Origin of the sequence: Ancylobacter amanitiformis (assembly GCF_030814815.1) — a bacterium.
Taxonomy (GTDB): domain Bacteria; phylum Pseudomonadota; class Alphaproteobacteria; order Rhizobiales; family Xanthobacteraceae; genus Ancylobacter; species Ancylobacter amanitiformis.
The window spans coordinates 1-55,234 of sequence record NZ_JAUSVR010000005.1; the positions used below are offsets into that span (position 1 = coordinate 1).

55 protein-coding genes (1 of these 55 cut by a window edge) are annotated in these 55,234 nt (G+C 68.8%); 33 read left to right on the plus strand and 22 right to left on the minus strand.

Features of this window, described 5'->3' with window-relative positions:
* The first annotated feature begins 501 nt into the window (after positions 1–501).
* Positions 502–1,254, plus strand: a complete 753-nt coding sequence (locus QOZ99_RS09235; RefSeq protein ID WP_306889687.1) for a hypothetical protein — start codon at positions 502–504, stop codon at positions 1,252–1,254.
* A 123-nt stretch (positions 1,255–1,377) separates the two neighbouring features.
* Here QOZ99_RS09235 and QOZ99_RS09240 read toward each other — a convergent pair whose 3' ends face one another.
* The 4 genes from QOZ99_RS09240 to QOZ99_RS09255 all read right to left on the minus strand — a co-directional run bounded on the left by QOZ99_RS09240 (position 1,378) and on the right by QOZ99_RS09255 (position 6,017).
* Positions 1,378–2,256, minus strand: a complete 879-nt coding sequence (locus QOZ99_RS09240) for an IS1595 family transposase (protein ID WP_306889688.1) — start codon at positions 2,254–2,256, stop codon at positions 1,378–1,380.
* The gene (locus QOZ99_RS09245) at positions 2,204–2,590 is read right to left on the minus strand and encodes a hypothetical protein (protein WP_306889689.1); all 387 of its coding nucleotides are present in this window, start codon (positions 2,588–2,590) and stop codon (positions 2,204–2,206) included. Before QOZ99_RS09245 ends, QOZ99_RS09240 begins: the two co-directional genes overlap by 53 nt.
* Positions 2,590–5,436, minus strand: a complete 2,847-nt coding sequence (mutS, locus tag QOZ99_RS09250) for a DNA mismatch repair protein MutS (RefSeq protein WP_370876825.1) — start codon at positions 5,434–5,436, stop codon at positions 2,590–2,592. The genes QOZ99_RS09245 and mutS overlap by 1 nt, the downstream gene beginning before the upstream one ends.
* Before the next feature lie 122 nt (positions 5,437–5,558).
* The gene (locus tag QOZ99_RS09255) at positions 5,559–6,017 is read right to left on the minus strand and encodes an MmcB family DNA repair protein (RefSeq protein WP_370876828.1); all 459 of its coding nucleotides are present in this window, start codon (positions 6,015–6,017) and stop codon (positions 5,559–5,561) included.
* 198 nt (positions 6,018–6,215) lie between these two features.
* Between QOZ99_RS09255 and QOZ99_RS09260 the strand changes: the two genes are divergently transcribed.
* Both QOZ99_RS09260 and QOZ99_RS09265 read left to right on the plus strand, forming a co-directional pair.
* Positions 6,216–6,815: a chromate transporter gene (locus QOZ99_RS09260; protein ID WP_306889691.1), complete on the plus strand. Its 600-nt coding sequence runs from the start codon at positions 6,216–6,218 to the stop codon at positions 6,813–6,815.
* On the plus strand, positions 6,812–7,342 hold the full coding sequence (locus QOZ99_RS09265) for a chromate transporter (RefSeq protein ID WP_306889692.1): 531 nt from the start codon (positions 6,812–6,814) through the stop codon (positions 7,340–7,342). Before QOZ99_RS09260 ends, QOZ99_RS09265 begins: the two co-directional genes overlap by 4 nt.
* A 6-nt stretch (positions 7,343–7,348) precedes the next feature.
* Here the strand turns inward: QOZ99_RS09265 and QOZ99_RS09270 are convergent, their stop codons facing one another.
* Positions 7,349–8,845: an MATE family efflux transporter gene (locus QOZ99_RS09270; protein ID WP_306889693.1), complete on the minus strand. Its 1,497-nt coding sequence runs from the start codon at positions 8,843–8,845 to the stop codon at positions 7,349–7,351.
* 315 nt (positions 8,846–9,160) lie between these two features.
* Here QOZ99_RS09270 and argB point away from each other — a divergent pair, with 315 nt between their 5' ends.
* From argB to dapE, 4 genes are all read left to right on the plus strand, one after another.
* Positions 9,161–10,078: an acetylglutamate kinase gene (gene argB / locus QOZ99_RS09275; RefSeq protein WP_306889694.1), complete on the plus strand. Its 918-nt coding sequence runs from the start codon at positions 9,161–9,163 to the stop codon at positions 10,076–10,078.
* A gap of 224 nt (positions 10,079–10,302) precedes the next feature.
* Positions 10,303–11,025: a pyrimidine 5'-nucleotidase gene (locus QOZ99_RS09280; protein ID WP_306889695.1), complete on the plus strand. Its 723-nt coding sequence runs from the start codon at positions 10,303–10,305 to the stop codon at positions 11,023–11,025.
* 110 nt (positions 11,026–11,135) lie between these two features.
* Positions 11,136–11,978, plus strand: coding sequence for a 2,3,4,5-tetrahydropyridine-2,6-dicarboxylate N-succinyltransferase (dapD, locus tag QOZ99_RS09285; protein ID WP_306889696.1), 843 nt, complete (start codon positions 11,136–11,138; stop codon positions 11,976–11,978).
* Positions 11,979–12,068: 90 nt separating this feature from the next.
* Positions 12,069–13,265: a succinyl-diaminopimelate desuccinylase gene (gene dapE, locus QOZ99_RS09290; protein ID WP_306889697.1), complete on the plus strand. Its 1,197-nt coding sequence runs from the start codon at positions 12,069–12,071 to the stop codon at positions 13,263–13,265.
* A gap of 66 nt (positions 13,266–13,331) precedes the next feature.
* On the opposite strand, the gene QOZ99_RS09295 is transcribed toward dapE, so the two are convergent.
* Positions 13,332–13,586 (minus strand): porin, encoded by a 255-nt coding sequence (locus QOZ99_RS09295; protein ID WP_306889698.1) that lies wholly within the window; start codon positions 13,584–13,586, stop codon positions 13,332–13,334.
* 292 nt (positions 13,587–13,878) lie between these two features.
* Between QOZ99_RS09295 and QOZ99_RS09300 the strand changes: the two genes are divergently transcribed.
* The 3 genes from QOZ99_RS09300 (at position 13,879) to QOZ99_RS09310 (ending at position 15,293) form a co-directional block, all read left to right on the plus strand.
* A complete protein-coding gene (locus QOZ99_RS09300; RefSeq protein WP_306889699.1) occupies positions 13,879–14,388 on the plus strand; it encodes an NUDIX hydrolase in 510 nt (169 codons plus the stop codon).
* A 42-nt stretch (positions 14,389–14,430) separates the two neighbouring features.
* Positions 14,431–14,829 (plus strand): TIGR02301 family protein, encoded by a 399-nt coding sequence (locus tag QOZ99_RS09305; protein ID WP_306889700.1) that lies wholly within the window; start codon positions 14,431–14,433, stop codon positions 14,827–14,829.
* A gap of 191 nt (positions 14,830–15,020) precedes the next feature.
* On the plus strand, positions 15,021–15,293 hold the full coding sequence (locus tag QOZ99_RS09310; RefSeq protein ID WP_183188931.1) for a hypothetical protein: 273 nt from the start codon (positions 15,021–15,023) through the stop codon (positions 15,291–15,293).
* Positions 15,294–15,299: 6 nt separating this feature from the next.
* Here the strand turns inward: QOZ99_RS09310 and QOZ99_RS09315 are convergent, their stop codons facing one another.
* The 9 genes from QOZ99_RS09315 to QOZ99_RS09355 form a co-directional block, all read right to left on the minus strand.
* Positions 15,300–15,791 carry a GNAT family N-acetyltransferase gene (locus QOZ99_RS09315; RefSeq protein ID WP_306889701.1) on the minus strand — a complete coding sequence of 164 codons (492 nt, stop codon included), beginning with the start codon at positions 15,789–15,791 and terminating at the stop codon, positions 15,300–15,302.
* Positions 15,792–16,009: 218 nt separating this feature from the next.
* Entirely contained in the window at positions 16,010–16,264 is a 255-nt protein-coding gene (gene rpsU, locus QOZ99_RS09320; protein WP_183188929.1) for a 30S ribosomal protein S21, read from the minus strand.
* A 271-nt stretch (positions 16,265–16,535) separates the two neighbouring features.
* On the minus strand, positions 16,536–17,156 hold the full coding sequence (locus tag QOZ99_RS09325) for a DUF1330 domain-containing protein (protein WP_306889702.1): 621 nt from the start codon (positions 17,154–17,156) through the stop codon (positions 16,536–16,538).
* Between the two features lie 89 nt (positions 17,157–17,245).
* The gene (gene pyrF, locus QOZ99_RS09330) at positions 17,246–17,962 is read right to left on the minus strand and encodes an orotidine-5'-phosphate decarboxylase (protein WP_306889703.1); all 717 of its coding nucleotides are present in this window, start codon (positions 17,960–17,962) and stop codon (positions 17,246–17,248) included.
* Between the two features lie 21 nt (positions 17,963–17,983).
* Complete coding sequence (locus QOZ99_RS09335; RefSeq protein ID WP_306889704.1) at positions 17,984–18,565, minus strand: NADPH-dependent FMN reductase; 582 nt, start codon at positions 18,563–18,565, stop codon at positions 17,984–17,986.
* 124 nt (positions 18,566–18,689) lie between these two features.
* Positions 18,690–19,319 carry a class I SAM-dependent methyltransferase gene (locus QOZ99_RS09340; RefSeq protein ID WP_306889705.1) on the minus strand — a complete coding sequence of 210 codons (630 nt, stop codon included), beginning with the start codon at positions 19,317–19,319 and terminating at the stop codon, positions 18,690–18,692.
* A 138-nt stretch (positions 19,320–19,457) separates the two neighbouring features.
* Positions 19,458–20,609 (minus strand): molecular chaperone DnaJ, encoded by a 1,152-nt coding sequence (dnaJ, locus tag QOZ99_RS09345; protein ID WP_306889706.1) that lies wholly within the window; start codon positions 20,607–20,609, stop codon positions 19,458–19,460.
* 241 nt (positions 20,610–20,850) lie between these two features.
* On the minus strand, positions 20,851–22,746 hold the full coding sequence (gene dnaK / locus QOZ99_RS09350) for a molecular chaperone DnaK (protein ID WP_306889707.1): 1,896 nt from the start codon (positions 22,744–22,746) through the stop codon (positions 20,851–20,853).
* A 255-nt stretch (positions 22,747–23,001) separates the two neighbouring features.
* Positions 23,002–23,928 carry a sugar phosphate isomerase/epimerase family protein gene (locus QOZ99_RS09355; protein ID WP_306889708.1) on the minus strand — a complete coding sequence of 309 codons (927 nt, stop codon included), beginning with the start codon at positions 23,926–23,928 and terminating at the stop codon, positions 23,002–23,004.
* A gap of 680 nt (positions 23,929–24,608) precedes the next feature.
* Here QOZ99_RS09355 and QOZ99_RS09360 point away from each other — a divergent pair.
* Genes QOZ99_RS09360 through QOZ99_RS09370 form a run of 3 tightly spaced genes read left to right on the plus strand, consistent with a single transcriptional unit; the run spans position 24,609 to position 27,374 of the window.
* The gene (locus tag QOZ99_RS09360) at positions 24,609–25,298 is read left to right on the plus strand and encodes a glutathione S-transferase family protein (RefSeq protein ID WP_306889709.1); all 690 of its coding nucleotides are present in this window, start codon (positions 24,609–24,611) and stop codon (positions 25,296–25,298) included.
* Positions 25,295–26,455 (plus strand): tRNA epoxyqueuosine(34) reductase QueG, encoded by a 1,161-nt coding sequence (gene queG, locus QOZ99_RS09365; protein WP_306889710.1) that lies wholly within the window; start codon positions 25,295–25,297, stop codon positions 26,453–26,455. Before QOZ99_RS09360 ends, queG begins: the two co-directional genes overlap by 4 nt.
* Positions 26,456–26,480: 25 nt before the next feature.
* On the plus strand, positions 26,481–27,374 hold the full coding sequence (locus QOZ99_RS09370; protein WP_306889711.1) for an NAD-dependent epimerase/dehydratase family protein: 894 nt from the start codon (positions 26,481–26,483) through the stop codon (positions 27,372–27,374).
* Here the strand turns inward: QOZ99_RS09370 and QOZ99_RS09375 are convergent.
* Positions 27,338–28,042, minus strand: a complete 705-nt coding sequence (locus QOZ99_RS09375; RefSeq protein WP_306889712.1) for a TetR/AcrR family transcriptional regulator — start codon at positions 28,040–28,042, stop codon at positions 27,338–27,340. The genes QOZ99_RS09370 and QOZ99_RS09375 overlap by 37 nt on opposite strands.
* Before the next feature lie 530 nt (positions 28,043–28,572).
* On the opposite strand from QOZ99_RS09375, the gene QOZ99_RS09380 reads away from it, so the two are divergent.
* Both QOZ99_RS09380 and QOZ99_RS09385 read left to right on the plus strand, forming a co-directional pair.
* On the plus strand, positions 28,573–30,456 hold the full coding sequence (locus QOZ99_RS09380; RefSeq protein ID WP_306889713.1) for a potassium transporter Kup: 1,884 nt from the start codon (positions 28,573–28,575) through the stop codon (positions 30,454–30,456).
* Between the two features lie 229 nt (positions 30,457–30,685).
* A complete protein-coding gene (locus QOZ99_RS09385; protein ID WP_306889714.1) occupies positions 30,686–31,768 on the plus strand; it encodes a putative bifunctional lysylphosphatidylglycerol flippase/synthetase in 1,083 nt (360 codons plus the stop codon).
* 34 nt (positions 31,769–31,802) lie between these two features.
* Here the strand turns inward: QOZ99_RS09385 and QOZ99_RS09390 are convergent, their stop codons facing one another.
* Positions 31,803–32,411: a hypothetical protein gene (locus QOZ99_RS09390; protein WP_306889715.1), complete on the minus strand. Its 609-nt coding sequence runs from the start codon at positions 32,409–32,411 to the stop codon at positions 31,803–31,805.
* A gap of 407 nt (positions 32,412–32,818) precedes the next feature.
* On the opposite strand from QOZ99_RS09390, the gene QOZ99_RS09395 reads away from it, so the two are divergent.
* The 7 genes from QOZ99_RS09395 to phoB all read left to right on the plus strand — a co-directional run bounded on the left by QOZ99_RS09395 (position 32,819) and on the right by phoB (position 39,700).
* A complete protein-coding gene (locus QOZ99_RS09395; protein ID WP_306889716.1) occupies positions 32,819–34,135 on the plus strand; it encodes an ATP-binding protein in 1,317 nt (438 codons plus the stop codon).
* A 157-nt stretch (positions 34,136–34,292) separates the two neighbouring features.
* Complete coding sequence (pstS, locus tag QOZ99_RS09400; protein WP_306889717.1) at positions 34,293–35,330, plus strand: phosphate ABC transporter substrate-binding protein PstS; 1,038 nt, start codon at positions 34,293–34,295, stop codon at positions 35,328–35,330.
* Positions 35,331–35,569: 239 nt separating this feature from the next.
* Positions 35,570–36,547 carry a phosphate ABC transporter permease subunit PstC gene (gene pstC / locus QOZ99_RS09405; protein ID WP_306889718.1) on the plus strand — a complete coding sequence of 326 codons (978 nt, stop codon included), beginning with the start codon at positions 35,570–35,572 and terminating at the stop codon, positions 36,545–36,547.
* Positions 36,548–36,558: 11 nt separating this feature from the next.
* Entirely contained in the window at positions 36,559–37,392 is an 834-nt protein-coding gene (gene pstA, locus QOZ99_RS09410; protein WP_306889719.1) for a phosphate ABC transporter permease PstA, read from the plus strand.
* A gap of 8 nt (positions 37,393–37,400) precedes the next feature.
* Positions 37,401–38,222 carry a phosphate ABC transporter ATP-binding protein PstB gene (gene pstB, locus QOZ99_RS09415; protein WP_183188911.1) on the plus strand — a complete coding sequence of 274 codons (822 nt, stop codon included), beginning with the start codon at positions 37,401–37,403 and terminating at the stop codon, positions 38,220–38,222.
* 22 nt (positions 38,223–38,244) lie between these two features.
* Positions 38,245–38,958: a phosphate signaling complex protein PhoU gene (gene phoU / locus QOZ99_RS09420; RefSeq protein WP_306889720.1), complete on the plus strand. Its 714-nt coding sequence runs from the start codon at positions 38,245–38,247 to the stop codon at positions 38,956–38,958.
* A gap of 40 nt (positions 38,959–38,998) precedes the next feature.
* Positions 38,999–39,700 (plus strand): phosphate regulon transcriptional regulator PhoB, encoded by a 702-nt coding sequence (phoB, locus tag QOZ99_RS09425; protein ID WP_183188909.1) that lies wholly within the window; start codon positions 38,999–39,001, stop codon positions 39,698–39,700.
* A gap of 119 nt (positions 39,701–39,819) precedes the next feature.
* Here the strand turns inward: phoB and QOZ99_RS09430 are convergent, their stop codons facing one another.
* Together QOZ99_RS09430 and QOZ99_RS09435 are read right to left on the minus strand one after the other, a co-directional pair.
* Positions 39,820–40,920 (minus strand): bifunctional transcriptional activator/DNA repair enzyme AdaA, encoded by a 1,101-nt coding sequence (locus QOZ99_RS09430; protein ID WP_306889721.1) that lies wholly within the window; start codon positions 40,918–40,920, stop codon positions 39,820–39,822.
* A 196-nt stretch (positions 40,921–41,116) separates the two neighbouring features.
* Positions 41,117–41,881: an SDR family oxidoreductase gene (locus QOZ99_RS09435; protein WP_306889722.1), complete on the minus strand. Its 765-nt coding sequence runs from the start codon at positions 41,879–41,881 to the stop codon at positions 41,117–41,119.
* 135 nt (positions 41,882–42,016) lie between these two features.
* On the opposite strand from QOZ99_RS09435, the gene QOZ99_RS09440 reads away from it, so the two are divergent.
* On the plus strand, positions 42,017–42,913 hold the full coding sequence (locus QOZ99_RS09440; protein WP_306889723.1) for a LysR family transcriptional regulator: 897 nt from the start codon (positions 42,017–42,019) through the stop codon (positions 42,911–42,913).
* On the opposite strand, the gene QOZ99_RS09445 is transcribed toward QOZ99_RS09440, so the two are convergent.
* The gene (locus QOZ99_RS09445; protein WP_306889724.1) at positions 42,898–44,268 is read right to left on the minus strand and encodes a polyhydroxyalkanoate depolymerase; all 1,371 of its coding nucleotides are present in this window, start codon (positions 44,266–44,268) and stop codon (positions 42,898–42,900) included. The two genes, QOZ99_RS09440 and QOZ99_RS09445, sit on opposite strands and share 16 nt — an antisense overlap.
* A 237-nt stretch (positions 44,269–44,505) precedes the next feature.
* Here QOZ99_RS09445 and QOZ99_RS09450 point away from each other — a divergent pair, with 237 nt between their 5' ends.
* Positions 44,506–45,885, plus strand: a complete 1,380-nt coding sequence (locus QOZ99_RS09450; RefSeq protein WP_306889725.1) for an ActS/PrrB/RegB family redox-sensitive histidine kinase — start codon at positions 44,506–44,508, stop codon at positions 45,883–45,885.
* 96 nt (positions 45,886–45,981) lie between these two features.
* Positions 45,982–46,530 (plus strand): ActR/PrrA/RegA family redox response regulator transcription factor, encoded by a 549-nt coding sequence (locus QOZ99_RS09455; RefSeq protein ID WP_306889726.1) that lies wholly within the window; start codon positions 45,982–45,984, stop codon positions 46,528–46,530.
* 110 nt (positions 46,531–46,640) lie between these two features.
* On the opposite strand, the gene QOZ99_RS09460 is transcribed toward QOZ99_RS09455, so the two are convergent.
* Positions 46,641–47,498 (minus strand): class I SAM-dependent methyltransferase, encoded by an 858-nt coding sequence (locus QOZ99_RS09460; protein WP_306889727.1) that lies wholly within the window; start codon positions 47,496–47,498, stop codon positions 46,641–46,643.
* Between the two features lie 140 nt (positions 47,499–47,638).
* Positions 47,639–48,637 (minus strand): adenosine kinase, encoded by a 999-nt coding sequence (locus QOZ99_RS09465; RefSeq protein WP_306889728.1) that lies wholly within the window; start codon positions 48,635–48,637, stop codon positions 47,639–47,641.
* 188 nt (positions 48,638–48,825) lie between these two features.
* Here QOZ99_RS09465 and QOZ99_RS09470 point away from each other — a divergent pair, with 188 nt between their 5' ends.
* The 8 genes from QOZ99_RS09470 to olsA form a co-directional block, all read left to right on the plus strand.
* A complete protein-coding gene (locus QOZ99_RS09470; protein WP_306889729.1) occupies positions 48,826–50,388 on the plus strand; it encodes a lipid II flippase MurJ in 1,563 nt (520 codons plus the stop codon).
* Positions 50,389–50,495: 107 nt separating this feature from the next.
* A complete protein-coding gene (gene trpS, locus QOZ99_RS09475) occupies positions 50,496–51,542 on the plus strand; it encodes a tryptophan--tRNA ligase (RefSeq protein ID WP_306889730.1) in 1,047 nt (348 codons plus the stop codon).
* 160 nt (positions 51,543–51,702) lie between these two features.
* Complete coding sequence (locus tag QOZ99_RS09480; RefSeq protein ID WP_306889731.1) at positions 51,703–52,200, plus strand: universal stress protein; 498 nt, start codon at positions 51,703–51,705, stop codon at positions 52,198–52,200.
* A 144-nt stretch (positions 52,201–52,344) separates the two neighbouring features.
* Positions 52,345–52,899, plus strand: coding sequence for a NifU family protein (locus QOZ99_RS09485; protein ID WP_306889732.1), 555 nt, complete (start codon positions 52,345–52,347; stop codon positions 52,897–52,899).
* Between the two features lie 138 nt (positions 52,900–53,037).
* Positions 53,038–53,721 carry a tRNA (adenosine(37)-N6)-threonylcarbamoyltransferase complex dimerization subunit type 1 TsaB gene (gene tsaB, locus QOZ99_RS09490; RefSeq protein WP_306889733.1) on the plus strand — a complete coding sequence of 228 codons (684 nt, stop codon included), beginning with the start codon at positions 53,038–53,040 and terminating at the stop codon, positions 53,719–53,721.
* On the plus strand, positions 53,718–54,215 hold the full coding sequence (gene rimI, locus QOZ99_RS09495) for a ribosomal protein S18-alanine N-acetyltransferase (protein WP_306889734.1): 498 nt from the start codon (positions 53,718–53,720) through the stop codon (positions 54,213–54,215). Before tsaB ends, rimI begins: the two co-directional genes overlap by 4 nt.
* Positions 54,216–54,292: 77 nt before the next feature.
* A complete protein-coding gene (locus tag QOZ99_RS09500; RefSeq protein ID WP_306889735.1) occupies positions 54,293–54,721 on the plus strand; it encodes a Fur family transcriptional regulator in 429 nt (142 codons plus the stop codon).
* Between the two features lie 9 nt (positions 54,722–54,730).
* Positions 54,731–55,234: the 5' portion of a lyso-ornithine lipid O-acyltransferase gene (olsA, locus tag QOZ99_RS09505; protein ID WP_306889736.1), read on the plus strand. It continues 294 nt past the right edge of the window; 504 of the gene's 798 nt are visible here — the first part of the coding sequence; its start codon is at positions 54,731–54,733; its stop codon lies off the right edge, out of view.

The window sequence follows — 55,234 nt, forward strand, 5'->3', positions numbered from 1 at the left end:
GCTCCCGCAGGTCAGTCGATAGAGGTCGGACCATGCGATGCTGGCCTCCGCCCAGCCAGCATCTTGAATCACAACTTCCCCAAAACTGGAATCCCCTCGATTCAATCAAACGCAGAAAAGCTCTAGAGGGGGGCGCTTTCGCCAGCTACCGCGATAGAGACGTTTGTTTTGAATTGAGCGCCCTTGGCCATAATGGCCGCCGCCGCATTCCGCTAATGCGGGTGGAATGGCGCTCGCGCCGAGGTGGGCATTCCAATCAGCGCAAGACGGGATGCCAAGGCCCGTGGGCCGGTAAAAGGGTTCCTGCAACCCATATCCATACGTTTGAGGCTAATTGGCTAACTGAGAAAGATCGCATGCGTAAGGGAGACCTTCCGTGCGCCGAGCCCATAGGAGAAGAAATCCAATCATTTGAAGAGCTTCGCGCTTATGTCGGAAGACGCTTTAGAATCAATAACATAGTCATTGTGCCGCCCCCGGATTGGAGGTACGATCTGTTCGATGAAGGCGATGGGCATCATGGCGGCAGAGACCGATAGGGCTGTTGAAGCAGTGGCCCGTGATTTGGTGCGCGCCGAGCGCATCAACGGTTCATGGTACCTCAATCTTCCCATGCTTTATCCTGACGGATCGTTCGTAACCGTTAGAATCGATCAGGCGCCGGGTGGAAGCGTCCGGGTGAGCGACGCTGGGTTCGCTTATCGTGAAGCTGACAGAGTTGAAGCCTCTCGCTCATTCCGGCGGGCCGCAAACGCCATCGCTGAGAGCGCGGATGTCTCGGTCGGTGATAAGTCCATTTTCGTCGTTGCTCACATAGACGAGCTTGAGCGAGCTATCGCCGACGTTGCTCAGGCGTCTTGGAAAATCGCGGATCGAATTTGCCAGCGCGTTTGGGATGGGGAGGGAGACGAGCTCCCGGCGTCCCTGAAAGATCGGCTAGAAAAGCTTTTCGGGGCAAGCAGCCTCCAAGAAGGCGCAAAGATATTGGGAAAATCAACAAACGAGTGGGAAGTGTCAGCCGCTGTTAAGCTCCCTGATCACCTAGCGATTTTCCAAACTGTGCGCGACCACGCTAACTCGATATACCGGGCGGCGACCGCGTTTAGCGACATTTCGCAGCTTCCATCGCCGCCTAGGCTTATTGCGGTCGTGCAAAGCAAAGAGGCGCTTGGGAGCCGGATATCTCTTCTCGCCCCCGCGAAGGTTATTGAGGAAGAGCAGCCCGATTCCCTATTCCTAAGGGCAGCGGCATAATGGCGATTTCGCTAGTGGAGGCTTTAAAGACCAATCGTTTGAGCGATTTTATCGCCCAAGAAGAAGCGCGCGGCGTCGGATCGGCCGATAAGGCCGACCTAGACCGCACTCTTTCCGCCCTTATCAAATCGCCCCAATCAGAAGATCGAACATCGCGTTCTTCATCTCGCGATGGTTCGACCGGAACGAAAACTCGCTGAGATAGCGGCCCATGTACTTTCCGCTGACGTGAATATGCGTCGAGCGGACGGACGCCTTGAACAGGCGCCAGAAGGCCTCGACGCTGTTCGTGCTGTGCGTCGCGCCATGGCGGTAATCGTAATAGGCCCACTCCTTGGCGCCATGCTTGACCGAGCCGTGCACGTAGCCGTCTCCGGTGAGTAAGCCGTAGGACATCAGTTCGTCGGTGGACACGACGGAGCCCGGCTCAACGTTCCGGTTCACCACATCGCGAAGGGTGGCCTTCTTCACGTCCGGGATAACCTCAGTCGTCAGGCGCCCGCCGCGCTCTTTCATCCCCATGACGATGGTCTTGCCCGCAGCGCCACGGCCACGCTTGCCGGGACGATGACCGCCGACGTAAGCCTCGTCCGCTTCAACGTGCCCCTGGAGCATCGCGAAGCCGTCCGCCTTCTCCATAAGCTGGCGGATTTGCTGGCCCATGCGCCATGCGGTCTTGTAGGTGACGCCAAGGGCGCGCTCCAGCTCCTTGCCGGAAACGCCGTGGCGGGTCACAACGAACAGATAGATCGCATAGAACCACGTCTGGAGCGACGTGCGGCTGTCCTGAAAGATCGTGCCCGCGCAGGGATACACATGAACGCCACAAGCGGCACACGCGAAGGCGCGACGGTCGGTGATCTTGTGGAAGGTCGCTTCCTTGCCGCAGCGCTCGCACACATGGCGCATGCCATAACGCACTTCCATGATGTGGTTCAGGCAAACCTCATCATTCGGGAAGCGGGCGAAGAACTGGCTGACGGTGAGCTTTTCGGACGACATGGCGACAACCTCTATTGTCACCAATATGCCCCAAGCTCATACTTGCGTCAAGGGGATAATCGCCAATGTTTTTGCCACGATTATCACGCCACATACCTATTATATTGTGTCTAAATTTTTCAACACCTTCAATTGATACGCAAGAACCTATCAAGCTTGCTTTCAATAGCAATTCTATGCCGTGCCCAGTGAGGTGCAGGGCGGGTGGAAACATCTCCTGATCATATTCCCGCGACTCGCGAATGGCATTCGCAGCATAGAGATAGCCTCTTGCCGCTTGAAGCCAGGCACGATGGTCGCTGACCGGGGAAAGTTCCTGCTGCTCATCTTCCATCACCCACCCCGCGCCACCCCCTTCAGCCGATACAGCGCCTCCAGCGCCTCGCGCGGGGTCATCTCGTCGGGGTTCAGCCCGGACAGCGCAGCCTTTACCGCTTCCGCCACCGGGTCGGCCTTCACGATCGGGCCGGGCGCGGCGGGCGGGGGGGCGCGGTTGATGGCGGCGAAGAGCGGCAGGTCGTCGAGGATGCGCTGCGCGGGCGCGGCGCGGTCGGCGTTTTCCAGTTCCGTCAGCACCGCCCGCGCGCGCGCCACCACCATGGGCGGCAGGCCGGCGAGCTTGGCCACCTGGATGCCATAGGAGCGGTCCGCCGCGCCCGGCACCACCTCGTGCAGGAAGATCACCTCGCCCTCCCACTCCTTCACCTTCACCGTCGCGTTGACGAGGCGCGGCAGGCGCTGCGACAGCGCGGTCAATTCGTGGAAATGGGTGGCGAACAGGCCACGGCAGCGGTTCACCTCGTGCAGGTGTTCGAGACTCGCCCAGGCGATGGACAGGCCGTCAAAGGTCGCGGTGCCGCGGCCGATCTCGTCGAGAATGACCAGCGAGCGTTCCGTCGCCTGATTGAGGATGGCGGCGGTCTCGACCATTTCCACCATAAAGGTGGAGCGCCCGCGCGCCAGATCGTCCGCCGCGCCGACGCGCGAGAACAGCCGGTCGACCACGCCGAGACGGGCCGACGTCGCCGGCACGAAAGAACCGGCCTGGGCGAGGATGGCGATCAGCGCGTTCTGCCGCAGAAAGGTCGACTTGCCCGCCATGTTGGGACCCGTGACCAGCCAGATGCGGCCGGAGGGCGGCTTGCCCTTGCCCCCCACGGGTGCCGAGAGGTCGCAATCATTGGCGACGAACGGCCCGCCCGAGGCCCCGTGATCGCGGCGCAGCGCCTGCTCGACCACCGGATGGCGCCCCCCCTCAATGGCAAAATCCAGCCCGTCATTCACCTCGGGCCGCACATGGCCCTCATCCACCGCGAGCTTGGCCAGCCCGGCGGTGACATCGATCACCGCCAGCGCCTCGGCGCAGGCGCGGATGGCGTCGGCCTGTTCCATCACCGCGACCACCAGCTGGTCGAAGATGCGCTGCTCGAAGGCGAGCGCGCGCTCGCCGGCGCTGGCGATCCTGGCTTCCAGCTCGGCGAGTTCGATGGAGGTGAAGCGCATCGCCCCCGCCATGGTCTGGCGGTGCACGAAAACGACATCGAAGGGCGGCTCGCGCAGGCGGTCGGCATTCTGCTGGCTGACTTCGACATAATAGCCGAGCACCGCATTGTGCCGGATCTTCAGCGCGCGCACGCCGGTTTCCTCGACATAGCGGCGCTCCAGCGCCGCCACCACGCGCCGGCTCTCGTCGCGCAGCGCGCGGGTGGCGTCGAGTTCGTCGCTATGGCCGGGCCGGGTAAAGCCGCCATCGCGCCGGTTGAGCGGCAATTCGTCGTCGAGCGCCGCGTGCAGCGTCACGGCCAGCGCGGGATCGACCGCGCCGAGCCGGCGGGCGGCCTCGGTCAGTTCGGCCGGGGCCGGTGAGGCGGCGATCCGGCGGGCGATTTCCAGCCCTTCACGCAGCCCCCGCCCGATGGCGGCGAGATCGCGCGGACCGGCCCGCCCGAGCGCGATGCGCGACAGCGCGCGGGCAAGGTCCGGCGCGCCGGCCAGCCGCTCGCGCAAGGCGCCGCGCAGGCCGGTCTCCTCGACCAGATGTTCCACCGCGTCCAGCCGCCCGGCAATGGCGACGGGATCGGTCAGCGGCTCGGCGAGGCGGCGGGCGAGCAGGCGCGCGCCGGCCGAGGTAACGGTGCGGTCCACCGCCGCGCACAGGCTGCCCGCGCGATCGCCCGTGGTGGTGCGCAGGATCTCGAGATTGGCGCGCGTGGCGGGGTCGATCACCATCGCCGCGCTGGACGCCTCGCGCTGCGGCCGGCTGAGCGGGGGACGGGCGCCGAGCTGGGTGCGCTCGATATAGGCCACCACGGCGGCGGCGGCGATCAGCTCGGCGCGCGAGAAGCTGCCGAAGGCCTCCAGCGTCGCCACCTGGAAGAAGCCGGCGAGCCGGCGCTCGGCGCCCGCCCCGTCGAAGCTCTCCTTCGGCAGCGGCGTCACCGCCGGCAGCGTGCGCCACAGCGCCTTGAATGCCGGCTCGTCATAGATGGCATCGGCAACCAGCAGTTCGGCCGGCTCGATGCGGGCGAGGTCGGCGGCGAGGCGCGCGGCGTCGGTCTCGGTGACGCGGAAGCTGCCGGTCGAGATATCGGCCAGGGCGAGCGCATAGACATAACCATCGCCCCGACCATCGCCCCGGCCGGCATCCTCGCCCTCCCCGCCCTTCACCCGCGCGAGGCTGGCCAGCACGTTGTCGCGGCGGGCGTCGAGCAGCGCGTCCTCGGTGAGCGTGCCGGGGGTGACGAGGCGGATCACGTCGCGCTTCACGACACTCTTGGGGCCGCGCTTCTTGGCCTCGGCGGGATCCTCGATCTGCTCGCACACCGCGACGCGGTAGCCGGCGACGATCAGCCTGTTGAGATATTCCTCGGCGCGCTCCACCGGCACGCCGCACATCGGGATATCCTCGCCCTGGTGCTTGCCGCGCTTGGTGAGCACGATGCCCAGCGCGCGCGCGGCGAGTTCGGCGTCCTCGAAGAACAGTTCGTAGAAATCGCCCATCCGGTAGAACAGAAGGCTGCCGGGATTGGCGGTCTTGATCTCGATATATTGCGCCATCATGGGGGTGACGCGCTCGGCGTCGCCTCCCGCCTTGGGCGCGGCGGGGCCGGGCGCGGCGGCGGGGGCGGCGGCGGCGGCGGGGGCGGCGGCGGGGGCCGGCTTGTTCACGGGTACATTCATGGCGATGACGCTGGCAGAGGCGGGCGCGGCGTTTCAAGCATCACGGCCGGTTATCCCCTCACTCATTTAGGAGACGGGCGCCTTCCGGCGCCGGGAAGCGGCCCTACCGGCCGGAAGGCGCGTCAAAGCTCGATGCCGCGCATCGCCTCGGGGTCCATCAGCCCCATCAGCCGGCCCGCCGCCGTGCGCGCCAGGCGCAGCGTCAGCGCCTTGCGCGTCGCGCCCGGCAGGGGGTGGCGCGGCGCCTCGCGGATGAGCCCGGCGCCGAACTGGTCGGCCACCAGCACGCCGGTCTCCTCGGGCAGGATGTCGAGCGGAAAATCGGGCGATACCGCGAAGAACAGCCGGTCGCAATGCAGGCGATACTCGACCCATTTGCGGTCGGTGCGGAAGTCGATGACCGAGGACTTGATCTCGATCACCCACACCTCGCCGCGTGCGTCGATCGCGGCGATATCGGCGCGCCGGCCCGAGGCGAGCCCGAATTCCGGCACGCCCATCAGCCCGCGCGCCGCGAGATAGCGCAGCGTCCCGCGCTGGAGGGCACGGGCCGTCTCGGACTGGCGCCCGTCGACGGGCATCGTGAGCGGGCTGAGGGCGAAAGCGGGTTCGGACACGGCGGGCGCGATCGGGGCTTCACACGGGAGCCGTACTCTATCCGTTCCCGTGGCGGGATGGGAAGAGCGCGCGGTCGGCCGGATCGCCGGGCCGGGCGGCGACGGCTTACGGCGCACGCGCGATTGGTCTATAGGCGGGTCGACCCCGCCGGTATCCCTGCCATGGCCGCATATTCAACCGACCCCGCACCCGACCCCGCCGACGGCGCGGCGGCCCCTCATGCGCCGCCGGGCCTGGTGCAATTGTTCCTCGGCTTCCTCTCGGTCACGGTGGTCGCCTTCGGCGGCGTGCTGCCCATTGCCCGCCGCGCGCTGGTGGAACGCTATCGCTGGGTGACGCCGGAGGAATTCACCGAGTTGATCGGGCTCGCGCAGTTTCTGCCCGGGCCGAACATCGTCAATCTCGCGGTGGTGGTCGGCGGCCGGTTTCGGGGCCCGCTCGGCGCGCTCGCCGCCTTTCTCGGGCTGACCCTGGTGCCGGCGGTCGGCGTGGTGCTGATAAGCGTGGTGTTCACCCGCTACGGCGATATCGCGGCGGTATCGAACATGCTGGCGGGTCTGGCGGCGGCGGCGGCCGGTCTCGTCATCGCCATGGCCGCGCGCATGGCCGAACCGCTCTGGCGGCACCCGCGGCTGCACAGCAGCGCCATCGCCCTCGCCGCCTTTCTGGCGATGACGGTCGTCAGCCTGCCGATGGCGCAGGTGATGGCCGTGCTGCTGCCGGCGGCACTGGCGCTCTCGTGGTGGGCGAACCGGCGATGAGCGACGACAGCCCGATCACCGCGCTGGTATTGCACTTCCTGCTGATCTCGCTGCTCGCGGTCGGCGGCGCCAACGCGGTGCTGCCGGAAATGCACCGGCAGGTGGTGGAGGTGGCCGGCTGGATGAGCAATGCCGAATTCGCCCGAACCTTCGCCATCGCACAGGCGGCGCCCGGCCCCAACATGCTGGTGGTGACGCTGATCGGCTGGCAGGTCGCCGGCGCGTGGGGGGCGCTGGCGGCGACGCTCGCCATGTGCGGGCCGACCTGCGTGCTGGCCTATATCGTCGGCGGTATCTGGCACCGCTTCCGCGAGGCGCGCTGGCGCCGGGTGGTGCAGGGCGCGCTGGTGCCGCTGGCCATCGGCCTGATCGCCGCCTCGGGCGTCGTGCTCGCGCAGGGCGCGGCCCGCTCGGTGCCGACCGCGCTGTTCACCGCGGCGACGGCGATCGTGCTGTATCGCACCCGCCTCAGCCCGCTCTGGATGATGGCGCTTGGCGCCGGGCTCGGCGCGCTGGGCCTCATCTGACCCGGCTCAATCGGGCAAGGGGGCGGCGGGAATGGCGGTCGCATCCTCGCCGCGGGAAAAGGGGGGCAACTGCGCGCCGGCCAGCGGCGCCGCGGCGGGACGTGGCGGCAGGCCGGCATGAAGCCGGCCGACCACCGCGAAGGCGCAGATCAGCGCCGCGATGCCGAAGGCGACCGAGCCCACCGCCTGCCCGGCGAGAACGCCCGTCGCGCCGAACCAGTGCCCGCCGGCCCAGACGAAGGGCACGGTGCCGAGCGTCGCCCGCCCCCAGTTGAACAGCGTGGACAGCAGCGGCGCGCCGAGATTGTTGAAGGCGGCATTGGCGACGAACAGCGTGCCGATGAACACGAAGCTGCCCGCCGCGTAGAGACAGAAGAACTCGACCAGCCCGACACCCTCCGCCGACAGGCCGAACACCGAGGCCAGCGGCTGGCGCGCCAAAGCGAGCAGCAGCCAGACCAGCGCGACATAGACGAGGATCAGCTTGAGGCTGTCGCGCACCGTCTGGCGCACCCGGTCGTAGCGCTGCGCGCCGACATTCTGGCCGATCACCGGGCCGATGGCGCCGGTCAGCGCGAAGATCGGCCCGAAGGCGACCGGGATCACCCGGCCGATCACCGCCCAGGCCGCCACCGCCGCATCGCCATGCGCCGCGAGCGCATGGGTGATGTAGGCATTGCCGACCGGGGTGGCGATGTTGGTGAGGATGGCCGGCACCGCGATGGCCGACAGCGGCGCCACGTCGCGCAGGAAATGCGCCACGCTCGGCACCGAGGCCAGCTTGTGCACCCGTACCACGGCGTAAAGGCCGTAAGCCGCCATCACCACGCGCGCGATCACCGAGGCGATGGCCGCGCCCTCGACGCCGAAGCCGAGGCCGAGAATCAGGAGGGGATCGAGCACCGCGGTGGCAAGCCCGCCCGACAGTGTCACCCACATGGCGCGCCGGGCATCGCCCACCGCGCGCAGCGTGCCCGAGGCCGCCATGCCGATGCCGAGCAGCGGGGTCGAGGGCAGCACGATGAAGAGAAAATCGCGGGCCAGTTCCTGCGTGCGCCCGCTCGCGCCGAGCAGGGTCAGCAGCGGGCTGACCAGCGGCAGCATCACCGCCGCCAGAAGCGTCGTCACCAGCGCCATGTAGACGAAGGAGGAGGTGGAGAGCCGGCGCCCGTCCTCCGGCGCGCCGCCGCCGACGGCGCGCGAGACCAGCGCCGAGCCGGCGATCATGACCCCGATGGCGACCGAGGTGGTGAAGAACATCACCGTGCCGGCATAGCCGATCGCCGCCGCCAGTTCCTCCTCGCCGAGCAGCGAGATGTAGAACAGGTTCAGCAGGTCGACGAGGAACACCGCGACGAGGCCGATGGAGCCGGTCGCCGTCATGACCGCGACATGGCGCAGCGTCGAGCCTTCGACGAATCGGGCCTTGAACGGGCGTCCCGGCGAGGGGGCGGCAACCGGGGCGGCAACCGGGGCGGCGGCGGAATCGACGGGGTCGGGCATGCTCATGATGCCTGACATATGCCATGGCGCCCGCGGTTCCAGATAGGCGGGCTCGCGCAACAGTGCGTTTGCGCGCGCGCCGCCAATGGCGCGCCGTGAGGGCCGGCAGCGAGGAGCGCCGGGCGGGAGCGCCGGGCAGGAGCGCGGCGAGGCCTGATCCGGATACCCCCGCGATCCCGTGCCGATGCGGCCGGCACCGGAATGATTGAGAAGCGTCATCGAAATCGGCTAGAAGGGCACGCTTTCAACCGGGCCACCGGACGCCGGACCTCCTTCCGGATGCCCGGCGCCGCCGAGCCGCGAGACGGAACCGCCATGAGCGCCGACATCAGCGCCACCATCAGCGCCGAACCCATTGACGACCACGCCAAGGCCCGCGTGCTGGTGCAGGCGCTGCCGCACATGCAGCGCTATGACGACGCCATCATCGTGGTGAAATATGGCGGCCACGCCATGGGCGACGAGCAGGTGGCGCGTGATTTCGCGCAGGACATCGTGCTGCTCGAACAGTCCGGCGTGAACCCGGTCGTGGTGCATGGCGGCGGGCCGCAGATCGGCGCCATGCTGGCCAAGCTCGGCATCAAGTCGGAATTCGCCGCCGGCCTGCGCATCACCGACAAGGCCACCGTCGAGATTGTCGAGATGGTGCTGGCCGGCTCCATCAACAAGTCGCTGGTGGGCTTCATCAACGAGGCCGGCGGCAAGGCGCTGGGGCTGTCCGGCAAGGACGGCAACATGGTGGTTGCCTCCAAGGTCACGCGCTCCGTGCGCGATCCCGGCTCCGATATCGAGCACGAGATCGATCTGGGCTTCGTCGGCGAGCCCTCCAGCGTCGACACCACCGTGCTCGACCAGATCCTCGGCCGCGAGCTGATCCCAGTGCTGGCGCCGGTCGCCACCGGCAAGGATGGCGGCACGTTCAACGTCAATGCCGACACCTTCGCCGGCGCCATCGCCGGCGCGCTGGGGGCCAAGCGGCTGTTGCTGCTGACCGACGTGCCGGGCGTGCTCGACCGCAACAAGGAGCTGATCAAGGAACTCACCATCGGCGAGGCGCGCGCGCTGATCGCCGACGGCACCATTTCGGGCGGCATGATCCCGAAAGTTGAGACCTGCATCTACGCGCTGGAACAGGGCGTGGAAGGGGTCGTCATCCTCGACGGCAAGGTGTCGCATTCGGTGCTGCTGGAACTGTTCACCGATCACGGCGCCGGCACGCTGATCACCCGCTGAGCGGTTCCGAACTCGCCCTCTCCCCGCGGGGAGAGGGCTGGGGTGAGGGGGAAGCGCGGCTCCCAGTCCCGGAGCACGATGCCCCTCACCCGGCGCGGCGCGCCGACCTCTCCCCGACGGGGAGAGGTCAAGGCCACTGCTTTCTCTTGTGCTCTGACGGGCCGGGCGCCATCAGCCGTCCTTTGTCCCTCGCCGCGCCGCCCGCTCTTCGCTATGGATGGGCCATGACCACGTCCTTCCGCACCGCCCCCACCGCGCGCGTTTCCTTCGCCCATGTCGATACCTGGGTGTTCGACCTCGACAACACGCTCTATCCGCCGGGCCTCGATCTCTGGCGGCAGATCGACATGCGCATGCGCAGCTACATCGCCGACTATCTCGGCCTGTCGCTCGACGACGCGTTCGCGCTGCAGAAGAACTATTACCGCACATACGGCACCTCGCTGCGCGGGCTGATGATCGAGCACGGCATGGACCCGGACCCGTTCCTGGCCAATGCCCACGCCATCGACCTCGCCTCGCTCGACCCGGCCCCCGCGCTGGGCGCGGCGATCGGCGCGCTGCCCGGCCGCAAGCTGATCTATACCAACGGCTCGCGCCGCCATGCCGAGCAGGTGCTGGGCAAGCTCGGCATTTCCGAGCATTTCGCCGACGTGCACGACATCGTCGCCGCCGAGTTCCATCCCAAGCCGCAGGAAACCGCCTATCGCGGCTTCCTCGCGCGCTTCGCGATCGACCCCGCCCGCGCGGCGATGTTCGAGGACCTTGCCCGCAACCTGGAAGTTCCTGCGCAACTCGGCATGCGCACCGTGCTGGTGGTGCCCCCGCGCCAGGCCGCCGCCCCCGCCGACCGCGAGGCGTGGGAGAATGAAGGCTTCGACAGCGCGCATATCGACGTGGTGACGGACGACCTCGCGGCCTTCCTCACCGGCCTGCGGGCCGGCTGACCGGCGGGCGACGCCCCGACCGGGCGCCGCCCGCCACTTGGGGGGCCACTCAGGCGTTGACAGAACCGCCCGGCGACCGGACAAGACGCGCCGTACAGCGGGAGAGTGTCATGTCGAGCCAGCTTCAGAGCACCATCGAGAACGCCTTCGAGAACCGGGCCGAGGTCAATTTCGAGACCGGCGGCGCGATCCGTCACGCGGTGAACGAGGCGCTCGGCCTGCTCGATGCCGGCACGCTGCGCGTCGCCGAGCCCGGCGCCGATGGCGACTGGACCGTCAACCAGTGGCTCAAGAAGGCGGTGCTGCTCTCCTTCCGCCTCAACGACATGACCGCCATTCCCGGCGCGCCGGGCGGCGCCCACTGGTGGGACAAGGTGCCCTCCAAGTTCGAGGGCTGGGGCGAGAGCGAGTTCCGCGCTGCCGGCTTCCGCGCCGTGCCGGGCGCCATCGTGCGCCGCTCGGCCTTCATCGCGCCGAATGTCGTGCTGATGCCCTCCTTCGTCAATCTCGGCGCCCGCGTCGATGCCGGCAGCATGGTCGATACCTGGGCCACGGTCGGCTCCTGCGCGCAGATCGGCAAGAACGTGCATCTGTCGGGCGGCGTCGGCATTGGCGGCGTGCTGGAGCCGCTGCAGGCCGGCCCGGTCATCATCGAGGATGACTGCTTCATTGGCGCCCGCTCGGAAGTGGTGGAAGGCGTCATCGTCCGCCGCGGCTCGGTGCTCTCGATGGGCGTGTTCATCTCCGCCACCACCAAGATCGTCGACCGCGCCACCGGCGAGATCTTCGTCGGCGAAGTCCCGGCCTATTCCGTCGTGGTGCCCGGCGCGCTGCCCGGCCGGGCGCTGCCGAACGGGGAGCCTGGCCCCTCGCTCTATTGCGCGGTCATCGTCAAGCGCGTGGACGAGCAGACCCGCTCCAAGACCTCGATCAACGACCTGCTGCGGGACTGATCGGGACGCGGCCCGCCCGCCGCGATGGCGACCCAAAGGCCGCGCAAGTTGGAAGAAGCGCTGCGGGCAATACCGCTGAAGGAGGGGCCGATGGCCGAGGCGAAGGTGACTGATCCGGTCGAGATCCTGCGCAATCTCATCCGCTGCCCCTCGGTGACGCCCGAGGAGGGCGGCGCTCTCGCCTATCTCGACGCGCTGCTGTCCAATGCCGGCTTCACCACTCATCGGGTACGGCTCACCGGCCCGGACACGCCGGATGTGGAGAACCTCTACGCCCGCTTCGGCAGCAAGGGCCCCAATCTCTGCTTCGCCGGCCATACCGACGTGGTGCCGCCCGGCGATGCCGCGCAATGGCGCTTTCCGCCTTTTGAGGGGGCGATCCAGGACGGTCTCATCTACGGGCGCGGCGCGGTCGACATGAAGGGCGGCGTGAGCGCCTTCATCGCCGCCGGCCTCGATGTCGCGGCCGCCCATGGCCATGATGGCGACAGCGAGAGCCTGCCGGGCTCTATCTCCTTCCTCATCACCGGCGACGAGGAAGGCCCGGCTATCAATGGCACCGAGAAGATGCTGCGCTGGCTGGCCGACCGCGACGAGCGCATCGACCATTGCGTGCTGGGCGAGCCGACCAGCCGCGCCGCGCTTGGCGACATGGTGAAGATCGGCCGGCGCGGCTCGCTCTCGGCCACGCTCACCGTGCATGGCAAACAGGGTCATGTCGGCTATCCCCACCTCGCCGAAAACCCCATTCCCGGCATGGTGCGCCTGCTGGCGGGACTCGACGGCGCCCCACTGGATAGTGGCAGCGCGCATTTCCAGGCCTCCAACCTCGAAGTGGTGTCGGTCGACGTGGGCAACACGGCCTTCAACATCATTCCGGCGGAGGCGGTCGCCCGCTTCAACATCCGCTTCAACGAATTGTGGAATCCGGTGACGTTGAAGGCGGAGATCGAGCGCCGGCTGGCCAGCGCCGCCGGCAACAGGGTGCATTTCAGCCTCGCGTTCGAGCCGCGCTCGTCCGACAGTTTCCTCACCGCGCCGGGCGGCTTCGTCGACCTTGTGGTCGAATCGATCGCGGCGACGCTCGGCCGGCGGCCGGAACTGTCGACCACGGGCGGCACGTCGGATGCCCGCTTCATCAAGGATTACTGCCCCGTGGTCGAGTTCGGCCTGGTCGGCACCACGATGCATGCGGTCGACGAATCGACACCGATCGACGAGGTCGGAGCGCTCAAGCGCGTCTATGCCGACATCGTCGCGCGCTATTTCGCCGCCTTCGGGCGCTAGGCGTTTTCGAGCGAAGCGGATTCCGGTTCGCGTGAAGAAAACGCATTAAAACAACGACTTGCAGCGCTACTGGCTGCGCAGGGCCGGCTGCAAGGCCCCGACACCGGCGCCGCCCGAAGAGGACTGGTTGTGACCGTCGGCCTGCAGGTTGCCGCTGATCTTCACGCAGGTCGACGTGCCCGACAGCCGCGCGAAACCGGCGCCATAGCTGGCGCAGAACGGGTCCACCTTGGCCGGGCCGTTGGCCGGGTCCCCCGCCACGGCGGCGGCCGGGCTCTTTACCGTGCCGGCCTGGGCCGGCGCCAGGAACAAAGGCGCCAAGAACAAAGGCGCCGCGAGCAAAAGCGCCGCGAGCAAAGGCGCCACGAGCCCAGGGGCCGCCGCGCAGACCGCTCCGACGAGAACCCGCCCACGTCCCGCGCCCATCCTGGCCCCGCCCCTGTTCCTGTCGCTGTTCCCGCGCGGCCGCGCCCTGGGGCGCGACACGCGGGAATCTCGCGCGCGATTGCGGCCCGATCGCGGCGAGGGAACCCGCGCCGATCCGATTGCGCTGCAATCCGATCGGCGGGTGCTCTAGCATGGGGCCGATTCGTCGAAACCCCCGGATGCCATCATGCTTCCCACGCCTGAACGGCCGGTTCTCGCCACCAGCGCGGCCGTGTTCCATGAGGGCCGCGTGCTGCTGGCCCGCCGCGGCGCGCGCCCGGCGCAGGGCCTGTGGACGCTGCCCGGCGGGCGGGTGGAGCCGGGCGAGACGCTGGCCGATGCCGCCGCGCGCGAACTCATGGAGGAGGTCGGCGTCGAAGCGGAGATTCTCGGCGTGGCCGGGGCGGTCGACGTCATCCTGCGCGACGCGCAGGGCGAGGTGAGCGCGCATTTCGTGGTGGTCGCCCATGCGGCGCGCTGGCGCTGCGGCATGCCCACGACCGGGCCGGAAGCCGCCGAAATCGGTTGGTTCGAGCCTGCGGCGCTACCGGACGGGACGACGGAGGGACTGCCCGGCATCGTTGCGAGGGCGGCGCTCATCGTGCAGGCGGCCAGCCATGGGCCGGGCCAAGCTCCCGGCCAAGCTTCCGGCCAAGCTTCCGGCGAGGTGCCCGGCGATGTGGCCAGGCAGGCGTGAGGCGATCTTGACGCCGGCGCGGGCGGGGCTCATCCATCCCTCATGAAGACACCCGCTCCGCTCGTCGCGCTATCATCCGCGCTGCTGCTCGGCCTCAGCCTCGTGCCGGCCCTCGGCCAGGCGAGCGAGGGCGCGCCGCCGCCCTATGAGCCGGACCTGACGCGGCTGTCGGAAATCCTCGGCGCGCTGCACTATATCCGCCCGCTCTGTGGCGCCACCGAAGGCACCCGCTGGCGCGACGAAATGACGGCGCTGATCGAGGCGGAACAGCCCTCGGACACGCGGCGCGGCCAGCTTGTCGCCGCCTTCAACCGCGGTTATGACAGCTATCGGCAGGTTTATCACAGCTGCACGCCCTCCGCCGAACTCGCCAGCCAGCGTTATCTCGAGACCGGCGCCAAGCTCTCCCGCGACATTGCAGCGCGCTATGGCAGCAACTGACCGCGTCGAGCCGGCCGGCCCGGGGGCGATTTCTCGCCCTAGGCAAGGGGCTTGCGCCGGCATCGGTATTCCGGCACGTGTCACATTTTTGTCGCACCGAATTAACCTTCCTTCAATTCTTGCGCGGAAGCTCCGGCGCGGCGTGCTAGTGTGCCCATTGGGGTGCGTTGCTCGCACGCGGAGGAAAGATATTGTCCCAGCTTCCCGAGACGCACGACATCGACGACAGGGCTGACAAGGCCCATGAAGACGAGCGCCACGCGGCGCTGGCCTATCTCGATGAAGCGTGGAACGAGGCGGTCTATGACGGGCTGGACGAGGATTGCCTCGCGCAGGCGGCCCTGTTTACCGCCATACGTTCGATGGTCGCCACCTATGGCGAGGATGCCGCTGCCGATTTCGCCGAACGTCTGGCCGGCCGGATTCGCGCCGGCGAATACACGATCCCGGAAAACCGGCAGTAAGGCGCCTCATCCGTTGGATCGTTCACGGACGAAAATGTCGAGGCCGTCACGATCGGCCTCGATCCGGCTCCAGCCGAGACGTTGATAAGAGGGCGCGTTCTGCGCCGTGGCGCAGAGATGGAGCCGCGCGTGACCGGCCGCGAAGGCGGCCCGGGTGGCATGGCGAACCAGCGCGGCACCGATTCCCTGCCGCCGCGCGGCCGGCTCCACCCAGAGCGCCGCGAGCCAGGGCGTCAGGCCCGGCCGATCCTTGATGTCGCTCTCGATCAGCGCCACCGTGCCGAGGAATTCCGCGCCGCGATGCGCGACGAAACTTGAGGGGATCGCCGCCTTCGCCGGAATGAGGCTCTCATCGAGCCGGGCGCGCAGCGCGGCGAGCGGCGTGCCGGCCTCCCGCCACCATGCCCGCCATACGCGATCGGCGACGATCGGCGCGAAGCCGGGCACGCGCCGCAGATCATCAATGGCGACGGGGTTGGGATCGGTATCCGCGATCATGGCGGCGGCACGCTACGATCCATGGTGTTGTCAAACACCCCGTGCCACGGCCCGCGCCGTGAAACGGCGGCGATGGACGGGGCGGGCATTCAACCTGACGTCCCGGCTGACGTCCCGGACGACAAAAAGCGCGGCGACCTCCGTCACCGCGCCTTCATCATGTCTCGTGCCGTCTCGATCCAGCCGGGACCCGCGCCATAAAGCAGGCCGCGCCTGCCTCAGCGATGGGCGCCAGCGCCGGCGCCGGCAACGACCTTCGGCTTGGACGGCAGCAGGCCTTCACGCTGGGCGCGCTTGCGAGCCAGCTTGCGGGCGCGACGGACGGCCTCGGCCTCCTCGCGGGCGCGCTTCTCGGACGGCTTCTCGTAATGGCCGCGCAGCTTCATCTCGCGGAAAATGCCTTCGCGCTGCATCTTCTTCTTCAGGGCCTTCAGGGCCTGATCGACATTGTTGTCCCGAACGAGAACCTGCACGTGTCTTCCTCTTCGTGCTCTGCTGTCGCGTCTGCGTTGAATTCGCTCAGATCGGGCGAGCGTCTCACGCAGGGCGCAAGGCCACGTTCCACCGATCAAGGTGTGGGCTCATAGCAGACGCCCCAAGGCTTGTCCACAGCCCAAACTGGCATGCCAGACAAACGCCGCCCGAGCTAATCGATTCAACGCGCAGGGCTTTCCGAGACAGGGTTTTCCGAGGCGAAAACTTCCAAGGCGAAAACTTCCAAGGTGAAAATTTCCAAGGCGGCGCTCACGCGCCGTGAATGGCGATCACCTCGGCCTCGGCGGCCTTGAGCCGGAACGCCAGCGCCGCCTGATATTCCGGCGAGCGGTAGGCGGCGAGCGCGGTCTCGTAATCCTTGAAGGCCAGCACCACGTTGCGCGAGCGCGCCGGCCCGTGCACCACTTCATGCCGGCCGCCGCGCACGAGGAACCAGCCCTTGTAGGTCTCCACCGCGATGGCGTCGGCCGCGACATAGGACTTGTAGGTCTCGGGGTCGTGCACGTCGATGCGCATCACCCAATAGGCCGTGCCGGGGCCCTCGGCCGGGCCTGTCATGACATTGGCGGCCGGCTGGTCGCCGGTATAGCCCTCGATGATCAGGTGCTCATCCTCCGCCGAGGCGGTGCGGTGGGCATAAGCGGCCTGATAGACCGGCGAATGGAAGCAGGCGAGCGCGGTCTCGTAATCCTTGAACTCGACCACGACGTTGCGCGCGCGGGCCGTGCCTTCCAGCACCTCGAAAGCGCCGCCACGCACCAGGAAGCGACCGCCAAAGGCGGCGATGGCCTCATCCGCGCCCGGCACGTAGAGCTTGTAGCGCTCAGGGTCGCGCACATCGATCCGGCTGATCCAGTAGCCCTTGGCCATCGTCGTCGATCCTTCTGGCGAAATATCTTACAGGCGAAACGTCTTGCGGGCGAAACGTCTTGCGGGCGAAACGCCGTGTCGCGAATGTCTCAGGAAGCCGCCAGCGCGGCGGCGATCTCCGCCTGCACCGCGCGCGCCGCGGCGGCCGGGTCGGGCGCGGCGACGATGGGCCGGCCGACCACGAGATGGTCGGCGCCGGCACGGATGGCGGCAAAGGGAGTGGCGATGCGCTTCTGGTCGCCCGATGCCGCGCCTTCCGGACGCACGCCGGGGGTGACGATGGCACGGTCGGGTCCCAGCAGCGTGCGCACCCGCGTGGCATCGGTCGGGGCGCAGACGATGCCGTCAATGCCGGTCTCGCGCGCCTGCACCACCCGGCGGGCCACCGTCTCCTCGACGCCGGCGCTGTAGCCGGCGGCGCGCAGGTCGGCCTCGTCATAGGAGGTGAGCACCGTGACGGCGAGGAGGCGCAGCGCGCTCCCCTCCCGGCCCTCTACCGCCGCCCGCATGGTCTGGGGATAGGCGTGAACCGTGGCGAAGCTGGCCCCGAGCGCGGCGAGGCTGGCAATGCCGCGCGCGACCGTGTTGCCGATATCGTGCAGCTTGAAGTCGATGAACACCTTCCGGCCGTCCGCGATCAACTCGCGGGCGAGGCCCAGGCCGCCCGCGAAGCCGAGCTCATAGCCGATCTTGTAGAAGCTGACGGTGTCGCCGAGCTGCGCCACGAGGCTCTCGGCCGCGCCGACCGAGGGAAGATCAAGCGCGACGATCAGCCGGTCTCTCGGGTCGGTCATCGGCGCGCTCATCGGCTGGTCTCCCCGCTTGCCTCAGGCGCGCAGGCCGGACCTGAGCGCCGCCTGCTCGATAAGCGTTGCCAGCAGCGCGCGCAACCTCTGCTGCGCGCGTTCGTCCTTGAGATCGCCATTCTCGGCGAACGCGCTTCCCGCGCCCGCCACCATGGCCTGCTCGGCCAGAACCAGCGCGCCCAGCCCCAGTGCCAGCACCTGGCGCAGCATCATCGAAGCGCGGTAGCCGCCAAGCGCGCCCGGCGAGGTGGAGCCGATGGCGAAGACCGGCTTCCTGAAGGCATCGCCCTCGCCTTTCGCGCGGCTCGCCCAGTCGAGCGCGTTCTTCAGCAGCGGCGGGACGCCGGCATTATATTCCGGGGTGACGATGAACACCCCATCCGCCAGCGCCAGCTGGTCGCGCAGCCGCATGGCGGGAGACGGCACACCGTCGGACGCCTCGGCATCGGCGTCGTAGATCGGCAACGGATAGTCGGCGAGGGAGATCAGCACCGGCTCGCAGTCGAGCCGCGCCAGTTCCTTGGCCGCCAGCGCGGCGAGGGCCGCCGAATAGGCGCCCGTCCGGATGGAACCGGCGAATGTCAGGATTCTCGGCCGACGCATCGTCGCCTCCAATATGAGTCGTCCGGCGGAGGATCCCGCCAGCCCGCCGGATATGTGGGGCGCATGCCGCGCGGCGCCAGCGCCGGAAGCCGCACGGATATCGGCGGCGCACGGTGGCGAGGTATCAGGCGGCGGCCTGCCCGGCCTCACGCGCGCGATAGACCCAGACCCGCGCGGGCGGCAGGTTCGCCCAGACGCGCTGGCTGACATGCGCGTCGAAGCGCTCGGGCCGCAGCGGCATCGGCGAAACCACCGCGTAGGTGAACTGGATGAAGGGGGCCTGCGCGCACGACATCTCGAACGCCTGGTCGAGCAGGGAATAGCGCTCCTCCACCGGGCGGGTGAACAGCGGCAGGCTCGACACCACGGCGGCGGCGGGTGCGCTGACGCTGTCGCCCAGCGTCGCCTTCATGCCGTAGGCATCGCCCTGGATCACCGTGGCGCGCGGGAAGCGGGCCCGCAGCAGCGTGCAGAATTCGGGGTTGAACTCGATCAGCACGAGCCGATCCTCGGCCACGCCGCGCCGCAGCAGCGCATTTGTCACCGGGCCGGTGCCGGGGCCAAGCTCGATCACCGGGCCCGGGCGGGCGGGATCGACATAATTGGCCATGGTCCGCGCCAGCGCCCGGCCCGAAGGCGACACCGCCCCGGTGCGCAGCGGGTTCTGCAGCCAGGAGCGCAGGAAGCGAACCTCGTCAGGGCGCGATTTCGGGTCGGTGGTCTTGCAGGCGCGGGAGGCGGAGCGGTGAATCATGCCACGAAAATTCCGATGTGCCCCTGGAACGGGCGGTTGCGGAAACCCCCCTGAGCCGAACCGGCTCAAGAGACCCTAAAGCGCTTGACCCGACATGTTAAGCCCCTGCCATGACGCGCCGATTACGCCCTTATGAGCCTATTCCGCCTCGCCGGCAAAGAAATCCCTAACCTTGGCGAAGAATCCGCTGGATTCGGGGTGCGTCTCCTTCGAACATTCTGCATCGAACTCCGCCAGAAGTTCACGCTGACGTCGCGTCAGGTTTTGCGGCGTTTCGACGACGACCTGAACATACATATCGCCGCGCGTGCGGGTGCGCAGCACGGGCATGCCCTTGGCGGACAGCCGGAAGCGCTTGCCGGACTGGGCGCCCTCGGGGACCTTCACCTTCGTGGTGTCGCCGTCAATGGTCGGCACCTCGAAGGAGCCGCCGAGCGCGGCCGTGACCATGGAGATCGGCGCACGGCAGAACAGGTCCGCGCCATCACGCTGGAAGAACTCGTGCGGCGCGATGGACAGGAAGATGTAGAGGTCGCCCGGCGGGCCGCCGCGCAGCCCCGCCTCGCCCTCATTGCCGAGCCGGATGCGCGTGCCATCCTCGACGCCGGCGGGAATGGCGACTTCCAGCGTGCGCTCGCGCGTGGTGCGGCCCGCGCCGGCGCAGGCCGGGCACGGATCCTCGATCACCTGGCCCCGGCCCTGGCAGGTCGGGCAGGTGCGCTCCAGCGTGAAGAAGCCCTGGGCCTGGCGGATGCGGCCGGAACCGGAGCAGGTGCGGCAGCTGGTGGGCTGGGTGCCGGGCTTGGCGCCGGAGCCCGAGCAGGTCTCGCAGACGATGGAGGTCGGCAGGCGCACCGTGGCGTTCTTGCCGCCAAAGGCCTCCTCCAGCGTGATCTCCATGTTGTAGCGCAGGTCCGCCCCGCGCTCGCGCCCGCCGCGGCCGCCTCCACCGCCGCCGCCACGCCGGTTGCCGGCCATGCCGAACAGGTCGTCGAAAATGTCCGAGAAGGTGGAGGCGAAGTCATTGCCGAAGCCCGCTCCGGCGCCGCCTCCGCCCATGCCGCCATCGAAGGCCGCATGGCCGAAACGGTCATAGGCCGCCCGCTTCTGCGGATCCTTGAGGATGTCATAGGCCTCGCTGATCTCCTTGAAGCGCATCTCCGCCTCGGCATTGCCGGGGTTCTTGTCGGGATGCCACTTCATGGCGAGCTTGCGATAGGAGCTTTTCAGCTCGCCGTCGCTGCAGGTCTTGGTGACTTCGAGGAGTTCGTAATAGTCGGTCTTGGACATGTGCGAATGGACCTAGGCGGACGTGTCCGGCAGACGGAGCGTCGCGCGGTTCGTGCCGGATGGCGCCCCGCCTCAGCGCGGCGGCCACGCGGATCAAGGCAGCCGCGCCATGCAGGATTCTTGCCGGTCGACCCGGCCAGTCCAGACATGAGCGGCCACAGGCCACCCGCGCAGCGCAGGCTGCCGGATAGAAATCCGCCCCCGGAAGGGATTCCGGGGGCGGTGCTCAGCTGTCAGGCCGTCAGGCCGACTTCTTCTTGTCGTCGTCGACCTCGGTGAACTCGGCGTCCACCACGTCGTCCTTCGGCGCGCCGCCGGCATCCGCGCCGCCCGACTGGGAGGCATACATCGCCTCGCCCAGCTTCAGGCTCGCCTGCGCCAGCGTGTTGGTCTTGGTGGCGATCGCCTCGGCGTCGTCACCCTCGATCGCGCTCTTGAGCTCGGTGAGCGCGGTCTCGATGGCGGCCTTCTCGGGCGCGCCGACCTTGTCGCCATGCTCGCCCAGCGCCTTCTCGGTGGAGTGGATCAGCGCCTCGGCGTGGTTCTTGGCTTCCACCACCGCGCGACGCTTCTTGTCCTCCTCGGCATGCGCCTCGGCGTCCTTCACCATCTTGTCGATATCGGTGTCGGACAGGCCGCCGGAGGCCTGGATGCGGATCTGCTGCTCCTTGCCGGTGCCCTTGTCCTTGGCCGAGACGTTGACGAGGCCGTTGGCGTCGATGTCGAAGGCGACCTCGATCTGCGGCACGCCGCGCGGCGCGGGAGGAATGCCGACGAGATCGAACTGGCCCAGGATCTTGTTGTCCTGCGCCATTTCGCGCTCGCCCTGGAACACGCGGATGGTCACCGCGGTCTGGCCGTCCTCGGCGGTGGAGAAGGTCTGGCTCTTCTTGGTCGGGATGGTGGTGTTGCGGTCGATCAGGCGCGTGAACACGCCGCCCAGCGTCTCGATGCCGAGCGAGAGCGGGGTCACGTCGAGCAGCAGCACGTCCTTCACGTCGCCCGCCAGCACGCCGGCCTGGATCGCGGCGCCGATGGCGACCACTTCATCCGGGTTGACGCCCTTGTGCGGCTCCTTGCCGAAGAACTGCTTCACCACTTCCTGCACCTTGGGCATGCGGGTCATGCCGCCGACGAGCACGACCTCGTCGATCTGCCCGGCGGTGAGGCCGGCATCCTTGAGCGCCTTGCGGCAGGGCTCGACGGTGCGCTGGATCAGGTCGTCGACCAGCGCCTCGAACTTGGCGCGGGTCAGCTTCAGCGTCAGGTGCTTGGGGCCGGTCGCGTCGGCGGTGATGAAGGGCAGGTTGATCTCGGTCTGCGTCGCGGAGGACAGCTCGATCTTGGCCTTCTCGGCCGCTTCCTTCAGGCGCTGAAGGGCGAGCTTGTCGTTGCGCAGGTCGATGCCCTGCTCCTTCTTGAACTCGTCGGCGAGATAGCCGACGAGGCGCATGTCGAAATCCTCGCCGCCGAGGAAGGTGTCGCCATTGGTCGACTTCACCTCGAACACGCCGTCGCCGATTTCCAGCACCGACACGTCGAACGTGCCGCCGCCGAGGTCATAGACCGCGATGGTGCCGGCCTGCTTCTTGTCGAGGCCGTAGGCCAGCGCGGCGGCGGTCGGCTCGTTGATGATGCGCAGCACTTCGAGGCCGGCAATGCGGCCGGCATCCTTGGTGGCCTGGCGCTGGGCGTCGTTGAAATAGGCCGGGACGGTGATGACCGCCTGCGTCACCTTCGAGCCCAGATACGATTCCGCGGTCTCCTTCATCTTCTGCAGCGTGAAGGCGGAGATCTGCGAGGGCGAATATTTCTTGCCGTCCGCCTCGACCCAGGCGTCGCCATTGTCGGCCTTGATGATCTTGTAGGGGACGAGGTCCTTGTCCTTGGCGACCATCGGGTCGTCATAGCGGCGGCCGATGAGGCGCTTCACCGCGAAGAAGGTACGCTCGGGATTGGTCACGGCCTGCCGCTTGGCCGGCTGGCCGACGAGGCGCTCGCCATCCTCGGTGAAGGCGACGATGGACGGCGTGGTGCGCGCGCCCTCCGCATTCTCGATCACCTTGGGCGAAGAGCCTTCCATGACGGCGACGCAGGAATTGGTCGTACCGAGGTCGATACCGATGACTTTAGACATACTGTCTCTCCTTCTGGCAGGCCGGCCGGGCCTTCGCGAAGCACCCGGAGAGGAAAAAGGGCGGCACGCTGCCATCCCGTCCCTCCGGACCGGCCCCCAAACTCATGGGGTACGGCGCTGTCCACGCCGTTCGAGGCCGATATAGGGGGCGGCCGTTTCCGCTGCAAGAAGGCGCACGCGGCGAAAATGGGCCGCCCGCCCGCGCCGCCGTGATTCAGCCGGCACGGCGCGCCGCGAGGCGCGCCGCCTTCGGCCTCAGGCGACCGCCAGAGAGGGCGCGCGGAAGCGGCCGGCGAGGGTCCGCAGCACCGGAATCTGCGCGTTCAGCTCGCGCCAGTGGCGCGGCTCCAGTTCCAGGATGGCGATGGCGCCCTCGTTCGGCTGCACGGCCGCGACGACCCCGTCCCAGTCGATGCCACCCCAGCCGATCGGCAGATGCAGGTCACCCTCGCCCAGCGCCACCGCCTCGGCCGGGTGATAGGTCCACAACTCGCTCGGCCGGCCGAACGAATCATGCAGGTGGAAATGCACGACATGGGGCGCCAGCGCGGCGATTTCCTTGAGCGGGTCGATCCGCGCATCGGTGCAGCGTATATAGGCGTGGCTCACATCCAGCGTCGCCTTCACCGCGCGGTGGTCGATGGCGGCGAGTTCGCCGGCCAGCTTGGACGGCGTCGCGGTCTCGCGCGCCTGGCCGTAGCGGAAGATGTTCTCCACGCACAGCGTGACGCCGAGCGCGGCGGCATGGTCGCCGGCACGGGCGAGCGCGTCGCGCTGGCGCGAATAGGCGACCTCGATATCATCGTCATGGTCACGCACCACGCCGGTATGCATCACCAGATGCTGCGCCCCGAGGGCGGCGGTCAGCTCGATATTGGCGGCCAGCACCTTCTCGTGGCGGGGCAGGCGTTCGGCCACGTCCATCAGGTTGATGGCCAGCGTGCCGTGCACGGTGTAGCCGACCCGGCGGCCGGCCAGAGCCGCCTGCAGGTCCTTCACCCGGTCCTGCAGCAGCCGGCCCTCGACCATGAGATGCCATGCATAGACCGGCAGTTCCACCACGTCGACGCCCAGCGCCTCCGCCTCGTCGAGGCTGGCGCCGAGATCGTCGAACTCGGCACTGCCCTCGCGGATGGAATAGCCGACGGCGCGAATGGGGGAAGCCGGAATGTGCATCTGCATCCTGACGTGTTTCCTGATCGTTCGAAGTGGGTGACGGCGCAACGGGCGCTGCGCCGCGAGTTCTCGGGTCCGCATCGCGGCGGCGGAGCGTAGCGCCCGTCGAGCCGTGCCGGGCGGAAACCGGCCGTGCGACGCGCCCATGCGGCCGGCGCGCCACATTGGGGACGCTCCTGCGCCGCCAACATGACACGCGAATGTCCGATCAGCCTAATGCCGCAACGTCAACCCGCTACCCGCGCCGCCCTGCCGCCCCCTGTCATGGACGGCATGATCCAGCCCGACGCCGCGCCGAGCCCGTCGCGCGCGATGGTCGCCGGGCACCCGAGAGGACCGGCAATGTGACAGGCTTCATCCTCGATCGGCATCGGCCTGAAACGCCGGCCCGGGGTTGCGGCACAGAACGCCTTGATCCCCTCCCGCTGGCGGGTGTTCCGCTCGCTCCACACGAAGATACCGCGCTCCGGTTCGCCCGGCGGGGTCCCTGCCATGACCGCCCCCGCATCGCCTTACCGGCCATTAACGATCTGGATACGATACATCGCGAAATGCGTGGGAGGGCGACTGCGCAGGCGCCCGCCGCAATGCCATGTTGACGCCGCGATGGCTTGCGATGACGCCTGAACCCTTCTAATCGATGCATCAGGCGCGGCCCTCTGGCCCACCTCAGCTTTCCCCGGACAATGCAGCTCTATCATCACCCCTTCTGTGCACACTCGCGCCTGATCCGGCTCGCCCTCGGCGAGATGGGGATCGAGCCCGAGCTGATCGAGGAACACGTCTGGGAGCGGCGGGCGGAATTCCTCATGCTCGACCCCGCCGGCATCACGCCGGTTCTGGTCGAGAATGACGGCTTCGTGGTTCCCGGCGGCGACCTCATCGCCGAGTATCTCGACGAGACGCGCGGCGACCATCTCGGCGACCGGCGCCTGCTGCCGGTGGATCTCTACGCCCGCGTCGAGGTGCGGCGGCTCACCGCCTGGTTCAATCACAAGTTCTTCGCGGAAGTCTCCGAGCCGCTGGTGCGCGAGAAGGTGTACAAGCGCCGCATGCCGCGCGAATTCGGCGGCGGCCCGCCGGAAATGTCGATCATCCGCGCCGCCCGGGCCAATATCCGCTACCATCTGCAATATATCGGCTGGCTGCTGAAGTCGCGGAACTGGCTGGCGGGCGAGCGCATGAGCTATGCCGATCTTGCCGCGGCGGCGCATATTTCAGTCGTCGACTATCTCGGCGACGTGCCCTGGGACGAGGACGAGGGAGCGAAGATTTGGTACGCCCGGATCAAGTCGCGCCCGGCCTTCCGTCCGCTGCTGGCACTGACCGTGGCGGGCATGCCGCCGGCGCCGTGCTACGCCGACCTCGACTTTTGAGCCCCGCCGCCGCCAAGGACCTTCTCGTCGCCCTCGCCCGTGAGGAAGGCTTCGACGCCCTCGGCGTCGCCGCTCCCGATTCCATCCCGCGGGCCGGCGCGAGGCTTCGCCAGTGGATCACGGAGGGCGCCCATGGCGACATGGCGTGGATGGCGGAGACCACGGAGCGCCGCGCCGCGCCGGCGCAACTGTGGCCCGAGGTCGGGTCGGTGCTCATGCTCGGCCTGAATTACGGGCCGGACGAGGACCCGCGCGCGGCACTGGCCGACCGGACGCGCGGTGCCATTTCGGTCTATGCGCGCGGCGACGATTATCACGACCTGATCAAGGGCAAGCTCAAGCGCATCGCCTCGCGCTTCGTGCCGCGCGCGGGTGGCCCGGAGAACGTCCAGGTGAAGGTGTTCGTCGACACCGCGCCGCTGATGGAGAAGCCGCTCGCCGAGGCCGCCGGGCTCGGCTGGCAGGGCAAGCACACCAATCTCGTGTCCCGCGCGCGTGGTTCCTGGCTGCTGCTCGGCGCCATCGCCACCACGCTCGCCCTGCCGCCGGATGCGCCTGAGCGCGACCATTGCGGCTCCTGCCGCGCCTGCCTCGACGCCTGCCCGACGCAGGCCTTCCCCGCCCCCTACCGCATCGACGCGCGACGCTGCGTCTCCTATCTCACCATCGAGCACCAGGGCCCCATCCCGCGCGAACTGCGCGCCGGGATCGGCAACCGCATCTATGGTTGCGACGATTGTCTCGCCGCCTGCCCGTGGAACAAGTTCGCCGCGCTCGGCCGTGAGGCCCGGCTGGCGGCGCGGGCGGAAAACCGCGCGCCGGCGCTGGCCGAACTGGCGCGGCTGGACGATCCGAGCTTCCGCACCCGCTTCGCCAAGAGCCCGATCAAGCGCACCGGCCGCGTGCGCTTCCTGCGCAACGTGCTGGTAGCCATCGGCAATTCGGGCGAACCCGAACTTGTTCCGGAGGCGGAACGTCTTCTGGCCGACCCGCATCCGCTGGTGCGCGGCGCGGCCGTGTGGGCGCTGTCACGCCTGCTCGACGGGCCCGCGCTCGCCCGGCTCAAAGCCGCCCATGCCGGTGAGCAGGACGACGAAGTGCGCCGCGAATGGCGGCTCGGTGCTGGCGTGCCGGAGGCGGCGGAGGCGCGATCATGAATTCACGGTCGAGAGTGCTGCCCGGATGACGACGCTGCTCTGCCTCGGCTTCGGCTATTGCGCCCGGCACTTCGCCGCGCGCCGTGCCGGCGCCTTCGCGCGCATCACCGGCACCGGCCGGAACGATGCCCAACAGGATGGCGTGGAGATGATCCGTTTCGACGGCGCCGCCTCCCCCGCCCTCCTCGAGGCAGCCCGCGCGGCCGACATCGTGCTGGCCTCCGCCGCGCCCCTTGAGGCGGGCGATCCGTTCCTGCCGAGCCTGGGCGCGGCGCTGGCCGCCGGCGCGGGGAAAGGGCCGCTGATCTATCTCTCCACCATCGGTGTCTATGGCGACACGGGCGGCGGCTGGATCGACGAGAGCGCGCCGACGGATGCCGCGGCGCCCCGCGCGCGGCGGCGTATCGAGGCCGAGGCGGCCTGGCGCGCGCTCGGGCAGGCGGCCGGCCGGCCGGTCGCCGTACTGCGGCTCGGCGGCATTTACGGGCCCGGCCGCAACGCGCTCGCCGACCTCGCGGCGGGCACCGCCCGCTGCATCGAGCGCGAGGGCCAGGTGTTCAACCGCATCCATGTCGACGACATTGCCGGCGCGATCGGCGCGGTGATCGACGCCGGTTTCGACGGCATCCTCAATGTGGTGGACGGCGAGCCCTCGCCCTCCTGCGCGCCGGTCGCCTTTGCCGCGCGGCTGATGGGCCTGCCGGAGCCGCAGCCGATGCCGTTCGAGCAGGCCGCCGCCAGCCTGTCGCCGATGGCGCTGTCCTTCTGGGCGGACAATCGGCGGGTGCGCAATGACCGCCTGATCGCGCTCACCGGCCCCCTCGCCCATCCCAGTTATCGCGAAGGGCTTGCCGCGCTGTTCGCCGCTGGCGAGGGCGGTGGTCAGGGCTCGCGGCCCTCCGGGGGTCGCGCGCCATAGGCGCGCATGAAATTGTCGACCGCATGCACCACCACCCGATCCACGGTCGCCGCATCGGGCTGCGGCGAGCCGCCGAACAGCATCGGCATGACAATCAGCGCGTGGCAGCCGACGAGGAACTGCCACGCCGCGAGTTCGAGGTCGTCGACCCTCAGTTCGCCCGCGGCGCATTTGCCGCGCAGCCAGCCGCACAGCCGCTCCACCCCGGCATCGGGTCCGGCCGAGAGATAGGTGCGGCCGATTTCCGGCAGCTTCTCGGCAATGCCGACCACCATGCGCACGGTGGCGATGTGCTCCGGGCGGATCATCGCCCGGAGATAAAGATGGCCGGTCCGGGTCAGCGCCTCGCGCACGTCGGCATCGGGATCCAGCGCGAAACTCTGCTCGGCCGTCTCCTGGCAGACCTCGCTCACCACCGCGGCGAACAGCCCCTCCTTGGAGGGAAAATAGACATAGAGAGTGCCCTTCGAGACGCCGGCGGCACGGGCGATCTCGCCCATGCTGGCGCCATCGAACCCGCTCGACAGGAAAACATCGCGCGCGCCGGCGAGGATCCGCCGCTGCTTGTCCGAATTCGGCCGGCTGCCACCGGTGGCCAGCCCCCCCGCCGCGACGGCGCTCGCCTCCCCTTCCGGATCGGCGGACATATCGTTTGACGTACTGGTCATGCTGGACACGTTGAGCCGATGGTCAGGGGGCAGGGCAGGGCAGCGTACGGCGACGGTGGGAAGCGATTCGATCTTTGACGCAACACAGGCGCGATCTCAATGGTTTCCGGAGCGGTCTCCGTACCAGGAATTTATTTTTGACCAAACCGTTCAGTATAGCTTGCCGGGCGCGGCAATTCGTTCTATCAAATGGGTCATCCGACGGTCCGCTCCTCGGGAGGCTCCCGCAAGCCGCTCGAACTTTCGCGACCGATGGTAGAGGGAGGGGGCTCATTCCGCCCCCCGGATCCTCCTCCCTCGTCCTCTTCCCGCGTGTTCAAAAAGCTGCGGGCGGCGCAATGCCGTGCCCCGACGCAAGGACAGCCGGAGGTTCCGCTTGGCGCCGCCGCGCGGTCGGGTTAATGCTGCTGCGCCGGACGCGTCCGGCCTTCCAGCGCGAATCCGGATCGCCATGACCTCATTTGTCGTCCCTCGCTGCGTGCCCGGCCCCGCTCGGGGTTTTGCGCCGGATGCGTCAGCCCGGACAAATCATGGCTAAGGGTGTCTCCGTCGGCGGCCGCTCCGTGCCCTTCGCGGCAGAAGTCGCCGCGCTCGGCGTCGTGTTCGGCGATATCGGCACCAGCCCGCTCTACGCCTTCAAGCAGGGCCTGCTCGCGGTCGGTGGCGGTGCCGTGAGCGATGCCGACGTGCTCGGCCTGCTCTCGCTGATCACCTGGTCGATCATTCTCTCGGTGACGATCAAATACGTCATGCTGGTGCTGCGCGCCGACAATGACGGCGAAGGCGGCATCCTCGCGCTCGTCACGCTGCTCGACCTGCACCGCTCGTCGACCGGCAAGCGCCTGTGGCTGCTGGTCGTCGGCCTGATCGGCGCCGCCATGCTGATCGGCGACGGCGTGCTGACCCCGGCCATGTCCGTGCTCTCGGCGATCGAGGGGCTCGAAGTCATCGCACCGGCGCTCGATCACTGGATCGTCGCCCTCACCGTGATGGTGGTCCTGGCGGTGTTCCTCTCCCAGCGCGCCGGCACCGACCGCATCGGCGCCTTTTATGGGCCGGTGATGCTGCTCTGGTTCAGCGCGCTTGGCGGGCTCGGTGTCTATGGCATCGTGCAGGCTCCGCAGGTTCTGTGGGCGCTCGATCCGCAATACGGGGTGGCGCTGCTGGTCGCCCACCCGTTTCTCTCCGGCGCGGTGCTGGGTGCCACCTTCCTCGCCATCACCGGCGGCGAGGCGCTCTATGCCGATCTCGGCCATTTCGGCCGGCCGGTCATCACGCGGGCCTGGCTGTTCGTGGCGATGCCGGCGCTGCTGCTCAATTATTACGGGCAGGGCGCCAACGTGCTGGTGCACCGCGAAGCGGTGCGCAATCCGTTCTACGACCTCTCGCCCGATCCGCTCGACCTGCCGCTGCTGATCCTGGCCGCCTGCGCCACCGTGATCGCCTCGCAGGCCATCATCACCGGCGTGTTCTCGCTCGCCAAGCAGGCCATCGAGCTTGGCTACCTGCCGCCGATGCGCATCAGCTACACCAGCGAGCACAACGATCAGCACATCTATATCGGCCGGCTGAACTGGATCATGATGCTGGCCTGCGCCGCCATCGTCGTGTCGTTCGGCTCGTCGGACCGGCTGGCCTCGGCCTATGGCATCGCGGTCGCCATGGCGATGGTGGCGACGACGGTGCTGTTCGTCGCCTATGTCAAGCGCAGCTGGAACTGGCCGCTGCCGGCGCTGATCGGGCTGGCCGGCGGGCTGGCCGTCATCGACATATCCTTCGCCGCCGCCAATCTCACCAAGCTGCACGATGGCGGCTGGCTGCCCGTCACCATTGCCGCCATCGTGCTGGTGGTCATGGTGTCGTGGCGGCGCGGGCTGGAAGGGCTGGGCCTGCAGCAGCGGCGCTTCACCGAGCCGCTCGACGATTTCATCGCCCGCGGCAAGCCGCCGGCCTGCGCGGTGAGCCCGCGCACCGCCATCTTCCTGTCGCGTGGCGGCGCGGTGACGCCCGTGGCGCTGGGGCGCCTGTCGGACCTGCTCAACATCCAGTTCAGCAAGGCGGTGATCGTCTCGGTGTGGATCGCTTCGCGCCCGCGCGTGGCGGTGGACGAGCGGGTGCGCGTCACATCGCTCGATCCCGTGCATGTGCGGGTGGACGTGCGCTTCGGCTACATGCAGCAGATCGACGTGCCCTCGGTGCTCGGCCCGGCGCTCTACGCGCAGGGCATCGACCCCGACGATGCGGTCTACGTGATCGGCCATGAGCGGGTGATTCCGCCGGAGGAGATCCGCGGCGTTCGTGACGTGCTGGCCCATGTCTTCGCCTTCCTCGCCCGCAACGCGGAGCGCTCGGTCGACCGCTTCGGGCTGCCGCGCCCGCGCACCATCGAGATCGGCTATCCGGTCCGGCTGTAATCGCGCGCCGGCGGCGGCTCGATCACGGCCGCGCGATCCGCGCGCCGAGGCCATGCCTTCGCCGCTATCCCGGCCAACAAGCCGCCGCACCCGGCGCGGCGACGGGGCCGCACACGCGGCAGGGGCGATGACACCGCCGAGACATGCGGGCGCGGTTTCGAAAGGGCTCAAGGTCTGGTAGGCCTGCCGGGACCGTCCTGGGTGCGGAGACGATGATGGTGATTGTGCGATGAACGGGCTGAAGGCGGTTTTCGGCTGGCTGCGCCAACGCGTCGGCTGGCATGCGCTCGGCCTGGTGGCCAGCCTGGTCATCATCGGCATCGCCGCGGTCGTGCTGTTCCGGATGCTGCGCGGCATCCATCTGGGCGAGGTGTTCGACGCGCTCGCCGACACCGATCCCTGGCGCGTGGCGCTCGCCGCGCTGTTCGTGGCCGGCGCCTATTTCACCCTCACCTTCTATGACTGGTTCGCGCTGCGCACCATTGGCCGGCCGAACGTTCCCTACCGGGTGGCCGCGCTCGCCTCGTTCACCTCCTATTCGATCGGCCATAATCTCGGCTTCTCCGCCTTCACCGGCGGCACGGTGCGCTACCGCATCTATTCCGCCCACGGGCTGGGCGCGATCGACGTGGCCAAGCTGTGCTTCATCACCGGCCTCACCTTCTGGCTCGGCAACATCGCCATTCTCGGCCTTGGCATCACCGTCGAGCCGTGGGCGGCGAGCGCGGTGGACCAGCTGCCGGCCTGGATCAACCGGCTGATCGGCCTCGCGCTGCTGACGAGCCTTGCCGGCTACATTGTGTGGGTCGGCCTCAAGCCCCGCCGCATCGGCATCGGCAAGGGCCACTGGACGGTGACACTGCCGGGCTCGAAGCTCACCGCGCTGCAGATCGGCATCGGCATTATCGACCTCTCCTTCTGCGCGGCGGCGATGTATGTGCTGATGCCGGAGGCGCCGTTCATCGACCCGATCGCGCTCGGCGTGGTGTTCATCTCGGCGACGCTGCTCGGTTTTGCCAGCCACGCGCCGGGCGGGCTCGGCGTGTTCGACGCCGCCATGCTGGTGGCGCTGCCGCAGTTCGAGACGGAATCGCTGCTGGGCGCGCTGCTGCTGCTGCGGCTGCTCTATTACGTGACGCCCTTCGCCCTGGCGCTCATCCTGCTGGGCGTGCGCGAATTGCTGGTGAACCGCACCCGCCGCCGCGCCGCGCCGTGCGAGCCCGAGATTCCCATCGACCCGCTGGCCGAGATGCCGGTGCTGCAGGATGACGACGAGCCCGTGAAGGAAGCCGCCGCGCGCCGCCGCGCGTGAACGGCCGCGCCGGAGCGCAGCGCGCCGGCCCCTGTCAGGGCAGCAAAGACGGCACGAGGCTGTCCATCAGGCCGCCGGGCACCCGCGTCACCTTCACGCCCTTGGGCAGCTTGAAGATGGCCGGATCCTGCGTGCGGCGCTCAAGCGTCTCGGCCTCGAAGATCAGCGTCTTCTTGCCATTCACGTCCGCCACCGCCCGGAGCGTGATCCCGTCCTCGGTAACGCAGCTGTCGATCAGCGTGCCGGAGCGCTTTTCCTGCGCGCGCCAGACGTCGCAGGGCTGGCCGGCCACGATGTCGACGCCGGTGCGGGTGCCCTGACCGCCCATGTCGACCACCGCGAAATCGGCCGGCATCGCCATGTCGATCGCCATCCGGTCGAGACCGGGCAGCGACGCCATCACCAGCATGCGGTTGCGCGTGAAGTCGATGAGGCCGGTAAACGTGCCAGGCACGCCGAGCTGTTCGAGTTCGACCCGCATCCAGCCATGGCTGTGCGCCAGCGACAGGCGGGCACGCTCGGCGGTGCGGGCGGTGAGGTTGTAGTCGACCGCCGGGCGCGGCACCGGTTCACCGGCGAACGCCCCGCAAACCGGTATTGCGACGATAAGGGCGACGATCGCCAGCCCGTTCCTGCCCATCACTGCCCTGCCCCACGCCACGCGTCGTCGTCTCAGCTTCCGGACCGTCGGATACGTCCCGCACCCCGGCTCGACAGCCCGACAGGACCAGCTACCGCACGGTTATCGCGACCTTTATAGGGCAAACGTGATCAAATCTGTCGAACAGCGGCCCGTCGCGCCCACATTTTGTCATGTTCCAAAATGGCCGTCCACGGCGCGCCCGCCGTGTCGATCCTCGCCATGGCCATGCATGCCGCCATCAACAGCAGCGTGCGATCGTCGTCACATGGAAGCCGAAGGACTGTAGCATAAGCGGCAGATTCACCCTTCCCTTCGCCAGGCCCGGCCGCCATATGCGGCGGAACGGGACGGAGGGGCGCTACCACCACGCCGTTACGATGCCGATACCTGGCAGGAAGCGATCCAGCATGGCTCTCGGAGATTCGAGCCGGTTCATCGAAGACAATCTGTGGGAGCGCCTGGCCGGCGCCCGCTGGATTCTGGCTGCCGCGTGGCTCGGTCTCGGGGGCGCGGTCTGGACGGATGCGCTCGCCCTCATGCCGGCCATCGGCCTCGGCGCGCTGATCCTGGTGGCGGCGGGCGTATCGGCGCGGCGGCGCCCGGTAGCGGCCGCGCTGGCCCGGCTGACCAACGAGCCCAAGCCGCTGCGGCTGGGCGGCGAGGATCGGCTCACCGCCCTGGTGCGCGCGCTGCCCGATGCCGCGTTGCTGCTCGACCCGCGCGGCACGGTGGTGGTGGCCAATCTCCGCGCCTCCGGCGTCGTCGCCAGCGCCCGGGTCGGCGACCCGGTTTCCTTCGCCGTGCGCGTGCCGGAAGTGCTGGAGGCAATCCGCGCCGCCACCGCCGACGGCGTCGCCCGCCGCATCGAATTCGCCGAGCGCGTGCCACTGGACCGCTGGCTGCGCGCCGATATCGTGCCGGTACGCTCGGGCGAAGGGCGCGGCACCGCCACGGAAGCCGTGCTGCTCGGCTTCACGGACCTCACCGCCCAGCGACGGGTGGAGCAGATGCGGGTCGACTTCATCGCCAATGCCAGCCATGAGCTGCGCACCCCGCTCGCCTCGCTCTCCGGCTTTATCGAGACCCTGCAGGGCCCCGCCCGCAACGATGCCGGCGCGCGCGAACGGTTCCTGAAGATCATGGGCGAGCAGGCGCGGCGCATGTCGCGGCTCATCGACGACCTGCTCTCGCTGTCGCGCATCGAGATGAACGCGCATCTGCGCCCGGAGACCAAGGTCGATGTCACCGCGGTGCTCAGCCATGTGCGCGATGCGCTGGGGCCGCTCGGGCGCGAGCGGGGCGTGGAGATCGCCCTCGAGCACCCGCCCCAGCCCGTCGCCGTCCTTGGCGACCGCGACGAGCTTTTTCGGGTGTTCGAGAACCTGGTGGAGAACGCGCTGAAATATGGCGGCGCGGCCGGACGGGTGGAGATCGGCATCGTGCGCGAGGGCTCCGATGTCGTCATATCCGTGCGCGACTACGGCCCGGGCATCGCCCCCGAGCATGTGCCCCGGCTCACGGAACGCTTCTACCGGGTGGACACCGCCCATTCGCGCGAGCAGGGTGGAACCGGGCTCGGACTTGCCATCGTCAAGCACATCGTCGCCCGCCACCGCGGCCGGCTCGGCATCGAGAGCACGCCGGGCGAAGGATCGACCTTTTCGGTAAGACTGTCCGCCCTCCCCGTCGACGACAGGAAAACCACAACACTCTCAAGGCCTTGAAGCGTCATCAAGGTGTCATTGCGGCGTCATAGAACCTTGGCGCCGGGGGGGTACATAACCCGGTGTGAATGTGATCCACCGCCCCCGGCCAAAGGCGCTCCCCCAGGTCATGCGACCCGGCGGGTTCCGCCCGTCTCCCGAAACAAGGAGAAGACCCTTGAAACTGACCCGCATCCTCAGCGCCGCTGCGCTGACCTTCGGCCTTTCCAGCGCCGCTTTCGCTGCCGACATCACCGGCGCCGGCGCCACTTTCCCCGCCCCGGTCTATCAGGCATGGGCTGTCGCCTATAAGGACAAGTCCGGCACGGGCCTGAACTACCAGTCGATCGGCTCGGGCGCCGGCCAGACCCAGATCTTCAACCGCACCGTCGATTTCGGCGCTTCGGACGCTCCGGTGGCGGGTGACAAGCTCGCCGCCCAGAAGCTGCTGCAGTTCCCGGCCGTGATCGGTTCGGTCGTCGCGATCGTCAATCTCGACGGCATCGCCGCCAACCAGCTCAACCTCACCGGTCCGGTCCTTGCCGACATCTATCTCGGCAAGATCACCAAGTGGAACGACCCGAAGATCGCCGCCCTGAATAAGGGCTCGCAGCTGCCGGATCTGGCCATCGTTCCGGTCTATCGTTCGGACGGATCGGGCACCACCTTCGTGTTCGCCAGCTACCTTTCCGCCGTGAGCCCCGAGTGGAAGTCGAATGTCGGCGCTGCGACCTCGGTCCAGTGGCCGGCCGGCGCGGGCGGCAAGGGCAATGAAGGCGTTGCCGGCACCGTCAAGAACACCAAGGGCGCGATCGGTTACGTCGAGTACATCTACGCGTCGTCGAACAGCCTGATCACCACCCAGCTGCAGAACAAGGCCGGCAAGTTCGTCGCGCCGACGGTGCCCTCCTTCCAGGCGGCTGCCGCGAATGCGGATTGGGCCGGCGCCAAGGACTTCGCCGCCTCGATGATCGACACCCCCGGCGAGACCACCTGGCCGATCACGTCGGCGACCTTCATCCTGCTGCCGAAGGAGCCGAAGTCCGGCCCGCAGGCCGCCGAGGTGATCAAGTTCTTCGACTGGGCCTTCAAGGATGGCGGCGCCATCGCCGAGAAGCTGCACTACATCCCGCTCCCGGCCGATGTCGCGAACCGCGTTCGCGAAGCCTGGAAGACGGAAGTGAAGTTCGACGGCAAGCCCGTCTGGATGAACTGATCGTTCTCCGATCCAGCAAAAAGAGGGGCGGCCGTTTCGGCGGCCGTCCCTTCTCGTAAGCGCCACCCGAGAGTACCCGCGGTGAGTTTGGCCGCCGATGTTTTTCCGGCCCTGCCGGTTCCGGCATGGCTTCGCCGCCACGCCCCGACATGACGCACGAGACGCCTTAGCGAGCCCCGCGCGCGCAACCCGTCCCCCCAGGGGGTCCACGCCCACGGCGCTGACAGGATCACAGGAACATGGACGCCACGCTTACCGGAAACCAAGCAGCCTCGGCCATGGCCGCCGCGCGCAAGCCGACCGGCCGCCTCAGCGACCCCCTATTTGTCGGGGTGCTCTGGACCAGCGGCATCTTCGTGCTGATCCTGCTCGGCCTCATCATCGCCATGCTGTTCGAGGGCGGCCTGCCTGCCCTGCAGGAATTCGGCATCAGCTTCCTGTGGTCGACGACCTGGAATCCGGTGACCGAGAAGTTCGGCGCCGGCGTCATGGTGTTTGGCACCATCTTCAGCGCCGTCATCGCGGTGGTCATCGCGCTGCCGCTGTCCTTCGGCATCGCCTTCTTCCTCACCGAAATCGCGCCCGGCCCGCTGCGCCGGCCGATCGGCGTCGCCATCCAGCTGCTCGCCGCGATCCCGTCGATCATCTACGGCATGTGGGGCTTCTTCGTCATCGTGCCGCTGATGGCCGCCTATGTGCAGCCGCCGCTGATCGAACTGCTCGGCCCGCTGCCGGTGATCGGCGCGCTGTTCCAGGGGCCGCCGCTCGGCGCCGGCATGCTGACCGCCGGCCTGATCATGGCCATCATGATCCTGCCCTTCATCACCGCCATGTTCGTCGAGGTACTGGAATCGGTGCCGCCGATGATCAAGGAATCGGCCTATGGCGTGGGCGCGACCACCTATGAGGTGTACCGCAACGTCTCGGTGCCCTATGGCCGCACCGCCATGGTCGGTGCCGTCATGCTCGGCCTCGGCCGCGCGCTGGGCGAGACCATGGCCGTCACCTTCGTCATCGGCAATGCGACGCGCATGTCGGCCTCGCTCTTCGCGCCCGGCTCCACCATCGCCTCCACCATCGCCAACGAGTTCCCCGAAGCGGGCCCTGGCTCGCTGAAGCTTCAGTCGCTGCTGGAACTTGGTTTCATCCTCTTCGTCATCTCCTTCATCGTTCTGGCGCTCTCCCGGCTGCTGGTCCGCTCGAAGCTCAAGGGTTGAGGGGAAATCCCATGTCATCGCTCGCCCGTCGCCGCGCCACCGACTACACCGTCAAGGTGATCAGCGTCGCCTTCGCTGCCCTTGCCCTGCTGCTGCTCGCCTGGATCCTCTGGACCCTGGTGGTGCGGGGCCTGCCGGCCATCGGCCCGCATGTCTTTACCCGCATGACCCTGCCTCCGGGCGCCGGCGGCGGTCTGCTCAACGCCATTGTCGGCTCGCTGATCCAGATCGGCATCGCCCTCGCCATCGGCACGCCGATTGGCCTGATGTGCGGCACCTTCCTCGCGGAGCACGGCAAGAACACGCAGATCGGCAACGCCGTGCGCTTCGTCAATGACGTGCTGCTCTCGGCGCCCTCGATCCTGATCGGCCTCTTCGTCTACCAGCTGCTCGTCATGCCGTTCGGCGGATTTTCCGGCTGGGCCGGCGCTGCCGCGCTCGCCGTGATCATCATTCCGGTCGTGGTCCGCACCACCGAGGACATGCTGAACCTGGTGCCGATCGGCCTGCGCGAGGCGGCCTTCGCGCTCGGCGCGCCGCAGTGGAAGGTGGTCACGCTCATCACCTGGCGCGCGGCCCGTGCCGGCATCGTCACCGGCGTCCTGCTGGCCATCGCCCGCGCCGCCGGCGAGACCGCGCCGCTGCTGTTCACCTCGCTCGGCAATAATGGCTGGTCGCTCGACATGAACGCGCCGATGGCGTCGCTGCCGATCGCCATCTATCAATACGCTGCCAGTCCCTTCGAAGACTGGGTCGCCCTGGCCTGGGCCGGCGCCCTGCTCATCACCGTCGGGGTGCTCACCCTGAACATCCTTTCCCGCCTCGTCCTGGCGAAGATGAAGTGAGACGGACCATGAACTTCACCTCTGACACGTCGATCGACATCGCTTCCGCCGTCAACCGTGCCACCGCGCCGACCGCCGAGCCCAAGCTCAAGGTCGAAGGGCTGAACTTCTATTACGGCGAAAACCACGCCCTGAAGAACATCCATTTCGACATCCCCGAGAAGCGCGTCACCGCGATGATCGGCCCGTCGGGCTGCGGCAAGTCCACGCTGCTGCGCATCTTCAACCGGATGTATCAGCTCTATCCGGGCCAGCGCGCGGAAGGGAAGATCCTGTTCGACGGCACCGACCTGCTCAGCAAGGAACTGGATTCCACCGTCGTGCGCTCGCGCATCGGCATGGTGTTCCAGAAGCCGACGCCCTTCCCGATGTCGATCTACGACAACATCGCGTTCGGCGTGAAGCTGCACGAGAAGCTGAACAAGGCGCAGATGGACGAGCGGGTGGAATGGTGCCTGCGCAAGGCCGCCATCTGGGAAGAGACCAAGGACCGCCTGCACACGTCGGCGCTCGGCATGTCCGGCGGCCAGCAGCAGCGCCTGTGCATCGCGCGCACCATCGCCGTGCGCCCGGAAGTCATCCTGCTCGACGAGCCGACCTCGGCGCTCGACCCGATCTCGACCTCGAAGATCGAGGACCTGATCGACGAGCTGAAGCAGGAATTCACCATCGTCATCGTGACGCATAACATGCAGCAGGCGGCCCGCTGCGCCGACATCACCTCGTTCTTCTATCTCGGCGAGATGATCGAGGTCGGCCCGTCCGCCGAGATCTTCACCAATCCGCGCGAAGCGCGCACTCGCGATTACATCACCGGCCGCTTCGGCTGAACCGGCAGCGGAGGATCACATCATGCCCGAACACATCGTCACGTCGTTCGACATCGATCTCAAGGAACTCTCCCGCCGCGTGGTGGAGATGGGTGGCCAGGCCGAGCGCCTGGTCGCCGATTCCGTCGAGGCGCTGGTCAAGCGCGATTCCGAGCTGGCCCAGAAGGTGATCGTGCTTGACGGCCCGGTCGACCTTCTCCAGCGCGAAATCGAGGAAAAGGCCATCCTCACCATCGCGCGCCGCCAGCCGCTCGCCGGCGACCTGCGCGAGATCGTGGCCGCGATGCGCATCGCCAACGACCTCGAGCGCATCGGCGACCTCGCCAAGAACACCGCCAAGCGCGTGCTCGCGCTCACCGGCGAGTTCCACCCGCAGAAGCTTGTGCGCGGCGTCGAGCACATGTCCGGCATGGTTCAGGAGCAGCTCAAGGAAGTGCTCGATTCCTATGCCGGCCGCGACGATGCCCGCGCGCTGGAAGTGTGGCGGCGCGATGGACAGGTGGACGTCCTGTACACCTCGCTGTTCCGCGAACTCCTCACCTACATGATGGAAGATCCGCGCAACATCTCGCTGTGCACGCATCTCCTGTTCTGCGCCAAGAACATCGAGCGCATCGGCGATCACGCGACCAACGTCGCCGAAACCGTGCACTATCTCGCGACCGGCCAGCAACTCGCCGACGAGCGCCCCAAGCAGGACACCACCAGCCTGACATCGGTGCCGTTTCCGGCCTGAGCGCGACGCCGCGATCACCCCACGAACCGGGGATTAAAGCATGCCGACCAATATTCTGATCGTGGAGGATGAGGAGCCCCTCACCCTCCTGCTGCGCTACAATCTCGAATCCGAGGGCTACGCCGTCGACAGCGTGGCCCGTGGCGACGAGGCCGAGACCCGGTTGCGCGAGGCGGTGCCGGACCTGCTCATCCTCGACTGGATGCTGCCGGGCCTGTCCGGCATCGAACTTTGCCGGCGCCTGCGCGCCCGGCCCGAGACCGAGCGCATGCCGGTGCTGATGCTGACCGCGCGCGGCGAAGAGACCGAGCGCGTGCGCGGCCTCGCCACCGGGGCGGACGACTATGTGGTCAAGCCCTTCTCGGTGCCGGAACTCGTGGCGCGGGTGCGGGCGCTGCTGCGCCGGGCCAAGCCCGAACATGTCTCGACGCTGCTGCGCGCCGGCGACATCGAACTGGATCGCGAGACCAAGCGGGTGCACCGCGCCGGCCGCGAACTGCATCTCGGGCCGACCGAGTTTCGCCTGCTGGAATTCCTCATGCAGTCGCCCGGCCGCGTCTACTCGCGCGAGCAGCTGCTCGACGGCGTGTGGGGCCAGGACGTCTATATCGACGAACGCACGGTGGACGTGCATGTCGGCCGCCTGCGCAAGGCGCTCAACCGCCCGCGCCAGCCGGACCCCATCCGCACCGTGCGCGGCTCGGGTTATTCGTTCAACGAGATGTTCGCCCGCGCACACTGAGCGGAGCGAGCGCCGATCCTCGTCATCCCGGGCGGTCCGCAGGACCATCCGGGATCGCGCGGCATCGAGGCGCGCCGCTCTCCCGCCCGGTTCGGCCGGGATGCCCGCGCGCGATAGTTTCAGCCGCCCGCCACGGCCGGGTGCCGCTTCCCGTTTCGTTGAAACTGCTGCTCGATCTCCAGCAGACGCTGCTTGCGCCAGAGCCCGCCGCCATAGCCGGTGAGCGAGCCATCCGCGCCGATGACACGGTGGCAGGGGATGACCAGCGCCAGCTGGTTGGCGCCATTGGCGCGGGCCACGGCGCGGATCGCGGCGGGTTGGCCGAGGCGGCGGGCGATCTCGCTGTAGCTCACCGTCGCGCCGGGAGGGATCTGGCGCAGTTCCGCCCACACCGCGCGGGTGAAGGCGCTGCCGTCCAGCGCCAGCGGCGTCTCGAACACGGCCGATCTCCCGGCGAAGAAGGCGCCCAGCTCGGCGCGGATCCGTTCGGTCGGCGCCTGAGGGCCGATGCCGAGGTCGCCCTTGGCGCGCTGGCGCAGCCGGGCGATCTCGGTCGGCAGCGCGCGGCGCTCGACAAATTCCAGCAGATGCAGGTGCGAGGCGCTGGAAATCGCGATCATGTCGCCCAGCGGCGTGCCGATCCAGTCCGCCAGCAGCGCACCGCGCCCGGCAATATCGCCCGGCGCGCAGCCGATCAGCCGGGCGAAGGCGGCGCGGAAGGCGCTGGCGGACTGGAAGCCCGCCTCCTGCTGCGCCTCGATCACCGTGCCGCCCCCGGCCAGCGTCTCGAAGCCCTCGCGCAGGCGCCGGTGCCGCGCCATGTCGAGGAAGGTCATGCCGAACTGCCGCTTGAAGGCGCGGCGCACGGTCGAGAGGTCATAGCCCATGCGGGCAATGTCGCCCTCGCTCCAGCGCCGCTCCGGCCGCGCATCGAGCGCGGCCAGCAGGGCGGCGATCATCGGGTCGGCCGCCGCCGCCGGCTGCAGCGGGTGGCAGCGCTTGCAGGGGCGGAACCCCGCCTCGATGCATTCGCCGATGGTCGGCCGGAAGGTGCAGTTCTCGGCGAGCGGCTTGCGGGCCGGGCAGGTCAGCCGGCAGAAAATGCCGGTGGTGGCGACGCAGACATAGACGCGCCCCTCATAGGTCGCCTCGCGCGCCAGCAGCGCCCGGTAGAGCGTGGCGGGGTCCGGCAGCGTGAAGTCGGGCAGGTCGAAGAGCATGGGCGGACGCTAGCACGCGCACCCGCGCCCGCCGCCGGAAAACGGGCGACTATTTCCCGCGCGGCGGGACCGTCAAGGGCGCCGCGATGGCGCGGGGTGAGCGCCGTCACGCGAGGGCAGCCACCTCACCTCTGCCCTCTCCCCGACGGAGGGAGGGGGCAGGTCATCGCTCCCGACGCGACGACCCGTCCGCTTCTCAGGTCCGCGTGATCGACAGGCCGCCATCGACCAGATGCGCGGTGCCGGACACGAAGGCGGAATCGTCCGAGGCGAGATAGAGCACCGAGCGCGCCAGTTCCTCCGGCCGCCCCACCCGCTTCAGCGCGTGCAGACCGGTGATGAAGGACTGCGCCTCGGGCGTGTCGTTGGCCTCGCGGTACATCTCGGTCTCCACCGCGCCGGGCAGCACCGCATTGACCCGGATACCCTGCGGCCCGAATTCGGCGGCGAGCGCCTGGGTGAGGCCGATCAGTCCCGATTTCGAGGCGGCATAGGCGGCAAGCCCGGGAAATGCCGTGGTATAGCCGACAAAGGTCGAGGTGAAGATCACCGAGCCGCCGCCGGTCTTCAGCATCTGCGCGATCTGGTGCTTGGCGCCGAAGAACGCGCCGGTGAGGTTGACCGCCAGCGTGTCCTCCCAGCCCTTCGCCGAGACGCCGGTGCTCGGGCCCTTCTCGCCGAGCGTGCCGGCATTGTTGAACGCGATGTCGAGCCGGCCAAAACGCTCGGCCGCGAGCATGACCAGCGCCTGCGCATAGTCTTCCGAACGCACGTCACCGGCCAGCGCGACCGCCTCGCCGCCCGCTGCGGCGATCTCGGCGACCGTGTCGTCCAGCTCGGCCTGGCGACGGGCACCGATCACCACCCGCGCGCCCTCCTGCGCGAAGAGCCGCGCCGTGGCGCGGCCGATGCCGGAGCTGGCGCCGGTGATCAGCGCGACCTTGTCCTTGAGGCGAGGCATGGGATTTCTCCGTGATTTCCGTTTGGTCCGCCACCGGACGATCCCGGTCGGCCTGTTTCGACACAGAGTATGGCCCGCGCCTTTCGTTCGGATTAGACTTCTAACAATGGAATTCATGTCCGGAAAATCCGAACGATGAAACTGGATGGCATCGCCGCCTTCATCACCATCGCCGAAGCCGGCTCGATCAGCGAGGCCGCGCGCCGGCTGCGCCTGTCGAAATCGGTGGTGAGCGATCGTCTGGCGCAGCTCGAACATCGTCTCGGCGCGCGTCTGGTGCACCGCTCGACCCGCAAATTGTCGCTGACGGAAGACGGCGCGGCCTTTCTGGAAATGGCCTCGCAATCGTTGCGCGGCCTCGACGCCGCGGTTGCCACGCTGGCCGAGCGGCGCGGCACGCTCGCCGGCCCGCTGCGCCTTTCTGCCCCGGTGACGCTGACGACCCTGCATATCGGCCCCGCGCTCTATCCCTTCCTGCGCCGCTATCCGCAGATCGAGCTGAGCCTCGAACTCGACGACCGGGTGGTGGACGCGCAGGCGGAGGGATTCGATGGCGTGATCCGCCACGGGCCGATGCGCGACAGTCCGCTCACCGCCTGGCGCCTCGCCCGCAGCCGGCGCGTGCTGGTCGCCTCGGCCGACTATCTCGAACGGCACGGCACGCCGCGCGACCTCGCCGAGCTCGATGGCCATCGCGGCATCTTCTACACCCATCGCGGCCTTGCCGACTGGCAGTTCGTCGCTGCGTCCGGCCGCGTGCAGGTGCGCGCCAAGGTCGGGCTGCAGGTGAATAACGGCATCGTGATGCGCGACGCCGCAGCGGCCGGGCTCGGCATTGCCATGCTGCCGCTGTTCATCGCCGGGCCGGACATCCGCGCGGGCGCGCTGCGCATGATCGAGGTCGGCGCGGAGCCGGAGGAGGAATTCATCTATGTCGCGCATCCCGAAGGGCGCAACCCGACGGCGAAGCTGCGGGCGCTGGCGGAATGCCTGCGCGACGCCTTCGGCGATCCGCCTTACTGGGAGCCCTGAGGCTCCCCGTCCTGATTGTGCCCCTTGCGCGGCCAGTTGTGCGACAGCACGAAATCGGAGATGCGCGGGGCGATCTCGGCGCGGAAGCGCGAGCCGTTGAACACGCCATAGTGGCCGACGGTCGGCTGCATGTAATGCGCCTTCTTGTCGTCGGGCAGGTTGGAGCACAGCCGATGCGCGGCCCGCGTCTGCCCGACGCCGGAAATGTCGTCATTCTCGCCCTCGACGGTCAGCAACGCCACGTTGCGGATCTTCGAGGTGTCGACGCGGGCGCCGCGATGGGTCATCTCGCCCTTCGGCAGCGAATGGTCGATGAACACGGTTTCCAGCGTCTGCAGGTAATATTCCGCCGGCAGATCCATGACCGAGAGGTATTCGTCGTAGAACTCGCGGTGCTTGGTGGCGGAATCGCCGTCGCCCTTGACGAGGTGGCCGAACATTTCGGCATGGGCCTGCAGATGGCGCTCGATGTTCATCGACATGAAGCCATGCAGCTGCAGGAAGCCGGGATAGACCTGCCGCATGATGCCCGCATGGGGCCACGGCACCGTGGTGATGACGTTGCGGCGGAACCAGTCGATCTTGCGCGCCTCGGCGAAGTGGTTCACCGCGGTCGGGCTTTCGCGGGTGTCGATCGGCCCGCCCATCAGCACCATGGACGCGGGAACATCGGGATCGCCCATGTCTTCCATGCGCGCCACCGCCGCCAGCACCGGCACGGCCGGCTGGCACACGGCGAGCGCGTGCACGCCGCCGCCGAGATGGCGGAAAATATCGATGAGGTAGTCGATATAATCATCGAGGTCGAAGCGCCCATCGCTCATCGGCACGTTGCGGGCGTCGACCCAGTCGGTGATGTAGAGGTCGTGATTGGGCAGCAGGGTCTGCACGGTGCCGCGCAGCAGCGTTGCGTAATGGCCCGACAGCGGGGCGACGATCACCATGCGCGGCTGCGGCCGGCGCGGCGGCTCGGCGAAGTCGCGCCGGAAATGCAGCAGCTTGCAGAAGGGCCGCTCCCAGACGGTCTCGATCTCCACCGGCACGCGGGTCGCGCCCACCACTGTCTCGGTAATGCCCCAGTCCGGCTTGCCGTAGCGCCGGGTCGAGCGCTCGAACATCTCGCAGGCGGCGGACATCGACTTGCCGAAACCGGTATGGGCGAGCGGGTTGACCGGGTTGCGGTAATAGAGCTTGCCCGCATCCGCGATCACCCGCAGCGGATCGAGGGCCGCATGGCCCATCTCGAACATCCAGTAGAGCGGCTTGGAAAAGGAGGTCACCGTCTCGAGCGCCACGTCGGGCGCGCGGACCGCCTCCTCAGCGTCGGGGACATCGCCGAAAACGCCGATCGCCATGAAAGCCTCCATCCTCAGGCGAACCGCCTGCTTCGCTCCGGCGGCAGGTGCGGCCCTGCGCTACCGCCCGCGCTGCGCGTGTCGGTAGCGGCCGCGGCTCCCCGCCAGCGTCATTCCCTGACCGCACCTTGTTGTGCGTTGCAGCATACATAGGCGTTTTCGGAGCGACGTCAACGAATCACGTTTCTCGCCGTGCCGTCACATTAGCGGCTATAGAGGGCGGCGCGACGGGGAATCATGATGCTTTCGCTGGAACATCCTATTGGCGAACGCTTTTTCGGGCTGCGACTCGATACGCTCATCCGCTTGCGATGGCTCGCGATTTCGGGCCAGACGCTGGCTATCGTGGTGGTGCACTGGCTGCTCGGCTTCAGCCTGCCGCTGGGCGCCTGCCTGGCCGTGGTGGCGCTCTCGGCCTGGCTGAACCTCGCGCTCCGGCTGCGCAATCCGGGCGCGCGGCGGCTCTCGGACATCGAGGCGGCCTGGCTTCTGGCCTATGACATCCTCCAGCTCGGCGCCCTGCTGTTCCTCACCGGCGGGCTCGCCAACCCCTTCGCCTTCCTGTTCCTCGCCCCCGTGCTGATCTCGGCGACGGCGCTCTCCCCGCGCACCACCATCCTGCTCGGCATGCTGGCGGCGGCCTGCGCGGCGCTGGTGGGGTTGTGGCAGATGCCGCTGCCGTGGTCGGCGGACGATCTGGGCGCCGGCCCGGTGCTGCCGCCGGTCTACCTCGCCGCCATCTGGGTGGCGCTCGCCATCGCCATCGCCTTCATCGGCGTGCATGCCTGGCGCGTGGCGGAGGAGACGCGGGAGCTTTCCGAGGCGCTCGCCGCCACCGAACTGGTGCTGGCGCGCGAGCAGCACCTCTCGGCGCTGGACGGCATGGCCGCCGCCGCCGCGCATGAACTCGGCACGCCGCTCGCCACCATCACGCTGGTGGCGAAGGAACTGGCGCGGGCGCTTCCCGCCGGGAGCCCGATGGCGGACGACATCCGCCTGCTGGGCGAGCAGGCCCAGCGCTGCCGCGCCATCCTGCGCACGCTCACCTCGCTGGAGGCGGGCGATGCCCCGTTCGACCGCATGCCGCTGTCGCATATCCTGGAGGACGTGGTGGCGCCGCACCGCAATTTCGGCATCGTCATCGAGGTCACGCTGCCGGCGCGCGGCATTGACGAGCCGGTCATCGCCCGCAATCCCGGCCTGCTGTACGGGCTCGGCAACATCGTGGAGAACGCGGTCGATTTCGCAGCCGGCCGGGTCAATATCGTCGCCAACTGGAACCATGCCGACGTCACCGTCACCATCACCGATGACGGGCCGGGCTTTCCTCCGGAACTGATCGATTCCATCGGCGCCCCCTACGTGACCAGCCGCGGCCGCAACCGCTGGCGCCGCGATGCCGTGGAGGCGGGCGAGGACAGCAGCGAGGGGCTCGGCCTCGGCGTGTTCATCGCCAAGACGCTGCTGGAGCGCTCGGGAGCGGAAATCGCCTTCGCCAACCGCACGGCGCCCGCGCATGGCGCCTCGGTGACGGTGCGCTGGCCGCGCGCGCGGGTCGATATCTCGGGCGATCCGGCCGGAGGGCCGGAGGGCCGGCCGGCAGCCCCGCGCGGCTGAGGATGCTGCGACAATTTTGCACTCGCGGGCCGGCCGGTGTACTGTTTCGGCAGAAAAAAGAGCGATGATTTCCGCGCGGCGCCCGGGAAAGACCCAATGTTGGATGTGACGTCTGAGACTCAGGATCGATCGCTGCTGATCGTGGACGATGATCGCCCGTTCCTGCAGCGTCTGGCGCGGGCCATGGAATCGCGCGGCTTCATCGTCACCACCGCCGAGACGGTCGCCGACGGGCTGGCCAGCGTCGAGGGCGGCGCGCCGGCCTTCGCGGTGGTGGACATGCGCCTCGCCGACGGCAACGGGCTCGACGTCATCTCCGCGCTGAAGCGTCGCCGCCCGGAAGCCCGCGGCATCATCCTCACCGGCTACGGCAACATCGCCACCGCCGTTAACGCGGTGAAGATGGGCGCGGTCGACTATCTCGCCAAGCCGGCCGACGCCGACGACATCTGCGCCGCGCTGAGCGTGCAGGGCGACTACAAGCCGCAATTGCCGGAGAACCCGATGTCGGCCGACCGGGTGCGCTGGGAACATATCCAGCGCGTGTATGAATTGTGCGGACGCAACGTGTCGGAGACCGCGCGGCGCCTCTCCATGCACCGCCGCACACTCCAGCGCATCCTCGCCAAGCGCGCGCCGCGCTAGAGCTTTTCCGGCGAACTCCGGTTCACCGGAAAAGCTCTCGGTTGTTGTACTGACGCATTTTCTTCACGCGAACCGGAATCCGCGTCGCTCGAAAATCCTCCAGGCGCGACCTACGCCTCCCTCGGCGCCTGCCGGAAGGCCATCACCGCGCCGGCCTCCACCACGTCATGGAACACCCCTTCCGGCGTCAGCCGGGCGAGGTCGGTGCGCAGCTCGGCTTCAAACGCCGGGCGCGCTTCGCCCAATGCCGCGGGCGAGGTGATCGAGCGCGAGAAGGCGAGGCCGACCACCTCGTCGATGCGGCGCTCGCGCGCCAGGATGCGGGCGGTGCGCTCCAGCCAGGCGAAGGGCGAGGCCAGCAGCACCGCCTCATGCGGCACCCAGTCCGGCCCGCGCCTGAGCTTGCGGTCGGCGTAGCGCGCCGGCGCGTGCTTCTCGGCCAGCTTGTCGAGCACGGCGTGATAATCGGGCGCCGCGTGCAGCCGGCGGTCGCCCATCAGCACCACGGCGCCCTCAGGCTCGACCAGCGCGTCGAGCGCCTTGAGCGTCGCGACCCGGTCCATCCAGTGGAACGCCCGGCCCATCAGCACCGCGCGGAAGCGGCCCAGCGCCGGGGACAGGTCGTAGGAGGAGCCTTCGATGAGGGTCAGCCTGACACCCGCCGCCTCGGCGCCCAGACGCGCCGCTTCCAGCATCGAGGGCTCGGGATCCATCGCCGTCACGTCATATCCCCGCTGCGCGAAGGCAATGGCGAGCGGCCCCGGCCCGCAGCCGAGGTCGAGCACCCGGTCGCCCGGCGCGAGCCCGAGCCGCAGCGCCACACGGGCGATCAGCTCGGGCGGATAGGGCAGCCGGTAGCGGTCGTAGAACGCGGCGGTGGAGCGGAAGCGGCTGGGATCGAAGGGGATGATCTCGGGTTCGGCAAGAGACGCGGCAAGAGACGCTGAGGGGGACGTTGAAAGGGACATGGCCGGCTCCACGCGCGCTCCACCGCAGGGCGAAGCCATTTGCCGCGCACCCTGGACGCTCAACATGTCGGTTGTGGGACGCTGCGCTGGCCCCGACGCCCGCCGTCCCTATACCCGCCGCTCCCGGACGCGCCGCGCCCTCACACCCGGAGGCCGTTCTCCAGCGCCAGCGCCTTCAGGCCCTGCTCGGGGCGGGCCCCGATATGGCTGATGATCTCGGCGGCGGCGAGCGCGCCGAGCTTCAATGATTCCTCCGGGGTGAAGCCGCGGGCGAAGCCGTGCAGGTAGCCGCTCGCGAACAGGTCGCCCGCGCCCGTGGTGTCCACCACCTTCGCCACGCCATGGGCGGGCACCATGACCAGATCCTCGCCCGCCACCGACAGCGCGCCCTTCTCGCTGCGCGTGACGACGCCGCGCGTCACGTCGCGGCGCAGCTGGGCCAGCGCCTCATCGAACCCGGTCTCGTAGAGCGCGGTCAGCTCCGCCTCATTGGCGAAGACGAGATCGACGACGCCCTCGCGCATGAGATTGAGGAATTCCGCCCGGTAGCGCCCGACGCAGAACGCGTCCGACAGCGTGAGCGCGACCGTGCGGCCGGCCTTGTGGGCGATGTCGGCGGCCTTGAGAAAGGCCTGTTTGGCCTCCGCGGGGTCCCACAGATAGCCTTCGAGATAGGTGACGCCGGCGCTTGCCACCGCGTTCGCGTCCACATCGGCGGGCGTCAGGTGCTGCGCCGCGCCGAGATAGGTGTTCATCGTGCGCTCGCCGTCGGGCGTGACGAGGATGAGGCAGCGCGCGGTGGTCGGCCCGCCGGACGCGGCGGGTGTGGCATAGGCGACGCCGGCGGCGCGGATGTCATGGGCGAAGATGCCGCCCAGCTCGTCGTCGCGCACCTTGCCGATGAAGCCGGCCCGCCCGCCCAGCGCGGCGATACCCACCATGGTATTGGCCGCCGAGCCGCCGGAAATTTCCACGCCTGGCCCCATGTCGGCATAGACCGCCTCGGCCCGCGCCTCGTCGATCAGCGTCATGCCGCCCTTGCGCATGCCGTGCCGATCAAGAAACGCCTCCTCGGAGCGGGCAATCACGTCGACGATGGCATTGCCGAAGCCGATCACATCAAGCTGCTGGACAATCATGGAGGCGCTTTCCTTGAAGGGCGGGCGGCGGCGGGAGCATCCGGGCGGAACCGCAGTGGCGGTAGCAGACGCGCGGGCCGCTCGCAACGCCTGTCGGGCCAACCTCGCCCCTTCGCTCGTCCCTTCTTCTGCCGGTCCTTCTCTTGCGGGTCCTTCTCTTGCCGGCCGGTTTCCTTTATCGCAGGCGCATGGCCCTGCTGCGTCATGCCTCCACCGTCGCGCTGCTCACCCTCGCCTCGCGGGTGCTCGGCTTCGCGCGCGATGCCGGGGTGGCGGCGCTGTTCGGCACCGGCGTGGTGGCGGATGCCGGCGTGGCGGGCCTCGCCCTGCCGCAGCTGGCGCGGCGGCTGCTCGGGGAAGGCGCGCTGAACGCGGCGATCCTGCCGCATCTGGGCGGGCCGGCGGGGCAGCGGGGCAGCGTGGAAACCCGCGCCCGCGCCGCGGCGGCGGTCGTGCTGTTCGCCCTCGCCGCGACCGCGCTGGCCGTCCTGCTCTACCTGTTGATGCCCGGCGTCATCGCGCTGCTGGCCCCCGGCTTTCCCGGCGAGGGACCGAGGGCCGAGGGAGCCGTGTTCGCCGGGCGGCTCACCGTCATCTGCCTGCCGCTCGCCATGCTGGCGGGGGTGTTCGCCGCGCTCGCCAATGCCGCCGGGCGCTTCGCGCGCCCTTCCCTCGCGCCGGCGGCGGCCAATGTCGTGGTGCTGGCGCTGCTGGTCGCGCTCTATGTCGCCGGCGCGCACCACATGGCACCGGCAATGGCGATCGCCTGGCTGGCGGCGGGCGCGGTGGCCGGCGCGGTGACGCAGTTCGGGCTGAATTTTCTGAGCGTGCCGCGCGGCACGTTTGACGGGCACCTGTCGCGCGCGGCGTTTCGGGCGGCAGGGGCGATGCTCAAGGCCGCGCCGCCGACGCTGTTCGCCGCCGCGCTGCCGCAGCTGCGCTTTCTGGTGGCCGCCGCGGCCGCCTCCAGCATCACCGGGGGCATCGCGGCGCTGTTCTACGCCACCCGTCTCGTGGAGCTGCCGCTCGGGCTGATCGGCGCCAGCGCGGGGGCGGTGCTGCTGCCGGCGCTGACTTCGGAGGAGGGGCGGCCGGGCCACGAACTCGGCGCACGCGGCATCGAGGCGGCGCTCGCCCTCGCCCTGCCCGCCGCGCTGGGCCTTGCCGTGCTGGCACACCCGATCGTCACCGTGCTGTTCGAGCGCGGCGCCTTCGACCGGCAGGCGAGCGCGCTCACCGCCACCGCGCTCGCGCTTCTCGCGCTGTCGCTGCCGCTGCAGGCGGTGGAAAAGATCCTCGCGGCGATCGCCTTTTCGCGCGGCTTCGCGCGGCTGGTGACGCAGGCGGGGCTGGCGGCGCTGCTGGCCGGCGGCGCGGCCGGGTTTGCCGGGGCAGCCATGCTCGGCATGGCCGGGCCGGCGCTGGGCGTCCTCGTCTCCAGCCTCATTGGGCTGGGCGTGCTCGGCCTCGGGCTGGCCCGCCGCGGGCATCTCACGCTTTCCCGCCCGGCCCGGCGGCGGATTGGCGGGCTGGTGGCGGCCGCGCTGGGGATGGCAGGTGCCATCGCGCTGGCCGCCACCTTCACCGGCGACACCTTCGCCGCGAACGGATGGGGCGCGGCCGGCGCGCTGGCCGGGCTCGTCCTGCTCGGGGTGGGGGTCTATGGCGGGATGGCGCGGGCCTTTGGCGGCGTGGAATTCGCCCGGCTCCGGGCCGCGCTGCGCCAATCGCCGCGCCGGAACCACCCGTGAACCGCGCCGGTTTCACCCTTGCGCTTGCCCGCCCGGGCCTTGCGTGCCATAGCGCGACGCGCGGCGCCCTCCATCGCGGCCGCGCTTGACGATCAGGACGTCACGACATGGAATTTCAGCAGCGTGTGTTTTCCGGCGTCCAGCCGACCGGAAATCTGCATCTGGGCAATTATCTCGGCGCCATCCAGCGCTTCGTGGCGCTGCAGGACCGCTATGACTGCATCTATTGCGTGGTCGACCTGCACGCGATCACGGTCTGGCAGGACCCGGTGGAGCTGAAGAAGCAGATCCGCGAGGTCACGGCCGCCTTCATCGCCTCCGGCATCGACCCCGCCCGGCACATCGTGTTCAACCAGAGCCAGGTTTCCGGACACGCCGAACTCGCCTGGGTGTTCAACTGCGTCGCGCGGCTGGGCTGGCTCAACCGCATGACCCAGTTCAAGGAAAAAGCCGGCAAGGACCGCGAGAACGCCTCGGTCGGCCTTTACGCCTATCCCAGCCTGATGGCGGCCGACATCCTGCTCTACCGCGCCACCCATGTGCCGGTGGGCGAGGACCAGAAGCAGCATCTGGAGCTGACGCGCGACATCGCGCAGAAGTTCAACAGTGATTTCGGCCCGACCATCACCCGCCTCGGGCTCGGGCTCGGAGAGACCGGGGAGGCCTTCTTCCCCCTCACGGAGCCGCTGATCGGCGGGCCGGCGGCGCGGGTGATGAGCCTGCGCGACGGCTCGAAGAAGATGTCGAAATCCGATCCTTCCGACCTCTCGCGCATCAACCTCACCGATGAGGCCGACCAGGTCGCCTCGAAGATCCGCAAGGCCAAGACCGACCCCGAGCCGCTGCCCACCGAGGCCGAGGGGCTGAAGGGCCGGCCGGAGGCGGACAATCTGGTGGGCATCTATGCCGCCCTGTCCGACATGCCGAAGGAACAGGTGCTGGCCGATTTCGGCGGCGGGCAGTTCTCCACCTTCAAGTCGGCGCTGGTCGACCTCGCGGTGGCGAAGCTCGGGCCGATCGGCGGTGAGATGAAGCGCCTCGTGGCCGAGCCGGAACATATCGACGCCATCCTGCGCGACGGCGCCGCCCGCGCCCGCGTGCTGGCGGACGAGACCCTGAACCAGGTGAAGGACATTGTCGGCTTCGTGCGCTGAGGCCGGCGCCCCGCGCGCCCCGCGCGGCCGGGCCCGGCCCGTGCTATGAGCGGAGGCCCGGCGGCCGCGTGGCGTGCCCGCCTGTCGACCCTGCGCCTTTGCTTCTGCGTCCGTCGCGGCGGCCGATCGTGCCGACACGGCTCCATCCGGGGAAGATCCCATGACGCGCCGGCGCCAGATCCACGAACCCGGCCACCTGCGCAAGCTCCTGGTGGTGGTGGACGATTCGCCCGAATGCGACCGCGCGGTCTATTACGCCGCGCGCCGGGCGGCACGCACCGCCGGCGGGCTGGTGCTGCTGCGCGTTCTCACGCTGGCCGACGTGGAAACCCAGTGGTTCGGCGTCGCCGAACTGATGCGCGCCGAGGCCACCGACAAGGCGACGGCGCGGCTCGATCATCTGGCCGCGCGCGCCCGCTCGGTCGCCGGCGTCACGGCGCAGACGCTCATCCGCGAGGGCGCGGTGGCCGACGAGATTCACAAGCTCATCGAGGCGGACGAGGATATCGCGCTGCTGGTGGTGGCCGTGCATGCCGGGCGCGAGGCGCCGGCCTCGCTGATATCCTCGCTCGGCTCCGGGCTCTGGGCCGGCCTGGGCATTCCCATCACCCTCGTTCCCGGCACGCTGTCGGACGCCGAGATCGACGCGCTGGCCTGAGGCTGCGGCTCCCCGGCCGCTCGCCGGCGCGGGATGCGCGGGATGCGTGCGGCCGATCCCTTCCCCTCCGCTCCGGGAGAGCTTATCTAGAGGGCACATTCCCCGTCGCCGCGGCCTTGAACCCCGGTGGGCAAGGAGACAGCCATGTTCATCCAGACCGAAGCCACCCCCAATCCTTCCACGCTCAAGTTCCTGCCCGGCCGCACCGTGCTCGGCCAGGGCACCTTCGAGGCGCGCGACGCCGGCGAGGCCGCGCGCTCGCCGCTCGCCAGCCGGCTGTTCGATATTGCCGGCGTCACCGGCGTGTTCTTCGGCTCGGACTTCGTGACCGTCACCAAGGACAGCGCCGAATGGGCGCATCTCAAGCCCGCCATTCTCGGCGCGATCATGGAACATTTCGTCTCCGGCCAGACGCTGCTGCCGGACGACCATGAACATGCCGAGGACGATGCCTTCTTCGCCGCCGAGGATGCGGGCGTGGTCGATACGATCCGCGAGCTGATCGATACCCGCGTCCGGCCGGCCGTGGCCAATGATGGCGGCGACATCACGTTCCGCGGTTACAAGGACGGCGTGGTGTTTCTCGCCATGAAGGGCTCGTGCTCGGGCTGCCCTTCCTCCACGGCGACGCTGAAGAACGGCATCGAGAACCTGCTGCGCCATTTCGTCCCCGACGTGGTGGAAGTCCGGCCGGTCTGATCCTCCAGAAGCCGCGGCCCGCCGAAGCCGCAGCCTGCCGAAGTCGCGGTCTGCCGAAGTCGCGGTCTGCCGAGCCGCGCCGGTCCCTTTCATTCCGGCGCGGAGCGTGTGCATCGTGAGCGGCGACAGGTTGAAACGATGCTGATTCTCGCCCTCGATACCGCGCTCGAAGCCTGTTCCGTGGCGCTTTACGACACGACCTCGCACCAGACGCTGGCGTCCGGGCACGAGATGATGAGCCGTGGCCATGCCGAGGCGTTGATTCCGATGGTCGACGCGGTCATGCAGCAGGCGCGAATCGGGTTCGGTGACATTGACGGCTTCGCCGTCACCGTCGGCCCGGGCAGTTTCACCGGCCTGCGGGTCGGGCTGTCGGCCGCGCGCGGCTTCCGCATCGCCACCGGCCGGCCGGTCATCGGCCTGTCCACGCTGGCCGTGCTCGCCGCGCCGCTGCTCGCGGTGAACGACGCGGTGCCGGTGGCGGCGGCGATCGATGCGCGCCACGGCAATGTCTATCTGCAGATGATCGGCGCCGCCGGGCGCGTGCTGGTGGGCCCGCGCGCCATGGCGCTGAAGGATGCCGCCCGCTCCATCGCCATCGGCCCGGTGCGCATCGTCGGCTCGGGCGCCGCGCTGCTGGCGCAGGCCTGGCCGTCCGGCGAGAGGCCCCCGATCAGCGTCGACCCCGCCGCCACGCCCGATGCGGTCTGGCTCGCCCGCCTCGCCAGCGTCGCCGATCCCGCCCGCTCCGAGCCGCGCCCTCTCTATCTGCGCGAGGCCGACGCCAAGCCGCAGACGGCCGCGAGGATCGCGCGACGATGACCTCGCGGCTGTTCGAGCTTCTCGGCATCACGCGCCCGGACACGGCGCTGCGAACGGCCTGTTCGGCCGATGCCGACGCGCTCGCGCAGATCCATTCGCAGAGCTTCCGCATCGGCTGGGACGCGCCGGAATTCGAGCGCCTGCTGGCGAACCGGCTCAGCCGATGCCTGGTGGCGACGGAAGGCCCGAACGGGCGCATACTCGGCTTTATCCTGCTCAGCGGGGTGTCACCGGAGATGGAGATTCTCTCCGTCGCGGTCGCCCCGTCCCGCCGGGGCGAGGGCATCGCGCGCCGGCTGGTGGTGGCCGCCTTCGCCGAACTGGCCGCCCAGGGCTTCAGGACCGTGTTCCTGGAGGTCGAGGAAGGCAATGCGCCGGCCCTGCGGCTCTACCAGCACACCGGCTTTCAGGAGATCGGCCGGCGGTCGGGCTATTATCGCAGCGCGGCGGGCGAACCGGCGGCGGCGCTGGTGATGCGGCGCGATATCGCCTGAGAGACGATTGCCCTTTGCGTTCCGCCTGCGCCATAAGGCATCGGGAACCGCAGGCCGCGACGGGAGACCGGGCGTAGATGAACGAAAAGCCAACCGCCATCGAGGAAGCCTGCATGACGCTGGGCCTGCGCATGACCGACCAGCGTCGCGTCATCGCCCGCATCATCGCCGATGCACAGGACCATCCCGACGTGGAGGAGCTGCACCGTCGCGCCGCCGCGATCGACGACCGCATCTCGATCTCCACCGTCTACCGCACGGTCAAGCTGTTCGAGGATGCCGGCATCATCGAGCGGCACGATTTCCGCGACGGGCGCTCGCGCTATGAGCCGGTGCCGGACGAGCACCACGACCATCTGATCGACCTGCGCTCGGGCACGGTCGTCGAGTTCCGATCGGAGGAAATCGAGCGGCTGCAGGAAGAGGTCGCCCGCAAGCTGGGCTACCGGCTGATCGGCCACCGGCTGGAACTCTACGGCGTGCCGCTCGACAAGAAGACGGACTGAGCACGGGCCATGCGGGCGGGAGGGCTGCGGGTCGGGCTGGTGCTGGTGCCGGTAGTTCTCGTCACGCTGATCGGCATCCCCTTGCAATGGCTGGCGGTGCGGTACCGGCTACCGGCGCGCCGGACCCTGCCGCTTCTCTATCATCGCATCGTGCTGGCGCTGGTGGGGGTGCGGGTTCGCGTGGTGGGCGCGCCGGCGGCGGCCCGTCCGTTGCTGCTCGTCTCCAATCACGTGTCCTGGCTGGATATCTGCGTGCTCGGCTCCTGCCTGCCACTGTGCTTCGTCGCCAAGAGCGAGGTGGCGGGCTGGCCCGGCATCGGCCTGCTGGCGAAGCTCCAGCGCACCATCTTCGTCGATCGCGCCTCCCGCACCGCCACCGGCAAGGTGGCCGGCGAGATGGCGGCGCGGATGAATGACGGCGATCCGGTGGTGCTGTTCGCGGAAGGCACGTCCAGCGACGGCAACCGGGTGCTGCAATTCCGCTCGGCGCTGATCGGCGCGGCGCGGGCGAGC

Coding starts and splice junctions, on each gene's coding strand:
- QOZ99_RS09440 (WP_306889723.1), top strand. CDS start 42,017: ATGAAACTGGATGGCATCGCCGCCTTCATCACCATCGCCGAAGCCGGC.
- QOZ99_RS09450 (WP_306889725.1), top strand. CDS start 44,506: ATGATGCTTTCGCTGGAACATCCTATTGGCGAACGCTTTTTCGGGCTG.
- QOZ99_RS09235 (WP_306889687.1), top strand. CDS start 502: ATGAAGGCGATGGGCATCATGGCGGCAGAGACCGATAGGGCTGTTGAA.
- QOZ99_RS09485 (WP_306889732.1), top strand. CDS start 52,345: ATGTTCATCCAGACCGAAGCCACCCCCAATCCTTCCACGCTCAAGTTC.
- pstA (WP_306889719.1), top strand. CDS start 36,559: ATGTCATCGCTCGCCCGTCGCCGCGCCACCGACTACACCGTCAAGGTG.
- QOZ99_RS09500 (WP_306889735.1), top strand. CDS start 54,293: ATGAACGAAAAGCCAACCGCCATCGAGGAAGCCTGCATGACGCTGGGC.
- QOZ99_RS09325 (WP_306889702.1), bottom strand. CDS start 17,156: ATGGCCAAGGGCTACTGGATCAGCCGGATCGATGTGCGCGACCCTGAG.
- QOZ99_RS09300 (WP_306889699.1), top strand. CDS start 13,879: ATGCTTCCCACGCCTGAACGGCCGGTTCTCGCCACCAGCGCGGCCGTG.
- trpS (WP_306889730.1), top strand. CDS start 50,496: ATGGAATTTCAGCAGCGTGTGTTTTCCGGCGTCCAGCCGACCGGAAAT.
- QOZ99_RS09245 (WP_306889689.1), bottom strand. CDS start 2,590: ATGGAAGATGAGCAGCAGGAACTTTCCCCGGTCAGCGACCATCGTGCC.
- QOZ99_RS09355 (WP_306889708.1), bottom strand. CDS start 23,928: ATGCAGATGCACATTCCGGCTTCCCCCATTCGCGCCGTCGGCTATTCC.
- dapD (WP_306889696.1), top strand. CDS start 11,136: ATGTCGAGCCAGCTTCAGAGCACCATCGAGAACGCCTTCGAGAACCGG.
- QOZ99_RS09255 (WP_370876828.1), bottom strand. CDS start 6,017: ATGCCCGTCGACGGGCGCCAGTCCGAGACGGCCCGTGCCCTCCAGCGC.
- QOZ99_RS09455 (WP_306889726.1), top strand. CDS start 45,982: ATGTTGGATGTGACGTCTGAGACTCAGGATCGATCGCTGCTGATCGTG.
- dnaJ (WP_306889706.1), bottom strand. CDS start 20,609: ATGTCCAAGACCGACTATTACGAACTCCTCGAAGTCACCAAGACCTGC.
- QOZ99_RS09370 (WP_306889711.1), top strand. CDS start 26,481: ATGACGACGCTGCTCTGCCTCGGCTTCGGCTATTGCGCCCGGCACTTC.
- dapE (WP_306889697.1), top strand. CDS start 12,069: ATGGCCGAGGCGAAGGTGACTGATCCGGTCGAGATCCTGCGCAATCTC.
- mutS (WP_370876825.1), bottom strand. CDS start 5,436: ATGAATGTACCCGTGAACAAGCCGGCCCCCGCCGCCGCCCCCGCCGCC.
- QOZ99_RS09280 (WP_306889695.1), top strand. CDS start 10,303: ATGACCACGTCCTTCCGCACCGCCCCCACCGCGCGCGTTTCCTTCGCC.
- QOZ99_RS09445 (WP_306889724.1), bottom strand. CDS start 44,268: ATGGCGATCGGCGTTTTCGGCGATGTCCCCGACGCTGAGGAGGCGGTC.
- dnaK (WP_306889707.1), bottom strand. CDS start 22,746: ATGTCTAAAGTCATCGGTATCGACCTCGGTACGACCAATTCCTGCGTC.
- QOZ99_RS09315 (WP_306889701.1), bottom strand. CDS start 15,791: ATGATCGCGGATACCGATCCCAACCCCGTCGCCATTGATGATCTGCGG.
- rimI (WP_306889734.1), top strand. CDS start 53,718: ATGACCTCGCGGCTGTTCGAGCTTCTCGGCATCACGCGCCCGGACACG.
- QOZ99_RS09465 (WP_306889728.1), bottom strand. CDS start 48,637: ATGATTGTCCAGCAGCTTGATGTGATCGGCTTCGGCAATGCCATCGTC.
- tsaB (WP_306889733.1), top strand. CDS start 53,038: ATGCTGATTCTCGCCCTCGATACCGCGCTCGAAGCCTGTTCCGTGGCG.
- phoU (WP_306889720.1), top strand. CDS start 38,245: ATGCCCGAACACATCGTCACGTCGTTCGACATCGATCTCAAGGAACTC.
- pstC (WP_306889718.1), top strand. CDS start 35,570: ATGGACGCCACGCTTACCGGAAACCAAGCAGCCTCGGCCATGGCCGCC.
- QOZ99_RS09270 (WP_306889693.1), bottom strand. CDS start 8,845: ATGCCCGACCCCGTCGATTCCGCCGCCGCCCCGGTTGCCGCCCCGGTT.
- pstB (WP_183188911.1), top strand. CDS start 37,401: ATGAACTTCACCTCTGACACGTCGATCGACATCGCTTCCGCCGTCAAC.
- QOZ99_RS09435 (WP_306889722.1), bottom strand. CDS start 41,881: ATGCCTCGCCTCAAGGACAAGGTCGCGCTGATCACCGGCGCCAGCTCC.
- pyrF (WP_306889703.1), bottom strand. CDS start 17,962: ATGAGCGCGCCGATGACCGACCCGAGAGACCGGCTGATCGTCGCGCTT.
- QOZ99_RS09385 (WP_306889714.1), top strand. CDS start 30,686: ATGAACGGGCTGAAGGCGGTTTTCGGCTGGCTGCGCCAACGCGTCGGC.
- argB (WP_306889694.1), top strand. CDS start 9,161: ATGAGCGCCGACATCAGCGCCACCATCAGCGCCGAACCCATTGACGAC.
- phoB (WP_183188909.1), top strand. CDS start 38,999: ATGCCGACCAATATTCTGATCGTGGAGGATGAGGAGCCCCTCACCCTC.
- QOZ99_RS09240 (WP_306889688.1), bottom strand. CDS start 2,256: ATGTCGTCCGAAAAGCTCACCGTCAGCCAGTTCTTCGCCCGCTTCCCG.
- QOZ99_RS09265 (WP_306889692.1), top strand. CDS start 6,812: ATGAGCGACGACAGCCCGATCACCGCGCTGGTATTGCACTTCCTGCTG.
- QOZ99_RS09375 (WP_306889712.1), bottom strand. CDS start 28,042: ATGACCAGTACGTCAAACGATATGTCCGCCGATCCGGAAGGGGAGGCG.
- QOZ99_RS09460 (WP_306889727.1), bottom strand. CDS start 47,498: ATGTCCCTTTCAACGTCCCCCTCAGCGTCTCTTGCCGCGTCTCTTGCC.
- QOZ99_RS09360 (WP_306889709.1), top strand. CDS start 24,609: ATGCAGCTCTATCATCACCCCTTCTGTGCACACTCGCGCCTGATCCGG.
- QOZ99_RS09335 (WP_306889704.1), bottom strand. CDS start 18,565: ATGCGTCGGCCGAGAATCCTGACATTCGCCGGTTCCATCCGGACGGGC.
- QOZ99_RS09395 (WP_306889716.1), top strand. CDS start 32,819: ATGGCTCTCGGAGATTCGAGCCGGTTCATCGAAGACAATCTGTGGGAG.
- QOZ99_RS09430 (WP_306889721.1), bottom strand. CDS start 40,920: ATGCTCTTCGACCTGCCCGACTTCACGCTGCCGGACCCCGCCACGCTC.
- QOZ99_RS09480 (WP_306889731.1), top strand. CDS start 51,703: ATGACGCGCCGGCGCCAGATCCACGAACCCGGCCACCTGCGCAAGCTC.
- QOZ99_RS09340 (WP_306889705.1), bottom strand. CDS start 19,319: ATGATTCACCGCTCCGCCTCCCGCGCCTGCAAGACCACCGACCCGAAA.
- QOZ99_RS09305 (WP_306889700.1), top strand. CDS start 14,431: ATGAAGACACCCGCTCCGCTCGTCGCGCTATCATCCGCGCTGCTGCTC.
- QOZ99_RS09380 (WP_306889713.1), top strand. CDS start 28,573: ATGGCTAAGGGTGTCTCCGTCGGCGGCCGCTCCGTGCCCTTCGCGGCA.
- QOZ99_RS09260 (WP_306889691.1), top strand. CDS start 6,216: ATGGCCGCATATTCAACCGACCCCGCACCCGACCCCGCCGACGGCGCG.
- QOZ99_RS09470 (WP_306889729.1), top strand. CDS start 48,826: ATGGCCCTGCTGCGTCATGCCTCCACCGTCGCGCTGCTCACCCTCGCC.